The organism is Streptomyces sp. NPDC047515, assembly GCF_040643055.1.
Classification (GTDB): domain Bacteria; phylum Actinomycetota; class Actinomycetes; order Streptomycetales; family Streptomycetaceae; genus Streptomyces.
Genome location: NZ_JBEYTM010000045.1, coordinates 1 through 57,671, shown reverse-complemented (window position 1 = coordinate 57,671; position 57,671 = coordinate 1). Strand labels below are relative to the sequence as shown.

Here is a 57,671-nt window from a genome sequence, read left to right as displayed (position 1 = left end):
CCGTCCGTGGGGGGGGTTCCGGTGGCCGCTGTCACCGTGGTCCTTTGGCGCCGTCGCCACAGAAGAGCCGCTGCCGTGCCTCGGCGAAGGCCCGGCCTATGCGGGCCCCGTGGACCTGCTGGGACTTCGGCACGGCCACGACGTAGGACAGGCCGGCGTCCTCCAGGAAGCGGCGGAAGCGGGAGTCCCGCCCGTAGGCGGCATCCGCGGCGACCCAGGTGATGGGGAGCGGGGAGGCAAGGGAACGCAGGACCATGGTGCGGGCCAGATCCGTGCTGGACGTGGACCGTGTTCGCGCCGTGGCGTTCCGCCGTGTGCACGGCCAGCGCGCCCAGCGGGCTGGTGTCGTTGCTGAGGAGGACGGTATGCGGCCGGGTCGCGACGAGGACACCGTCCAGCCACGTTTCCGCCCGGACGAGGGCCCGCCATGAGGGCTGTGTGCACCCGCCGCTCGATTCCAGGAGTACGGACAAGAGCCTTACGAGACGGTCGAGTTGGACAGCGTGGCCCTTGATGCGGACGGCGTGGCGGTCCGGGGGCAGATGGAGGTCGTCGGCGGTGCCGGAAAGAGTGAAGAGCTCGCTCGGCGACGAGCGCACTTCGATGCCCATGGCCGTCGGTGCCGGGCACCGCTCCGCCGGATCGGTGGCGAGGTCGAGCAGGAGGCTCGTCCGCCCGTCGCGCTCCAGCTCGACGAGCACCGGCATCAGGGTGGCCGCGTGACGGGAGGACCAGGACAGCGCTACGACGTCTCTCTCCCGCAGCCCCGAGGGGAGCGGGCTCGGCTCCGTGTTCGCCGTGCTGGCCCGAGAGAGATTGCGCAACTGGGCGGAGCGGGAAGGGTCGTACGGGGCCGCTGCTCCGAGCAGGCAGGCGATGCCGGACCAGGTGACGGTGTAGGCCAGGTACTCCCTTGAGCTGCTCGAACGCAGACCGACGAGCCCTTCGTGCGGGGCGAGGGTCGCGGGCCCCGGAGCCGCCGCGAACGGCTCCCAGGCGCTCAGGGCCAGCGGCTTGCGCAGGATCTCGGCCACGAAGCGCCGAACGGGAACGTGCTGCACATGCAACCAGCCGACACCACCGGGCGTGGAGACGAGCACACCGCTGTAGCTCTCCAGGGCGGCCATGACGGTCTCGACGAGGTCGCGCAGCATCTGTCGGTCGAGCGGTATGGCTTCCAGCTCCACCGTCTTGATGCAGTCGGTCTGGACGTGGCCGAGAGCACCGCTGCCGACAAGAGCCCATCTGGGCTCGCCGCCGAAGTCGGAACGGGCCAAACCGAGGCCGCCGTTCGCACGGGTACTCACACCAGGCTCCCCTCGACGAACGGTGTGGACGGCGGGGCTGAGCGCAGGAGCTGCAGCAGCTCCTGCGGCGAAGCGGCGATCTCCGGCGCGGGCGGAATGGGCTGCCCGTATCCCCACGCGGCGTGGACGTACGCAACGCCGGCGCGAGCCGCCGATTCTTGGTCGACCGCCATGTCCCCCACATACGTGGCTGCGGAGGGGTCAACCCCGAGGTCGATCAGGGCCAGCAGGATCGGGTCCGGCGCGGGCTTCGAACAACCCACACTGCTCGGAGCGCGAACGGTGGCGAAGGGGCAGCCAAGTTGGGCGATAAGTGGGAGGGAGCGGTCCAGGGGCTTTGACGTCACGGCTCCCAGTCGCCAGTCCGCGGCAGCGAAGGCGTGGAGGACCTTCGCGATGCCGGTGAACTGACGGGCGAGATGGGAGGCGGCTCTGGACGCTGTCTCGTACGTCTCGTGGACGAGCTCAGCGTCCCCCACTCCGAGACGGCGCATGATGTCGCTGAACTCTCGCCCCAAGTTGCCCTCGTACGCGGCGAACGGTATGTCGAGGCCATGAGCCACCTGGACTTCACGCCACGCCTTCTCCATGACCGGCCGTGTGTCCAGCAACACACCGTCGAGGTCAAGCAGGAGGGCACGCGGTGCGGAGCTGGAAAGGTGGCGTTTCGCCAGCGCAGAGCGTTGTGAAGGGGGAAGAACCGGGCGAGTCATCACGGCGAGATCTCCTCGAACGAAGGGAAGGCACTGGTGGGCTGGGCAAGCGGACGTGACCGTGGCCGTGCAAGCGATCGGTCACCAAGTCCGACGGCGTTCGCCGGACAGGAACAGAGCGGTGTGCCTGCCGAGCCAGCAGCGTTCCTGCTCGGCCCACCCATTCCGGAGGTCCCGCACCTGCTCCTCGGTGAAGCCGCGTTGCCGCGGCCTCTCGTCCGGCTCGTCCCCACGCTCGGACCAGACACGGACGAGGACGTACAGCTGCCCGCCAGGCCGCAGCCAACGGCGAGCGTCGACCATGAAGCGCTGGTGATCGATGAACGGCAGGACGTTGCGGCACACGATGAGATCGAGTGAGCCGGGCGGCAGTCGGGGCGGGATGGCTTGAGCGTCGAAGTCGTGAACGCCGTAGGGCAGCTGGCTTCCGACGCCTTGCCTGTGCGCGGTCTGGATCGCGGCCGACGAGAAGTCCAGGCCCAGCACGTCGTGGCCCCAGCGGAAGAGCTGCCTGCTGAAACTGCCGATGCCGCACCCGACGTCGAGCACGGACGACCCGGCGGACAGGTTGATGCGCTGAAGGAAAAGGTCGACCTCGGCATCGGTCACGAGGCGGTTTATGGCCCTGCCATCGCGGGATCCTCTTCGTGCCCGTGCCCCGCCGTGTTGTTCTCGCCTCAGGGATCGCCGGCCTGGTTGCGACAGCCATCCCGGCCGCGACGGCGGCGGCTGCCACCGAACTCGCCGAGATGGGGCCTCCCTTCGAGCACTTCGCGCAGCTCCGCCGGGTGATGATCCAGACCGACAACCTCATCGGTCCCCGGCACCTGTTGCCTGCGCTGCAAAAACACCTCGTCTCCCTTGCCGCGAGACGCCGCGCCGCCCGTGGCACCGAGGCCGTCGAACTTCTCGCCCTGGAGACGCGATACGAAGAGCTGGCAGGCTGGTTCGCCCAGGACATCGGCGACGAACGCACCGCCCACAGTCGCACCGCGAAAGCGCTCGACGCTTCCCACATCACCGGCGACGCTGATCTCACCGCGTACATCCTCGGCCGTAAGGCCCAGCTCGCGGTCGACACCGGTCATCCTGCCGACGCCCTCGGCCTCGCCGCCGCCCGGCGCACCGCCCGGCCCGGGAGCCGTCTCGAAGTCATCGCCGTTCTGCACGAGGCCCATGCACATGCCGTACTCGGTGAAGGCGGTGAAGCCCACAGGGCTTACAACACCGCACTCACCCTTCTCGGTCGCGCGGGCGCCGATGGCGTCTGGGGTTCGTGGCTCGATACGGCATACATCAGCACCGCCCGAGCCCGCTCCCTCGCTGCACTCGGCGACTATGAGCAGGCCGCAGCCGGCTTCGACAGCGCCATCGCGATACTTCCGCCCACATACCGCCGGGACCGCGGCGTCTGCCTCGCTCGTGCCGCCCGTGCCCATGCGGGTACAGGCAACATGACCCTGGCTGCCCGAATCGGTGGGCAGGCCGTCGGGATCGCCGCCGAGACCGGATCCGCGCGTATCTTCGGTCAGCTTGACCGGCTCGACCAGGCGCTGGCCCCCGCAGCCGGCGAGGACGGCGTCGCCGGGTTCCGAGCCTCGCTCGACCGCATCGTCCTGCATCCCGCCTGACTCACCTGTGCACACCCTCTGGAGATAGCGTGTCTCGCCCGTACGTCCTGCTGTCCGCAGCTGTATCGATCGACGGCCACCTCGACACTCGCCCGGGTGAGGACCGGCTCCTGCTCTCCAACAAGGAGGACTTCGAGCGCGTCGACTCCGTACGAGCCAGCGTCGACGCCATCCTCGTCGGCGCCGGAACACTCCGCGCCGACAACCCCCGCCTCCTCGTCAACTCGGCAGAACGCAGGGCGTCCCGGGTCGCCGCCGGTCAGCCGGAGTACCCGCTGAAGGTCACCTATCACCGGAACGGGCGACCTCGAACCCGGCTGGAAATTCTGGCACCACGGCGGGGACAAACTCGTCCTGGCCGTCGGCGATACGGCCACCAAGAAGGCTCGCGCCAACCTCGGTGAACTGGCCACCGTCCAGAGCGTCCCTGCCGAGGCCGTGTGGCCCACCGCACTCGACCTCCTCGGCGACGTGTACGCCGTCAAGCGGCTGATGGTCGAAGGCGGCGGCACCGTCCACACACAACTCCTCGAAGCAGCGCTTGCTGACGAACTCCAGCTCGTCATCGCCCCGCTCCTGGTCGGCCAGCCGGATGCGGTACGAATGCTCGGCCCAGCGAGCTACCCAGGCGGCCCCGCCGCCCGACTCCGACTTCTGGAGACCCGCCAGATCGGCGACGTGGTACTCCTGAGGTACGCCCCCAAGGACACCGCGACGGAGCCCCGATGAGCACCATCTCTTCAGCCGGTGCCCCCGGCGCGGGCCGCAAGCCCAACACCGCGGACCGGAACTGGCTCGCCCTCGCCTGTGAGCTGGCCGCCCTCTGCCCGCCTTCGACGACCGCTTTCAGCGTGGGGGCGGTCATCGTCGCGGCCGACGGGACCGAGCTTGCCCGCGGCTACTCCCGCGAGAGCGATCCCCACGACCACGCCGAGGAAGGTGCCCTCACCAAGCTCCCCGCCGAGGATGCCCGGCTCGCCACCGCCACGATCTACAGCTCCCTGGAACCCTGCGCCAAGCGAGCCTCCCGCCCTCGTCCCTGCGCCCAGCTCATCCGGGACACCGGCCTTCGCCGCGTCGTCACCGCCTGGAGCGAGCCCGACACCTTCGTTGCCGGTGCTGAAGGCACCGAGATTCTGGAAGACTCCGGCGTAACGGTCGTGGCAGTGCCTGAGTACGCGAACGCCGCGCAGGCGCCCAACCGGCACCTGCTCTGAACCTCGATCCCTCAGGGACTTTTCAGGGACTTTCAGCGCTGTCCGAGGGACTTTCGAGGGACTTTTTGTCGCCCAAAGCAGCAAGCCCCTGAAAGCCCGGAAAGGACCTCCGACGCAGTTCAGAGGCCCTTTCGAAGGAAAAGCCGCAGGCAGCGGCAGACGAGTCGGGCTGTACGCCAGGTTCTGTTCGGCCCGCAGGCGTATGACAGGCCTGACGGTCACACTTCCGATGCCGCTCCAACGGCATCGAGGCTGCATAGCCGCTCGTCACGAGCGAGGCATTAAAATGCCATGCGAAGTATGTGCGCCTCTATCCGGATGTCGGAGCGACAGGCTCACGATCCACGTCGCGCGCTGGAAGGGAACGAAGCCGTGCATGGCGAGTACAAGGTGCCCGGCGGCAAGCTTGTCGTCGTAGACCTGGACGTCGAGGAAGGCGTACTACGCAACGTGCGCGTCGCCGGGGACTTCTTCCTAGAGCCCGACGAGGCAATCCTCTCGATCAATAGGGCCCTGGAAGGTGCCCCGTCCTCAACGGACGCCGCAGGCCTGGCGGCCCGGATCACGGCGGGGCTGCCGGAGTCGACCGTCATGCTCGGGCTGACGGCGGAGGGCGTCGGCATCGCGGTTCGGCGAGCGCTGGCCCATGCGACCGAGTGGAGCGACTACGACTGGCAGTTGGTGCACACGGACGCGCAGGCCCCGGCCCTGCACATGGCATTGGACGAGGTTCTCACCGCCGAGGTGGCCGCCGGGCGGCGGGCGCCCACTCTGCGGGTCTGGGAATGGGCCTCGCCTGCTGTGGTCATCGGCAGCTTCCAGTCGGTGCGTAACGAGGTGGACCCCGGAGGGGCGGCGAAACACGGCATGACCGTGGTACGCCGTATTTCTGGTGGTGGGGCCATGTTCGTAGAGCCCATGAGTACCATCACGTACTCCCTGTCCGTGCCGGAGTCGCTGGTCTCCGGCCTCTCCTTCGCCGACAGCTACGCCTACCTCGACGACTGGGTGCTGAGCGCCCTTGGCGACATGGGTATCAAGGCCTGGTACCAGCCGCTCAACGACATCGCCACCGATGCCGGAAAGATCGCCGGCGCCGCTCAGAAGCGGATCGTCGGTTCTGATGGTGGCTCTGGAGCCGTCCTGCATCACGTGACCATGTCGTACGACATCGACGCCGACAAGATGCTTGAGGTACTGCGGATCGGCAAGGAGAAGCTCTCCGACAAGGGCACCAGGAGCGCCAAGAAGCGCGTCGACCCGCTCCGCCGCCAGACCGGCCTCGCCCGGGAACAGGTGATCGAGAACATGATCGACTCCTTCCGCAACCGCTACGGGTTGACCACCGGCGAGATCACGGCGGAAGAAATGGCCCAGGCGGAGAAGCTGGTGCGGACGAAGTTCGCCACCGAGGAGTGGATCGCCCGGGTGCCGTAAGCACCCTGCCGGATGCCGTGTGGCATCCGGCAGGAACAAACACTTGCCCGTGATCACGCAGGCTCGTAGTGTCTTGGCTGTCCGACCTTCGTGGAGCCCGGCAACACCATCACGTACTCGCTCTCGGTCCCGGACGCGCTCGTCTCGGGCCTCTCGTTCGCCGACAGTTACGCCTATCTCGACGACTGGGTGCTCGGCGCGCTCGGCGACATGGGCATCAATGCCTGGTACCAGCCGCTCAACGACATCGCCAGGGACGCCGGAAAGATCGCGGGCGCGGCCCAGAAGCGTGTGGTGGGCGGGGAGGGGGCCGTCCTGCATCACGTGACCATGTCGTACGACATCGACGCCGACAAGATGCTTGAGGTACTGCGGATCGGCAAGGAGAAGCTCTCCGACAAGGGCACCAGGAGCGCGAAGAAGCGCGTCGACCCGCTGCGTCGTCAGACGGGCCTCGCACGCGAGGCCGTGATCGAGCGGATGATCGACTCCTTCCGGACCCGGCACGGCCTCACTCGGGACAAGGTGACGGACGAGGAGATGGCGCGGGCCGAGGAGCTCGTACGCACGAGTTCGGCACCGAGGAATGGACCGCGCGGGTGCCGTGAAGCGGGCGCCGTGAAACGGGTGCAGCGCAACGGAGCCGATCACGCCGGCCACGCGGAGACGGAACCGCCGGCTCGTCCCGTAGGGCCGGTGTCGCACGGCCGGAGCCATGTGCCCCGCTCGGGGCCGACGTCCAGGAACGTCCTCAGGCCGCCGGCGTCGGAATCTCCTGCTCGGTCCAGATGATCTTGCCTTCGGGCGTGTAGCGCGTACCCCAGCGGCGGGTGAGCTGGGCGACGAGGAAGAGGCCACGACCGCCCTCGTCGGTCGTCCTCGCGTGGCGCAGCCGGGGAGAAGTACTGCTGGTGTCGGAGACCTCGCAGATCAGGACGGACTGGCGCAGCAGTCGCAGCCGGATCGGGCCCGTGGCATAGCGCACCGCGTTGGTGACCAGTTCGCTGACGATCAGCTCGGTGGTCATCTCCAGCTCCTCCAGGCCCCAGGTCCTCAGCAGACGGGCCGTCCGGGCCCGGACGCCCGCGACGGCGGCGGGGTCGGAGGGCACGTCCCACGAGGCGACGTGGTCGGGGCTCAGCTCGTGGGTGCGGGCGAGCAGCAGGGCGACGTCGTCGGGCTGCGGGACGGGGAGCAGCTGATCCACGACCGTCGCGCACAGGGTGTCGAGGGAGAGTCCGCGCTGAGACAGGGCGCCGCCGAGCCGGGCCATCCCGAGCTCGACGTCCCGGTCCCTGCCTTCGATGAGACCGTTGGTGTAGAGGCCGATCAGGCTGCCTTCCGGCAGCTCGATCTCCGCCGTCTCGAAAGGCATCGCGCCCAGGCCCAGCGGGGGGCCCGCGGGCAGTTCCGGGAAACTGACACGCCCGTCCGGGGAGACGACGACGGGGGGCGGGTGGCCGGCGCGTGCCATCGTGCAGCGCTGGGTGACCGGGTCGTAGACGGCGTACAGGCAGGTGGCACCGAGCACGGTCGTGCCGCTCGCCTCGCCCTCGGGTTCCTCCTCGCTCAGGCGCAGCACGAGGTCGTCGAGGTGGGCCAGCAGTTCGTCGGGGGGAAGGTCCATGTCGGCCAGGGTGTGCACCGCGGTGCGGAGCCTGCCCATGGTCGCGGCTGCGCTTATGCCGTGGCCGACGACATCGCCGACGACCAGGGCGACCCGGGCACCGGACAGCGGGATCACGTCGAACCAGTCGCCCCCGACACCGTCCTTGGCGTCCGCCGGAAGATACGAGGAGGCCACGTCCAGGGCCATTCCGCCGGGCAGCGTGTGCGGGAGCAGACTGCGCTGGAGTGTCAGCGCCGCCGCGTGCTCACGGGTGTAGCGGCGGGCGTTGTCCACGCACACCGCCGCCCGTGCCACCAGCTCCCGGGCCGGGAGCACGTCGTCCGGTTCGAAGGGGACCAGGTTCACCGATCGTATGAAGGTGGTCACGCCCAGCACCGTGTCCCGGGCCCGCATGGGCACAGCGATGAGGGAGTGGAGGCCGAACTCCTGGATGCGCGCCGCCCTGGCGGGCTGTTCCACCGCCCACAGCTGACGGACGGAGTCGAGGACCGGGATCAGGACGGGTTCACCCGCCACGAGGAAGCGGAAGTCGTGGGGCGGGGGCTCGAAATCCACCGGCTCCCCGATCCGGACGATCGCCTCCGGGCAGCCCTCCCGTACGGAACTCAGCCCGGCGCGGCGCATCCTCGGCCGGAACGACGACGCCCCGCCCGCACCGGGGCGCGCGGTACCCGCGTCGGGGAGCCCCGCACCGGGAAATCCCGGGGTGGCGGGCCATGGTCCAGGCTCCTCGGGGCTGGCGACCGGCTCCAGCAGATCGACGAGGACGAGATCGGCGAACCGCGGTACCGCGAAGTCGGCCAGCTCCTGAGCCGTGCGCATCACGTCCAGAGTGGAGCCGATGCTGACTCCGGCGTCATTGACCAGGGCCAGGCGCTGCTGGGCCTTCCACCGGTCGGTGACGTCCAGGACCATGTAGCAGACGCCGGTGATGGTGTCGTCGCCGTCGGTCAGGGGGAAGAACGACGTGGAGTAGGCGCGCTGACGGTGCGGATCGGCCCAGCTCCAGCCCCGGTACTCGTAGTCGATGACGGGGACGCCGGTGTCCAGCACCTTGCGCATCAGGGTCTCTATGGCGTCGGCCTCCAGCCCCGGGAGCACTTCGCTCATCCGGCGGCCCACGCGCTGCTCGCGCGGGACGCCGCCGAAGCGTTCCAGGGTGTCGTTCATCCATACGTAGCGCAGTTGCGGGCTCAGCACCGCCACCCCGATCGGTGAGCTGGTCAGGAAGGCGTCCACCACGGACTGCCCGAGCGTCCATTCCGGCCCGCGGTCGCGTCCCGAGACGAGGAAGCACTCCCGGCCGTCCAGGTGGAACGAGGCGGAGACCCGCAGATCCACATCGATCTCCCGGCCGTCGCGTCGCCGCACGGCTGCGGCGCCGCTCCATCCCACACCGGCGCGGCACCGCTCGGCGATCCCCGCCACGCGCAGCGGGTCCCCGGGCGTCGCGAGGAGAAAGCCGGCGGGCTGCCCCACCACCTCGGCGGCGCGGTACCCCAGCAGGTCCTGCGCGCTCTGTGTCCAGCCGACGACCGTTCCGTTCCCGGCGACCACCGCGGTCGCGTCGTTCGCCGTGTCGAAGGAGGAGTGCGGGACGGTGCCGGACTGCGGCGGTTCGGCGCCGGGCGCCGACGGCGGGCCTGCGGACCCCATACTGGTCACCACCCATCCACTCCGGTCCCAGTCCATGATCCCGCCTGTGGCGCTCCGGTGCGAATGTCTGCGGCCGTGGATCGGGGAGCGGGACCGCTGGGCGAAGGTTCAGGGGCGGGGCTCCCGGGGAGCGACGAGTCCCGACTCGTACGCGAAGACGACGAGCTGTGCCCCGGTCGCGGGCGCCCAGCTTCGTCATGGCACGGCTGATGTGGGTCTTCGCGGTGAACGGGCTGATCACCATGTGTGCGGCGATCTCCTCGTTGGTGAGACCACGGGCGGCGAGTGCGCTGACTTCGCGTTCCCGACGGGTGAGGTGCTCGAAACCGGGCGCGGTGATCCGGTCGGGTGGTCGGGCGACGAATTCGCCGATCAGCCGACGGGTGATGGCGGGCGAGAGCAGCGCGTCACCACGGGCCGCGACGCGGATGGCCCTCAGGAGTTCGGCCGGCTCGGTGTCCTTCAGGAGGAATCCGGCCGCTCCGGCGCGCAGCGCGTCGAAGACGTACTCGTCGAGGCCGTAATTGGTGAGGATCACGACATGGACGCCGGCCGGCCGGGGGTCGGCGGCGATCTCGCGGGTGGCCTCGATGCCTCCCATCACCGGCATCTGCACATCGACGAGTGCGACGTCCGGGGGCGCCCAGAAGTACCGCCTCGTACGGACCGTGGCGGGCCGCTCCCTGGCCGGCACCGTACGCCGTGAGCTGACACCCGGCCAGAGCCTGGCGCTGCTCGAAACGGAGGGCGAGTCACCCTGGTGGGCGGCGGGCACGGCGATCGGCACGGCGATCGGCGCGCTGCGTACCGCGGCGCATCTCGGCTCGGGGCTGCTGAGCGACGAGGAGCAGACTCTCGTACGGGAGTCGGTGGCGGCCTGGGACGGTGTCACGCCGCTGCCGCTGCACGAAGCGGGACTCCCGGACCGGGACGAACTGCCCGGCGCCCGGCTGGCGCTGCTCGCGGCCCGTGCGCCGTACCGGATCAGCGACGACGACGTGGCCGCCTGGCTCGTGCCCCCGTACACCGACCACTGCCTGGTCCACCTCATCGCGTTCGGCGCGATCTGCGCCGTCGACCGCATCGAGGCCACTCTCACCACCTCGACGAAGGAGCACGCGTGAGCACGACCGTCGCCGACGCCTGGAACGGACCGCTCGGCCGGCACTGGGCCGGCCATCCGGACCGCTACAACTGACCAAGGTGCTGCTGCCGCACGAGACCCCGGAGGGTGTGCTGATGCGGGCGGGAGCGTGGGTGGTCAGCGCCCGCCTCCCGGCCTGACGGACAGGGACGGCGCGGGGGGCCGGTGCTCGTACCAGCGCCGGTCGGCCTCCAGTTGGGCGGCGAGGGAGATCAGCCGTTCCTCGCTGCGCGAGGGGCCGAGCAGCTGGGCCCCGACGGGCAGCCCGTCGGTGGTGAACCCGGCCGGTACGTTGATGCCGGGCCAGCCCAGGACGTTCCAGGGCCACGCGTACGGGCAGGCCTCGGCCATCGTCACATCGGTGCGCCAGGCGCTCAGCCCGTCGAACCTGCCGATCGGGGGCGGCGGCAGGGCGGTTGTCGGGGTGAGCAGCACGTCGTATCCGACGCGGGTCCGGGACGTGCGGAAGAACGCACCGATCCTGCGGTGCTGACGCACCTCGCGTTCCCTGGCCGCCCGCACCACCCGGCCGCCGAGCCGGGTGCCGGTGCGCAGGGCACTGCGGGTGCGCGGGTCGAGGAGGGCGGGGTCGGGGTGGCGGGCGGCGAGTTCGGCGATCCCGACGGTGGCACGGGGGACGAAGCCGAGGCCGATCAGCCCGTAGCGGGGCCTGGCCTCCTCCACGTCGTGGCCGAGACGGGCGAGGGCCTCGGCCAGTGCGGTGACGGCCCGCCGCACCTCGGGGTGGGGCGCGGAGCCCGTGAGCGTGAGCGGGGGACGCCAGGCGAGGGCGATGCGCAGCCGGCCGGGGTCGCGGCGCGCGGCGGCCGAGGCCTGGACGGGGGGCGGCCGGTGCGGATCGTCGGGATGCGGTCCGGCGACCGCGTCGAGGAGCAGGGCGGCATCGGCGACGGTCCTGGCCAGCGGTCCGTTGACGGTCAGGCCCTGGAAGGCGTCGCTCTGCGGGTGGACGGAGATCCGGCCCCGCTGCGGTTTGATGCCGACGAGGTGGGTCCAGGCCGCGGGGATACGGACGGATCCGGCGCCGTCCGAGCCGAGCGCGGCGGGTACCAGCCCGGCCGCCACGGCCGCCGCGGAACCGCCGGACGAGCCGCCGGGGGTGTGTCCGGTGTTCCAGGGGTTGCGGGTGGCGCCGAAGGCGGGGCCCTCGGTGAACGGCCACTGGCCCAGCTCGCAGGAGTTGGTCTTCCCGACGATCACGGCCCCGGCGGCCCGCAGTCTGCGTACGGCCTCGCTGTCGGCGATGGCGGCGGGGAGATCTCCGTCGCAGCCGAAGTAGGTCGGCATCCCGAGGACATCCGTGTCGTCCTTGACGGCGACCGGTACCCCGAGCAGGGGCAGCCGCTCCCCCGCGGCGAGCCGGCGGTCGGCCTCGGCGGCCTCGGCGAGCGCGGCCTCGGCCCGCAGGTGCCGGAAGGCGTTGAGGCTGCCCTGGCTGGCTTCGATCCGGCTCAGGGCGGCACGTACCTGTTCGACCGAGGTGGTACGGCCTTCGGCCAGCTCGCGCGTGCTCTCGGTCAGCCCGATCGCGTCGGCCGGTTCGCCGGTTTCCACGGCTTCCGTTGAGGACATGGGCTGCCCGCCTTCCTCGAATCGGCAGGTGCGCGCGCCCGCACCTGTACGCCAGAACGAACTTACCGAAGGGTAACGATTCGCGGGCGGTCCGCTCAACCGTTCGGAGGAGGGCGGCCGGAGACGGCTGCACGGCTCGCTGTGTTCGTCCGGGGACACGGACGGCGAAAAAGCCCTGCTGGAGGTGTGGACGCGGGGTCAGCGACGTGAGGAGGCGCGGGAATGGTTTTGTCGTCACGCGGTTCGGGCCGGCCACCGGTCCCCGGAGGCCGACCCGGCCGGCCACGGCTCGACGGCTTCATGCCTCCCTGTTCCTCCTCGTCGGTGACGAACCCGGTGCGTCCGGAACCGTCCCCGACCACCCATTACGCAAAACGAGGCAAAACATCACACTGTGCATGCGCTTCACAGGCGGTTCTCCCCCACATCCTCCGTCGCGCGGCCCGCCGCGCCCCGGCGTACGCTCAAGAGGATCGGATCGCACACCTGAGCGGGCCTGACGGGCCCTTCGAGGGAGGCGCCGTGACCGGCCGACTCATCCGCGCACGCGGGACCGCCCTGGCGGCGGTGTTCGCGCTGGGACTCACGAGCGGCGGTCTCGTCGGCGGCGGTGTGGCACGAGCGGACAACGGCATCGACACGCTCTCCGCCCAGCAGATCGCCGACCGCTCGCGCGACGCGCTCCTGAGCGTCAAGTCCCTGCACCTCAGCGCGCGTGGCGGCCTGGACGGCGGCAATCCGCCGATGGCCCTGAGTCTCACGCTGGACCAGGACGGCAACTGCAACGGTGCGGTGGATCTCGGCAGCCAACAGGGATCGGTCCGGATCGTGAAGCGCGGAGACGCCATCTGGGTCAAGCCGGACGCCGACTTCTGGAAGAACCAGGTGCCCAACGGCGGCCCGGCCTTCGCCGCGATCCTCAACGGGCGTTACATGAAGGGCTCGGCCACCGACCCGAGGCTGCGCGACGTGGTCGCCGGATGCGATCTGCACACCTTCCAGAGGGTGGTCGGCGACCATGCGGACAACGACCGGGGAACGCTGAACAAGGGCAGGAAGACCACGCTGGACGGGGCTTCGGTGGTGCCGCTGACCCGGATCAGGGACGGTCGGACGCTGACGATGTACGTCGCGGACACGGGCAAGCCCTACCCGCTGAGGATCACGGTGCGGGGCGGCGGGGCGAACGCGGTGGTGAGCTTCTCGGCTTTCGACAAGCCGGTGCCCACGGCCACGCCGCCGCCCGATCAGACGTACGACATCAATGCTCTGCTGAGCCGTACGACGTCGGCGCCGCTGTGACGTCGGAACGTCCACTGAGCATCGCGTACAGCACCAGCGAGGAGGCCAGCCCGACCGCCCAGCCGTAGTCCGCGAGCGGCTTCAGGAACGGGATCAGTCCCCCGGCCGGGAACGGGCCCGTCCCGGGGGCCGAGTGCGAGCCGCCGATCGCCAGGACACCGCCGACGGCGAACGCGAGGACCGCCCGCCAGTTCCAGCCGTTGACGTACCAGTACCGGCCGCCGGGACGGTAGAGGTCCGCGAGGTCGAGCACGGTGCGGCGGACGATCCAGTAGTCGGCGATGAGAATGCCCGCGACCGTACCGAGCAGCCCGCCGACCAGCCCGAGCCAGGTGAAGATGTACAGCTCGGGGGTCCCGGTGAGCTTCCACGGCATGATGACGACGCCCACGACACCTGTGATCAGCGCTCCCGTACGGAAGTTGATGAGCTTGGGGGCCAGGTTCGCCAGGTCGTACGCGGGTGACACGACGTTCGCCGCGATGTTCACCGAGACCGTCGCGACGAGCACGGTCACCAGGGCGTACAGCAGTCCGAAGACGTTGTCCGTCCTGGCGACGAGCTGGACCGGGTCCCAGACCGCCTCCCCGTACACGGCCTGCGAGCCGGAGGTGACCAGGACCGAGAGCAGCGCGAAGAGCGTCATCGTGGTCGGCAGGCCGAGCGACTGACCCCGGATCTGGGCGCGCTGGCCGGCCCCGAAGCGGGTGAAGTCGGGGATGTTCAGCGAGAGCGTGGCCCAGAAGGCGATCATGCCCATCAGGGAGGGGAAGAAGACCGGCCAGAACTCCTTGCCCCAGCCGAGCCGGGAGGGCTGGTCGAGCAGCGGGCCGAACCCGCCCGCCCTGACCGCGACCCAGACCAGCAGAACGACCGCGCCGACGATGACGAAGGGGGCCGCCCAGTTCTCGAACCGGCGCAGGGCGTCCATCCCCCGGTAGATGATGGCGAGTTCGAGCGCCCAGAAGAGGACGAAGCAGAGCCAGAGCGTCCAGGGCTGCCCGCCGATCTCGGACGCCTTGGCCCAGCCGCCGAAGATCTTCCCGAGCAGGGTGAAGACTCCGACGCCACCGATCCAGGTCTGGATGCCGAACCAGGCACAGGCCACCGCCGCCCGGATCAGCGCGGGCAGGTTGGCTCCGCGCAGACCGAAGGAGGCGCGGGCCAGCACGGGGAACGGGATGCCGTACTTGGGTCCGGCGTGCCCGGTGAGGAGCATGGGGCCGAGCACGATCAGGTTGGCGAGGGCGATGGTGAGAACGGCCTGCTTCCAGTCCATGCCGAGCGCCACCAGGCCGGAGGCGAGCAGCCACGACGGGATGTTGTGAGCCATGCCGACCCAGAGCGCGGCGAAGTTGTACGTCGTCCAGCGGCGCCGTTCCAGCGGAACGGGCAGCAGGTCCTCGTTGACGAAACGGTTGTCGGTGGGCACGGTGCCGGGAGCGAGTTCGATGCGGCCCGACGGATCGGGTGTCCGGCCTTGCGGTGGAGGCGGTGGGGTGGGTGGAGTGGGCGGGACGGTCGACGTCATGGCTGCTGGACCCTTCGCTCGGGAACGGTGCCGTGCGGGCGGGAGGCGCGGGGCGTACGTACAGCCGTGGGGGGTCGGGCCTGATGGTCAGGTGGACAGGGCGGGGATGATCCGGGAGCCGTAGGCGTCGATGGTCGCCTCGCGCGCGTCGTGCATGTTGTAGACGGCGAACTGGTCGACCCCCAGGTCGCGCAGGACCCGGAGCTTGTCGATGTGAGCCTCGGCGGGGCCCAGCAGACAGAACCGGTCGACGATCTCGTCCGGCACGAAGGCCGTGTCGGGGTTCCCGGCACGGCCGTGATGGCTGTAGTCGTAGCCGGACCGCCCGGCGATGTACGCGGTGAGGGCCTCGGGGACGAGACCGGAGTGCTCGCCGTATCGGGAGACCAGGTCCGCCACATGGTTGCCGACCATGCCGCCGAACCAACGGCACTGTTCGCGGGCATGGTCGAGGTCGTCGCTCACATAGGCGGGGGCGGCGACGCAGACGGTCACCGAGTCCGGGTCGCGGCCCGCCTGTGCCGCCGCGTCCCGTACCGCCTTGACCATCCACTCGGTGAGGAACGGGTCGGCGAGCTGGAGGATGAAGCCGTCGGCCTTCTGCCCGGCGAGAGCGAGCGCCTTCGGGCCGTACGCGCCCATCCAGACCGGCAGTCTGCCGTCCTTCACCCAGGGGATCCGGACCGGCTGCCCGTCGACGACGGCCTCCCGCCCCTCGGCGAGATCGCGGATGACGTCGATGGCCTCGCCGAGGCGGGCCAAGGTGTTGGGTTTGCGGCCGGCGACACGCATCGCCGAGTCGCCGCGCCCGATGCCGCAGACCGTGCGGTTGCCGTACATGTCGTTGAGGGTGGCGAAGGTCGAGGCGGTGACCTCCCAGGTGCGGGTACCCGGATTGGTGACCATGGGGCCGACGACGAGGTGTTCGGTGTGTTCGAGGATCTGGCTGTAGATGACGAAGGGCTCCTGCCAGAGCACCGTCGAGTCGAAGGTCCAGCCGTAGCGGAAGCCGTTGCGTTCGGCGCGGCGCATCAGGCCGACGACGGACGAGGCGGGCGGGTCGGTCTGGAGAACGAGTCCGAAGTCCATGACGGGTGCTCCTAGTTCAGGTACTGACAGGTGGCGCGCGGGGTGTACATGCCGTGGCCTGCCCGGCCGGTGAACTTCCTTCCGTCGATGACGACTTCGCCGCGCGAGAGGACCGTCTCGACCCGGCCGGTGATCCGCTCCCCCTCGTGCGCCGAGTAGTCGACGTTCATGTGGTGGGTCTCGGCGGAGATGGTCTGTTCGGCCGCCGGGTCGTGGCTGACGGCATCGGCGTCGGCGCCCGGGGCGATGGTGCCCTTCTTCGGGTGGAGGCCGAACATCCGGGCCGGGGAGGCGCAGGCGATCTCGATCCAGCAGCGACGCGAGAGGTGGCTGTCCACGATCGCCTGGTGCGGGAGGTCCATCCGGTTCTCCACGCCGGGCATGCCGTTGGGCGCGGGTCGAAGGTTCCGGTGATGTGGAGGTCCGGCAGCCCGTACAACGGTGGAACCGGGGTGCCGTCGTAGTCGCCCAGCGCGCATACCGCCCTCTCCCAAACTCCGGTCTTCAGGTACTCAGGCGCACGCTGGTAGAAGCCCTGGGAGCGCTGCCCTCGGGTGACGTGCTCCGGGAGATCCTTCCACATCAGGCCGTACGGAACCTTGTGCAACGACGCCTCGAACGCGAGTCGCGGGGGACAATCCTGGACTGGTTTCTGGGCCTTGGGAAGAGGTCCTCCCCACACGTCCACTGCTCGTCGGTGAGTACCGGCGGCACCAGGCGCTCGTGGTCGTCGAACCAGGTCTCGAAGCGGCAACCTGCGTTGCGGAGGGCTCCTGGCACCGTGCCGGCCACGGCTGCTTGGCGTCCAGTAGTTCGAGGACGTCATGTTTCTGCCGGTGGGCGTCGGGGATCTCGGCGAGCGCCTGCTCAAGGACGGTGATGTGGTCGGCGGCAGTGTTGGCACCGGCGTTGCCGGGCCTGAGGACTCCGGCCAGGGCTTCGCCGGTGTTGTCCAGGAAGCACAGCAGCGGGTGGTAGCCGAAGCCGCGCTTGTAGATCGCCGCTGCCTGCCCTTTCTCAAAGTGGCAGGTAACCAGGGTGGCGTCGAGGTCCAGGACACGACCGGGCAGGTCGTGTCCGCCCGCGCGGGCTGCGGGTATCCCTGCTCCGGCCTCGGCGGCTTGCGGCCGTGCGACCTCCCGCGCAGTGGCCCTGGCCGAGCGCAGGCGGGCGAGTGCAGCGGAGTCGATGCCGGCCGGCAGGCGCCAGGCGGCGGAGGCGACGCATACGGACGCTGGTCGGCTGAGCCTGCCGCGGTTGGCACGACGGCGAAGGCCCTGGGGAACCGCTTCGGTCGGTTTTCCCAGGGCCTCCGCCTACGTGGGAGGCGCCTGCGGTGCAGGCGCCCCGGCGTCGGTCAGCGGCGGATCTGGTAGGCGCGGGTCACCGTCTGCTCGATGGTGTTGCCATCGACATCGGTGGCCTGCACCCGCAGCGACACGAAGCCCGCGTTCGCGGGGTTGTCGATCGTGCCGTTGAGGCCGCCGTCGAGGCGGACCTGACGCCAGTTGGCGCCGTCGTCGTACGAGGCCCACAGCTTCGCCCCGGCGAGCTTCAGACCGTTCAGGCCCTTGGGGTAGCGCACGCCCAGTCCGATGCGGGTGGTGGAGTGCGGCCGGGCGCTGTTGGCCTGGTCGACGTCGAGTCGGTAGTCGACCGACAGGACGGGGAGCAGGGTCAGTCCTTCCTTCCGCTCGGAGTGGAAGCTCCAGTCGGTGCGCACCTTGGTGGAGGTCGTCCAGCCGGGGGCGACCCGCTGCACGTCGGTGACCACGCGGTATTCGGCGCGCTGTGGCGTCATCGGGAAGGCGACGGGCGCAGAACGGACGCTGCCGAGGAGCTGGCCGTCCCGGTAGACGGTGGACAGCGCCTTGTCGCTACCGGCTTCGAAGGAGAATGCCTGGTCCGGCGCGGTGTCGAGCAGCCCGCCCGACGCCACCACACCGACATCGCCCTGCCGGACGGCCGAGTTGGTCTGTGCGTCCGGCAGCGCGGTGCGGACCACGGCCTTGTTCCAGTCGCGGTGCACGCGCTGTCCGGCCTTGAGCGTCGAGGGGTTCGTCACCTTCCAGGAGCCGTCCGCCGTCCACACGGGAGCTGCCTTCACCGCTTCCCAGGTGGGCACGTCCGCGGAGACGTACTCGGTCCGGGAGCGCGGCAGTACCACCCGGTCGAAGCCGAAGTTCACCGTCGGCTGCATCGGCGAGCGCATCAGCCGGGCGTATCCGCCTTCGGTGGCCGGCGTCGAGGCGTGGAACGAGGAGTCCACGGTGGCCAGTTCCTCGTCGCGTACCCGGTAGCGTTGGTCGGCGGGGATGCCGCCCTTGCGGTACTTCAGCAGCTCGTAGGAGTACGGGCTCACCGCCGTACCGGAGATCCTGATCACGGCGTTGTCCAGGGCCGCCAGCTCCTCGCCCTGGGTGCCGGAGAGGGTCATCGCCGGGATCTTGGTGGCCGTCGAGCCCCAGTTGCCCGCGAGCCAGTTCTCGGGGATGTCGTTGTAGATGAGGATGGCGAGCGCACCGGCGCTCGCGGCGTCGTCGACCTGCTCTCGCTCCGTGCGCTCGGCGCTCCGCTTCACCAGGGCGAGCTTGCCCCGGACGTCCTCGCCGGCCTTTGCCACGCGCAGGACGCGGGTACCGTCGATACGTGCGGAGCCCGTCCAGCCCTCGAAGTAGGCCGCGTCCAGGGTCCGGTTGCCGTGCCCGACGAGGCGGGCGTCGAGTGCGGGTGCGCCGAGCGACCAGCCGGCGCGCGATTCGAAGCGCTCGTTCGCGGTCTGCGACGGGACGGAGTACGCGGCCGTCTCGCCGTCCAGCCACACCTCGCGGTCGTAGATGAAACCGCTGTCCACGGCCTGGAAGTTCAGACCGATGCGGGCGCGATTGGTCTCCGTCGGCCGGGAGGTGGTCATGGTGACCGGGCCGGCCTTGGCGCCGTCCAGGGTGAAGGTCCGATCGGAGTCGATCACCGTGCCCGGCTGGGCGGCGTAGGTGTACTCCTCCAGCCGGCTCCAGTCGGAGTTGTAGTGGAAGATCTCCGAGATGAAGGCGTGCTCGCCGCGCGGCACCCGCACCACGACGGTCCCGTCCTCTTCGACCGGGTACGTCTCGGGCAGTCCGTAGCCGCCCAGCTGCCAGGCGGTGACCGCGGCGATGCCGCTCGTCGGCTTGCCGTCGCGGTCGAGCACCTTCAGCGTGACGTCGAAGCGCTGTACGTCCCGGCCGAAGCCAACCGCTGTCACTGCCGTCGTCCGCCCGTCGGCGGTGACCGCGGCGACGTGCGCGCCGTGCGATCCGGTCGTCACGCCGGCGGTGTTGAGGGTGAGGTCGACGTCGGCGGTGCCGTGCGCCGGCACGGTCACCGAGTCGGCTCCCAGGCTGAGCACTCCGGCCGGCAGTTCCTCGCCCGCGTTCTCGACCTTCAGGGCGAGGGTGACCGGCTGGTCGCCGTCGTTGACGTACTCGATCTTCTTCCCGACCGGGGCGGTGGCGTCCCAGTCCCGCAGTCCGAAGTCGGCCGTGCCGCTGGCCGATACGGGCTGTCGGAGTGCGCGTGCCACGTCCACGCGGCCGGCGCCCTGGGCGTAGACGGAGGTGGCGGCGGTGGTCTTGGCCGTACTGATCAGCTGGCTCTTCAAACGGGCCGGCGTCCAGTCGGGGTGGCGCTGCGCGAGGATCGCAGCGGCGCCGGCCACGTGCGGCGTGGCCATGGAGGTACCACTCGCGGTGGTGTACAGGTCGTCCACCGGTGTGCCCATCGTCGTGCCGGCGGCGCGGGCGGCGGCGATCCGTGAGCCCGGCGCGGTGATCTCCGGCTTGAGCCCGCCATTACCGCCTCGTGGGCCCCGGCTGGAGAAGTCGGTGACCGCGTCGGTGGAGTCCACGGCGCCGACCGTCAGGGCCGCGTCGGCGGCTCCGGGTGAGCCGACGGACGTCGCCGCGGGGCCGCTGTTGCCCGCCGCGATGGTGAACAGCACACCGGTCTGCGCCGTCAGTTCGTTGACCGCCATCGACATGGGGTCGGTGCCGTCGGCGCCTTCCCCGCCGCCCAGGCTCATGGAGATGACCTTCGCCCCCGAGTGCGCGGCCCAGTCCATACCTTCGATGATCGAGGATTCCGAGCCGCTGCCGCCGTCGTCGAGCACCTTGCCCACGATCAGTCCGGCGCCCGGTGCCACGCCCCGGTACTTCCCGCCGGAGGCGGCTCCGCTTCCCAGGATGGTGGAAGCGACGTGGGTGCCGTGGCCGTGGCCGTCGCGCACCGTCTCGCCGGGGACGAAGCTGCGGCTTTCCACGATGCGGTCGGCGAGGTCGGGGTGGGTGGCGTCGACACCGGTGTCCAGCACCGCGACCTTCACACCGGTGCCGTCGTAACCGTCCTTCCACGCCTCCGGGGCTCCGATCTGCGGGACGCTCTTGTCGAGGAGCACCTTGACCTGCCCGTCCAGCCAGAGGCGCTGGACGCCGCCCGACAGGCGGGCCTTGGGGGTACCTGCGCGGGCGCTGTCGTCGTCGACGGCCTCCCAGAACGCTGCGCCCTTGCGCTTGTCGGCGCTGACGGCGGCTCCGCGTACGCCGGGGAGCTTCCGTGTGATGCGGGCTCCGCCGGGTGCGGTGTCCTTGGCGCCGGACGCGTAGCGCACGATCATCGGGGTCGACGCGTGGTGGGCATCGTCGTACCCCTGGGCGATGAGCTGGGTGACGTTGAACAGCCGGTCGTCCACCTGGCCGTTGTGCACCAGCGCTTCGACGTCGCGCGGGATCACGTACACATCGGTGCCGACGGTGTACGTCCGCAGCTCGGCCGCACTGCGGTGGTACGGGGTGATGTTGACGGCGAGGGTCTTGCCCGCCCTCGTGGCCACCGTCACCTGGTCTCCGGTGACAAGGGTGACCTTCGCGGTGCGGACGTGCGCTTGGGACGGGGTGGTTACCGCGTCCTCCCCGTTCCTCGGTGCGGGGGTGGCACCGTACACCACGCCGCCTCCGGCCACGGTGGTGGCCATGGTGGTCGCCAAGGTGAAGCCGAGCAGTGCGGCTCTTCGCCTGAAACGCATGCTGAACGCTCTCCTTCCGCCGGCAGGAAGGGGTTCCGCGACCGGCGGGTCAAGCCTCGGCAGGAAGGGGCATCGACGCTACGGCCGCGCCTGACGAAGAAGTGACATGTCCGCTCGCCGCCACTTTGCGCGTATCGAAGTCGGATGGTCGTCGTGCGTGATAGCGCGGGCATCGTCCTGGTGTGCCGCTGTGGTTAGATCACGCTGTGTCCGGTGGCTGGTACATCGGTTGGGGTGGGTGGGGGCGTCGTGAGAGGCGGACACATGCTGGAGGCCGCGGGGATCGGGGCGGGGGAGGAGCGGGTGTACCGCTTCCTCGTCGGGGTGCGTGAGGCTGATGCCGCGCTGACCGCGGAGCAGCTGGGGCTCGAAGTGGCGCAGGCACACAGGCTGTTGGCCTCGCTCCACGACAAGGGGCTGGTGGGGCGGGTGGCCGTTTCGCCGTCGGGGGGCGCGGTGCGCTATGTGCCGGTGGCGCCCGATGCGGCGCTGCGTCCGCTGCTGCTGCGTGGGCATGAGGCGCTGGAGGCGGCACGGCGGGGGGTGGAGCAGCTCACCGAGGAGTACCGGGCCGGGGGGCGGCGGCATGACGCGGGGCAGCTTGTCGAGGTGATCACGGGGGCGAGTGTGATCCGGCAGCGGCTGCGTCATATGGCGTACGGGGCCAGTGAGATGCGGTGGCTCTGCAAGGCCGGCCATGTGGCCATGCCTGCGGCGGAGAACGACGAGGAGTGGGAGCTGCTCGCCCGTGGGGTGCGGTACGAGGCCATCTACGAGCGGGCTCTGCTGGAGGAGCCCGGCATGGTCGACAACGTCGCCCGGAGCATCCGCGCGGGTGAACAGGCACGGGCTACCGGGACGCTGCCGGTGCGGATGGTGATCGCGGACGGTTCGATCGCCATCTGCCCACTGATGCACGGTGGTTCGGGTGGTTCGCTGGGTGAGCCGACGGCCGCGGTGGTGCACGGCAGCAGCCTGCTCGACGCGCTGATCGCGCTGTTCGAGAGCCAGTGGGCGGCGGCGTCGCCGCTGCACGTCACGGACTCCGGTGAGCTGGCCGACTTCGGCGGCAGTCCGCGGCCCGGTGCGAACGTCGCCGACGACGAGCGGTATCTGCTGTCCCTGGTCGTCGCCGGGGTCGCGGACAAGGCGATCGCCTCGCAGCTACGGGTCAGTCAGCGCACGGTGCAGCGCCGGATCCAGGTGCTGATGCAGCGCGCCGGCGCCGCGACCCGGACGCAGTTGGTGTGGCAGGCGGCGCGGCGGGGGTGGCTGTCATGAGATACGAGCCGCGAGAAGGTGCGGGCGTGGAGCGCACGGATCGGATCAGGACTCCGGCTTCCAAGGCACATGTGTCACCTGTTGCGGGTGCCGTGACTGCGACATGTCGTCTCTACGGCAAGGGGAGCCGGGTCGGCCCTTGGAGAACCGCGCCGGAACGGTGCGCGCGTAGCGGCTGATCGGGCCCCGGACGGGGCTTGAGTTCCAGTGGTCGGATCAGTGGAGTGGCTGAACTGCCGCTGAATATGCCCCGACACCGTCGACCTGCACTTCCAGCCCCCGTACTCACCGTAAGGGCTGTCCCGTAATCCCTGGTGGATCAGCGTGCGGCGTCAGATGCGGTGCATCGTAAGGCGGAGGGACGCCCGAATACTGGATGTATTCGGGCGTTCCGACAACGCGGCGAGGTGCCGTAGCTGTCGTCGCACGCCCGCCAGGGATTACGGGACAGCCCTTAGCTCAACCCCGACGAACTGGTCGACGCCGACCTCAAGCACAGTCTGCCGAAGCAGCACCGGGCCCGGGACCAGGCCGAGCTCGTCGCCGAGACCCGCAGGTTCCTCCGTGGACGCCGGCGCCAACCGCGCATCGCCCGTTGCCGTTTCGGCGGCCCACACGTCCGCTGCGTCCTGGACGAGAAGCCGTTGAGTTTGGCACCTCACTACCTTCACCACCACCGCCAACGCTGGTTGCGCGTCCTCCGGGGCCGATGACGCCCATCAGCCCCGGAGGACTGTCTGCCGAGGTGCCACCCGGACGCGAGAACGAGGGATTTTTCCGCGAGACATCTCAGTTCGCGAACTGACAGATTCCTCGCGGCAGATACGCCCCGTGCCCCGCGTGGCCCACATAAGTGCGCTTGTCGATCACCGGAACGCCGCGTGACAGCACCGTCTCTACCCGTCCCGTCACCTGTTTGCCTTCGTAGGCCGAGTAGTCGACGTTCATGTGATGCGTCTCGGCGGACATGGTCTGCTCGGCATGCGGGTCGTAGATGACGATATCGGCGTCGGCCCCCGGAGCGATCGTGCCCTTCTTCGGATACAAGCCGAACATCCTGGCCGGCGCCGCGCAGGCGATCTCGATCCAGCGGCGACGGCTGATGTGCCCGTCGACGACGGCCTGGTGCAGCAGGTCCATACGATTCTCGACACCCGGCATGCCATTCGGAATCTTCGAGAAGTCCCCACGGCCCATCTCCTTCTGTCCCTTGAAGCAGAACGGGCAATGGTCCGTGGAAACCACCTGCAGATCATTCGTCCGCAGCCCCCGCCACAGCGCCGCCTGATGCTCCTTCGGACGCAGCGGAGTGGAACAGACGTACTTCGCGCCTTCGAATTCAGGCTCTGCCAGGTTGTCGGTCGACAGGAAGAGGTACTGCGGGCAGGTCTCGCCGAAAACCGGAAGGCCCTCGTCCCGAGCCCGCGCCAGTTCGGCGACGGCCTCCTGCGCCGACACGTGCACCACGTAGAGAGGAGACCCCGCCACCTGGCTCAGTTTGATCACTCGATGCGTGGCCTCCGCCTCAAGGAGTGCCTTGCGGACTTCACCGTGGTAGCGCGGGTCCCGCTCACCACGTGCCAACGCCTGCTCCACCAGCACGTCGATGGCGAGACCATTCTCCGCGTGCGTCATCACCAGCCCGCCATTCGTGCCGGCGCGCTGCATGGCCCGGAGAATCTGACCGTCGTCGGAGAGAAAAACCCCCGGGTACGCGGTGAAGAGCTTGAACGAAGTGACGCCGGCCGAGACGAGTCTGTCCATTTCCTTGAGCGAGGACTCGTTCACATCGGACATGATCATATGGAAGGCGTAGTCGATCGCGCACTTTCCATCCGCTTTCTCATGCCACGCATCGAGCCCTTCACCGAGCGATCCGCCCTTGGACTGGACAGCGAAATCGATGATGGTCGTCGTGCCACCCCAGGCCGCAGCGCGAGTTCCGGTCTCGAAGGTGTCGGAAGCGAACGTGCCGCCGAACGGCATCTCCATATGCGTATGGGCGTCGACACCGCCTGGAATCACGTACCTCCCCGCAGCGTCGATGACATGATCGGCCGTCCACTCATGACTGTCATGGGTGGCCATGGCCACGACGCGGCCACCGTCGACGAGTACGTCGACGTGCAACTCGTCGGAGGCCGTGATGACCAGGCCACCGGTGATCAGAGTGCGTGCCATAGCTTCTGCTCCATTTACGTCGGATACGGGGTACTCACTCGTGAGCCGTTCTGCATGCCCGATGGAGCGCCGCCGGCGCGGCAAATGAGGCGATTCCGCCCTGACGACCGGCCGAGACAGGCATGTTCCTGCAGGTCAGGCACCTACTCGGGCTGAACATCCAGAGCGGCGATGCGGCCGTCCTCGATGAGTACGTCGCCATGGATTCCGTCGGACGCGGTGATGACGAGACCGCCGTGGATGACGGTGCGGCTCATGTACCCCTCCTCACAGTGGCGGAATGGGTCTACGCACGTAGACGAGGTGCGTGGTGAAGAACGTAGAAGTGGGTTACCCACTGTGGCAATACCGCTGCGGCCAACCGATGAAGACGTTTCTGTTTCCCCCGCCCGGCACTCCACCGGCCCACAACGGGAAACGGCGCGGCGCCGCTCCCGGATGGGGAGCGGCGCCGCGCCGCTTCGTATACGCGCCTTCCCGCGGGTACGGCCCGCGCGGGCCCAGGCACGTCCAGGTAACGAAATGATGACGGGTCTGGTCCACATGTTGGGTACGGTTCATGCGCTCGTCCCGTACGCGGCGTGATCCGCTCACCACCGACGGCGAACCTCGGACACATCGCCGGACGCCTTCGACGTCCGGTGCCCACCGACCGATCCCGGAGGATCACGTGTCCCTGTCGCGCTCCGCGCGTACGGTGCTGGCCGCCGCCACCGTCGCCGCCGTCGCCCTGCCGTTCGCCACCACGGCCGCAAACGCCCAGGAGTCCAAGGCCGCGGCCGCTGCCCCGTACGCCGGTCTGCCGTCCGGCACCAAGCAGGCGAAGACCCTGGTCATCGGCATCGACGGCGCCACCTTCGACACCTTCTCGCGCGCCGACGTACCGCACCTGAAGCAGCTGATGTCCAAGGGGCTGACCGCACGAAGCAACCTGTACGCCAACCCCATGGCCCCGACCGTCTCCGGTGCCGGCTGGTCGTCCATCGCCACAGGCGTCTGGCCCGACAAGCACCACGTGAAGGACAACAACTTCACGGCCCCGAACTACGGCCAGTACCCGGACTACGCGACCCGGCTGGAGACCGCCGACCCGGCCACGTCCACCCTGGTCGTCGGCACCTGGAGCCCGATCCCCCAGATCGTCTTCGGCGCGAAGACCGATCTTCGGATCGCGGGCGGCAACGACGAGGGCACCACCGCCAAGGCGGCCGACTACCTCGCGCACGGCAACCCCGACTCCACCTTCGTCCACCTCGACGAGGTCGACGGCGCCGGCCACAGCTCCGGCTCCGCCAGTGACGCCTACCTCAAGGCCCTGCACACCGCCGACGCCCAGGTCGGCCGACTGCTCGACGCCGTGACCTCGCGGCCGACGTACGCCGACGAGGACTGGCTCGTCGTCGTCACCGCCGACCACGGCCACACCCCCACCGGCGGCCACGGCGGCAACACCCCGCTGGAGCGCGGTACGTTCGTGATCGCCCAGGGCAAGGGCATCGCGCCCGGTTCGGTGCGCGACGACGTCAAGATCACCGATATTGCGCCCACCGTCCTGCGCCACGAAGGCGTCGCCACCGACCCCGCCTGGAACCTCGACGGCACCGCGCTCGCCGAGCTGAAGCCGGATGCCTTCGACGCGCTGCGCGGGTCGCTCCGCACGCCCGTCGCCGAGACCGGACTCCCGGCCGGCACCAAAGGGTGGACGAACACCGCGCCCGAGGGCTGGTCCATCGACAACTCGAAGATGCCGGCCGGCGGCGTCACCGAGTGGCGCGGCTGGGCCTTCGCCACCGACGAGTTCTGGAGCAACACCGAGCGCGGCCAGGGCCGCGAGACGAACGTCCGCGCCCGGGACGTGTTCGCGGTCGCCGACTCCGACGAGTGGGACGACAAGGCGCACGGCGCCGGACAGTTCGACTCCACTCTGGTCAGCCCCGCGTACCAGCTGAACGGGGCGGCGAGGGCGACCCTCTCGTACGCCACGAACTACCGTGTCGACGGTCCGCAGACCGGCGACGTGTACGTCGCCTACGACGGTGGCGCCCCGCAGCTCGTCACGTCGTACCGGAGCGATGTCAACGCCGTCGAGCGCCTTGAGCTCGCCGTTCCGGCGGGCGCGAAGTCGGCCCGGCTGAGCTTCCGCTACACCGGCACGAACAGCGCCTTCTGGACCGTCGACCAGGTCGCCCTCGGTCAGCCCAACCCGCCGTCGCAGCTCGCCGTCGCCTCGCTGAACGCCGACACGCAGCTGCTGGGCCGGCCCGGCTCCGACGCCGCCTGGAAGGTCACCGCGAACGGTGTGGTGAGGACCGCGCAGGGCAGGCCGGTGAAGGGCGCGAAGGTCACGGCCGAGCTGACGGCCGGGGGCAAGGTGCGGAAGCTGACCGGCACGACGAAGAAGGACGGCTCGGTGCGCTTCAGGGCCACCGTGGACCGGGGCGTCGCCGAGGCCGCGCTCACCGTCACCGAGGTGCGCTACGAGCACCTCGCGTACTACGGCGAGCTCGACCCGGTCCGCACCCTGGACCTCACCCGCCCCACCGGCCACCGGGGCTGACCGTCCGGCCGGGCCCCGGAGTCACCGGGGCCCGGCCGCATCGCTCCCGCCCCGGGTTACCGTGGCAGTTCCCGCCGGTGCGGCCCTCCACGGCCCGCCGGGGCACACAGCACAGCGGCCCCGCAAGCCACTGTGCGCCGCGCACAGGTACCCGCTCCCGGGCCTGTCTACTGTGCCGCCATCTCCACCCGCTGAGTGGTGAGTCGGTCGGTACGAAAGCCTGGAGGACAGCCGGTGAGCGCGACAACCGCACGTTCCGGTGCAACCGGAGAACCCCTGCGACCGGGCGAGGACCGAATCCACGGGCCGCGTCCCATCGGCTCGTACTTCGAGGCCATGCCGTTCGGGCGCGCCCATGTCCTGGCGGCGCTGGCCCTCTTCATGGCCTTCGTCATCGAGTCGTGGGAACAGCTCGCTCTCGTCTATGTCTCCGGTGATCTCGGTGACGCCTTCTCCATCGACGCGGGCCGCATCGGCTGGGCGCTCTCCGCCGTCGCGCTCGGCATGATCCCCGGTGCGCTGGTCTGGGGTCCGGTCTCGGACCGGATCGGGCGGCGCGCGGTGTGTCTGTGGAGCCTGTCCGCGTACGGGGTGGTCGCGCTGGCCAGCGCCTTCTCACCGAACTTCACGGTCCTGCTGGTCACCCGGGTGCTGTCCGGGCTGGCGCTGGCCGGGATCTACACGGTGACCTTCCCGTACTTCCTGGAGCTGTTGCCGTCCCGGATGCGCGGCCGGGCCGCGGTCTATCTGTCGATCGGCTGGCCGATCGGTGTGCTGGCCGCGGTCGGGGTCACCCAGCTGCTGGTCGGCCTCGGCTGGCATGTGGTGGCCATCGCCTCCGCTCTGGCGGGGCTCTGGGTGTTCGCGATCCGCGCCTGGGTGCCCGAGTCGCCGTACTGGCTGGCCGCGCAGAACCGGCACGACGAGGCGGCGGCCGTGCTGCGCCGGCTGGGCGCCGACGTCCCGGACTGCGCCCGCTTCGAGGTCGTCGCCCCCGAGAAGGCCGGACGTCCGGTGGAGCTGCTGCGCGGCAGGCTGCTGCGGATCACGGTGCTGATGCTCGTCGTGAACTTCACCTTCAACTGGGGCTACTGGGGTCTGCAGACCTGGCTGCCGACACTGCTCCAGGACAGGGGCCTGAGCATGTCGGCGAGCCTCGGCTTCGTCGCCCTCAGCGCGCTGTTCATGATCCCCGGCTACGTGTCCGCGTCACTGCTGACCGGACGCTTCGGCCGCAAGAAGGTCTTCCTGCCGTACGTCGCGCTCGCCGCGGTCAGCGGAATCCTCTTCGCCTACTCCAGCTCGGTGACCGAGCTGTACCTCGCGAACTTCGCGCTCTCCTTCTTCAGCCTCGGTGCCTGGGGCGTGTGGAACACCTGGAACGGTGAGTTCTTCCCGACCGCGCTGCGCGGTACGGGGTACTCCTGGGCCACCGCGGCCCAGCTGGTCGCGACGTCCCTCGCCCCTTCGGTGGTCGGCTTCCTGCTGGCGCAGGCGACCGGGTTCTCCACGACGATCCTGTTCATCACGGCCTTCCTGGTGGTGGCGCTGCTCTTCGCCGCTCCGCTGCCGGAGACCGAGGGGCGGGATCTGGAATAGGGCCGGGACCTGGAACAGGGGCGCGGTCCAGCGCCTGGTGGCAGGATGACGCAGGTGAGACTAGGTGTGGACGTGGGGCGTACGACGACGGTCGCCGTTCTCGTCGGTCCCGACGGCACCGTGCAGGCCCACTCCGTGGTCGGCTCGTCGGCCTCCCTCGACCGCTCGCTGCGCGATGTGCTCGACGCGCTGGACCCGCACGCGAAAGCCCCGTACGACGGTGTCGAGGTCGTCTGCCTCACGACCGACCTCGACCGCGCGCCCTGCGCTCCGTCACCCGTCGCCGTGCTGCGCATCTCGCCTCCCGGACATCCCGCGCTCGGCCCGTCCCCGCACCCGGGCGGGCTGACCCGCGTGGTCGCGGGCGGGTCCTCGCTCACCGGCCGGCCGCTGGCGCCGCTCGACCGGGCCGGCGTCGAGGCGTTCGCCCGGGACGCCGCGGCTGCCTCGATCACCTCGTTCGCACTCTGCGCGGCCGGTTCGCCCGCCCGCTCCGAACCCGAACTGACCGCGGCCGCCGTGATCGCCCGCCACCTGCCCGGTGCGCACATCACCCTCTCGTACGAGATCGGCTCCCCCGGTCTGCGCGAGCGCGAGAACGCCGCGGCCGCCAATGCCGCTCTCGGCCACTGGGCCGAGCACCTCACCACCACCGCCGAACGGGCACTGCGCGCCCGTGGCATCACCGCCCCGCTGTTCTTCGCCCGGGACGACGCCGGTCTCGTCTCCGCCGAGTACGTCCGCCGCTTCCCGGTGATCGCCACCGTCTCCGCCGCGGCCTGCGCGCTGCGCGGAGCCGCGCTGCGGGCAGGCGCGGAGCGGGCCGTCGTGGTCGACGCGGCCGGTTCCGCGATCCGCTGCTCGGCCGTCACGGACGGCGAACTGGAGGCCGGGGACGCGGGCCCGGGACCCGGCGGCCTCTGGATGGATGTGGGCAGGCCGCGCCTGGACACCCTGCCGTTCGGCGGCGAGGAACTGCCCGCCGACGCACGGCCCCGGGTCGACGCGCTGGTGGCCGGAGTGCTGGAGCGCTCGCCGGGCAGCACGGTGCTGTACGCGGGCGGGGCGGCCCCGTACTTCGGCGGCGGCACGGACGGGATCTGCGCGGCGGCGTACGGCGCGGCGCGCGCCGACACGCGGGTGGAGCTGGAGCAGGTGGTGGTCGCACCGGGCCGGGCGGAACTGGACCGGCTCATCGGACTGGCCCGCGACCAGGCGCTGGCGCGGGTCGTGTCGGCGGGTGCGGCGCCGGGCGGTGCCCGGGTCGCACGGGCGGTCCATACGCCCGTCTCGTATCTGCCGGGCGGGGTGCATCGCATCAGGGTCCGGGCCGTGGGCGCACCCGCCGGGGCGATGTCATGAGCGAGCCACCGCTCCAGGTGGACGCGGCCGTGCTGGAGCGGCTGGCGGCCGGGTCGCTGGTGCTGGCGGCGGGCGCGGCGGAGTCGGCTTTCCGGGTGGCGCTGGACTGGGCGCGGGCATCGGTGGCCACGCACGGGCCGGTGCGGTTGCTGGCCCCCGGCGAGCTGAGCGGGTTGCGGCTCTGTGTGACCGTCACCCTGGTCGGCTCGTCGGCGGCGCTCGCCGAGCAGTTGCCGACGGGCGCGGAGACGGTACGGGCGGTGCGCGCCCTGGAACGGCTGCTGGGCGCCCGCGCCGATGCGGTCGTCGCGCTGAACACGGCGGGCGAGAACGCGCTGCTGTCGGTGGCTGCCGCGGCGGACTGCGGGCTTCCGCTGGTCGACGGCGACGGCTGCGGACGGGTGCTGCCGCTGCTGGAGCAGTCGACGTTCACGCTGGCCGGGGTGGCCGCGGCACCGCTCGCGCTGGCGACCGGGTCGGGCGACGTGGTCGTGGTGGAATCCGCGGGCGGACGGGTGGAGGACCTGGTGCGTCCGCTCGTTCCGGCGGCGGGCGGCTGGGCGGTGGCCGTCTGCTACCCCATGCCGGGCGAGGTCCTGGCCGGTTCCGTGGTGCCCTCCACGGTGAGCAGGGCGATCCGCGCGGGCACGGCGGCTGCCCGCGATCTGTTCGCCCCCTGGTCGCCGCGGCGGCTGTGCCGGGGCCGGATCACGGCGGTGGAGCACCCGGGGGACGAGTACGGCTACGGGACGCCGGAACCGTACGGCCGGCTCGGCGCCCCGGATGCCTCCCCGTGGCCCGCGCTGCCGTCCCGCCCCACGAGTGTGCTCGTCGCCGAGACGGAGGGGCTCGGCCGCCACTTCCGTCTGGAGGCGCACAACGAAGTGCTGCTGGCGCTGGCGGACGGGGCGCCGGTCGCCGCTGCCCCGGACCAGATCCTGATCCTGTCGGCCTCCGCCGACCGGCGTGTACTGGATGTGGAGCGGGCGGTGCCGGGCGTGGCGGTCGAGGTGGTGGTCATCCCCGCCGCGCCCGCCTGGCACACGCCCGAAGGCCGACGGCTGGCCCGCGCGGGCGCGGTCGATCCGCAGGGCACACAGGAGGACCCATGGTGAATCGCCCGTCAGGCCGCCCGGTCCGCGAGGGCGCGCTCACCGTCGCCGAACTCGTCCAGCAGGGGCGGCTCGCCGGGGTCCGGATGTCCGGGGCGAGCGGCCGGGACACCGAGGTACGGTCGGTGCGCATCGTGGACCGTACGGCGGCACTCGACACCCTGGAACCTCATACGGCGGTCGTGCTGACCGGCCGGGTGGCCGCCGCGGGCTGGACCGTGGAGATGGCGCTGCGCAAGGCGTGGGAGCATGCCGCGGCCTGTGTCGTGGTCACCGAGTCGGCGGGCCGGCCCGGTTCGGTGGGGGCGCTCGCCGACCGGCTCGGGGTGCCACTGCTGGTGATCGACGAGGACGCGCTGGACGCGGCGGTCCGGATCGCCTCCGCCGTCGCCCGGCCCGACGCCGGACGGACCGCGCTGGTGGCGCAGGCGGCCCGCGCGCTCGCCGACGCCGGGCCGCACGCCGGGCGGGTGCTGTCCGCCCTGCACGCGATCCTGCCGTCCACGGCGGTGGCGCTCACCGGGCCGACCGGTGACGTGCTGGCCGGCCGGCGGGCCGCGCTCTCGGCGGAGGGCGGCGCGCTGACCGTCCGGGTGGAGGTGCCGGACGGCGACAGCGGCCCGCTGGGTGCTCTGGTCGCCCGGTCGGGCTCGCGGGTCGCGGGGTGGGGGGAGACCGTGCGGGACGTACTCCGGCTCGCGGTCGCTCCGCTCACCGCGTGGTGCGCGGTGCGCCGCCTGGACGACGAACGGACCGGCCACCGTGCCGAGTCGCTGCTGCACCGACTGCTGGAGGCGGCCTCCGAGGCTCCGGCCGGCGACGGGCCCGGGGCGGGGCCGGGTGAGGACATGCGCGCCGAGGCGGCGGCGCTGGGCTGGCCCGCCCGTGGCCCGCTCGTCGCGTACGCGCTGCGCCCGGTCGCGGGCCGGACCGGCCCGGACCCCGGCCCCGCGCTGCGCGCGGTGTGGGCGGCGGCGGGACCGGGTGGACCGCTGGTCGCGTACGAGGGTTGCTGGGTGGCCTGGCAGTCGGTGTCTCCGGCGGACGGCGCGGACCCGCTCGACGGAGCCGCCCGGCGGCTGACCGGCGCCCTCGCCGCGCTGGCCGCCCATGCGCCGGTCGCGGGCGGAGTGGCGGGCACGGCGGCCTCGTTGTCCGCCCTCGGCCCGGTCCTCGCCGACGCGTGCGCGGCGGCCGGAGTGGCTGCCGCCGGGGACCCCGGGAGCGTGGTGCGCGGGGACCGCATGGGCGCGGCCCAACTCCTGTCCGCCGTACCGACGGAGCTGTTGCGCGGCCCGGCCGAGGTGGTACTCGCTCCACTCCTCGCGGCGGACCGGGACGGCACGCTGCTGCGTACACTGGCGGTCGTCCTCGACGCGGGCGCGGCACCGACGGCGGCGGCCGAGGTGCTCGGGGTGCACCGCAACACGGTGGCGGCACGACTGGACCGCATTCGCGCGCTGGGATTCGATTCTGATGATGCGTCACAACGGCTGGCGCTCCATCTGGCCTGCCGGGTACTGCTGTCCGGGGACGGGAACGGGGACGGAGCCCGCGAGCACTGAACGGCTCGGCGGCCACCGCAGCCGCACGATCACCGACTGCCGACGCGACGAGGCGGGCGGGGGCCGCGGTGGCGTCCCGCCCGGGGGGACTCCCACTCCACGGTGCGATCGCGCGTTCGGACCAAAAGCGTCCGCCCGTCAGGCTCCGTATACGGCCGCCGCATGCCCCGCCGTCAGCAGCCCCTGCCGCACGTCCTCGGCCACCGCTTCGGGGCACCGCTCCCCCGCCGGACCGAACCCGCCGCCGCCCCCGCTCTCGCAGCGCAGCACATCTCCCTCGCGCACGGTCAGCGCGTTGACCTTCAGCAGTGAATGCCCGTCGTCGCGCCCAGGGTTGAGCGTGACCCGCGGCGGAGCACCCGCCGTCCCGCCGAAGACCCCCCAGGCCGGAGTGACCGAACGCTCCCACCACAGCGAGAGCTGCTGGTCGGTGGTGAACCGGTACTGGCGAACCACCCCGTTGCCCCCGCGTGTGCGGCCGGCACCTGCGGAGTCGGGGCGCACCGCGTACTCCTCGACGCGCACCGGGAAAAGGGTCTCCAGCACCTCGACCGGCATATCGCGCAGCGAGCCGTTGACGTTGTTGATCAGGCAGGACTCGCCGTCGGAGGTCTCCCAGGCGCCCCAGCCGCCGACCGTCGCCTCCTGGGAGACGAAGAGCTTTCCGCTGCGCGGATCGGTACCGGTGAACTGGACGATCATCGAGTCGCCGTAGCTTGCCGCGGCGGCGCGGTCCGGGACGGCCGGCGCGAGCGCCTTGACGACCAGGTCGATGACCAGGCCGAGGTGCGAGTAGTAGTACTGACAGGCGGCCGGTTCGACGGCGGCGAGCATGGTACCGGGTCGGGTCAGTACATCGAGCGGTTTGAACGAGCCGCCGTTCAGCGGTACTTCACCACTGACGAGCAGCTTGTAGCCGACCCGGCAGGCCGCGACGGTCTGCGCGGCACCGCAGTTGACGGGCCCGGTCGCCTGGTCGGCGCAGTCGGTGACGTCCATCGTCATGCGGTCGCCGTCGATGATGACGCGGACGGTGACATGCAGCGGTGCGCCGAGGTCGATGCCGTCGTTGTCGAGATGCCCCGTGGCCTCGTACACACCGTCGGGGATCGCGGCGATCTCCCGGCGCTCCAGTTGCTCGGTCTGGGCGAAGATCGCGTCACGGGCGGCGAGCACGGTCTCCAGACCCCATCGCCCGACGATCTCCGCGAGCCTGCGGGTCCCGGTGCGGGCGCAGGCGACCTGGGCGCGCATGTCGCCGAGGGTGGGGTGTGGGAATCGGACCTGCCGGGAGATCAGATCATGGGCGAGTGTGCATGCCTCACCGTTCTCGTAGATCTTCAACGGGCCCATGCGCAGGCCCTCCTGATGGATCGTCGTGGAGTCCATGGAACCGCCGGGGTCCTTCGACCCCATGTCGATCCAGTGGGCGCGGGAGGCGGCGAAACCGACGAGTTCGTCGTCGACGAAGATCGGGGCGTAGACGGTGACGTCGTTGAGGTGCGTGCCGCCGATGTACGAGTCGTTGAGCACCCATACGTCGCCGGGCCGCCAGACCTCGCGGCCGTACATCTGCTCCGTGGCGCGGGTGCACTCCTCCAGGTTGCCCAGGAAGATCGGCAGGCCGGAGGACTGGCCGAGGACGTGGTGGTCACGGTCCAGGAGCGCGACGGCGCAGTCCTTGGCCTCGTAGATGGTCGGGGTGTACGAGGACCGGATCAGGGTGGTGTTCATGTCCTCGGCGGCCTGGAGCAGCGCGCAGCGGATGATCTCCGTGGTGATCGGGTCGACGGCTGCCGTGGTCGTGCTGGTCATGCGACGCCTCCGAGCTTGATGACGAGGAATCCGTTGTCGTCCACGGTGACCGTGGCGTCCGGCGGAACGACGGTGGTGGAGGTGGCCTCGACGATGACGGCGGGGCCGGGGATGTACTGCCCGGGGGCGAGGTGTTCACGGCGCAGCACCGCGGTGTCGTGCGCGGCGCCACCGAAGACGACCGGCTTGACCGTGGTCTCCGGGGCCTCGCCCGGCGCCGCGGCGTACGGGACGGCGGCGAGTTCGGGGAGTCCGCCGAGCGCGGTGGTGCGCAGCGTGACGAACTCGACGGGCGCCTCGGGGGTCGCATGGCCGTATCGGCGCTCGTGGAGTTCGGCGAAGCGATCGGCCACCGAGTCCAGGAAGCCTTCGGCGGCGGGCTCGGCCGGGCCGAAGAGCGGCACGGTCAGGGTGTAGTCCTGGCCTTCGTACCGCATGTCCACGGCGTGCTCGATACGGTGCCGGTCCGCCGGTACGCCCTGTTCGGCGAGGGCATCGAAGCCCTCGGCCTGCAGAGCGGTGAGTGCGTCGGCCATGGCCAAGCCGTCGAGGTCGGCGCCCGGGGTGAAGAACTGGAGCGTGAGGTCGCGGCGGACCTCGGTGCCGAGCATGCCCCAGGCGGAGAACGCGCCGGGGAAGCGCGGTACGACGACCTCCTCGATGCCGAGTTCGCGGGCGATCTCCACGGCGTGCATGGGGCCGGCGCCGCCGAAGGCGAGGAGGACGAACTCGCGGGGTTCCAGGCCGTGTTCGACGGTGAGCGTACGGATCGCCTGGGCCATCTTGGCGTTCGCGACGTCGCAGATGCCGCCGGCCAGCTCGACGGGGCCGAGGCCGAGGGTGTCCGCGAGTTCCGCGACGGCCCGGTGGGCGGCTTCGGTGTCCAGGGTCATGTGTCCGCCGGCGAACCAGTCGGGGTCGACGCGGCCGAGGACGGTGTTGGCGTCGGTGACGGTGGCCTGTGTGCCGCCGCGTCCGTAGCAGGCGGGGCCGGGTACCGCTCCCGCCGATTCGGGGCCGACGCGCAGTCCGCCCGCCTCGGCGTAGGCGAGGGAGCCGCCGCCCGCCCCGATCGTGTGCAGGTCGACGAGCGGCATGAGCACGGGGAAGCCGTCGGCGACACCCTCGCTGGAGACATGGGGCCGCCCGCCGAGGACGAGCGACACATCGAACGAGGTGCCGCCCATGTCGACGCAGATCGCGTTGGGCCGCCCCAGCAGCGCGGACGCCGCGACGCCGCCCATGGTGCCGCCGACCGGTCCGGACAGCAGGGTCTGGAGGGGGTGGCGGCGGGCGAAGGAGGCGTTGACGACGCCGCCGGAGGACTGCATGACCTGGACCGGAACGGTCAGCCCGTGAGTGGCGAAGCGGTCCTCGATCCGGCCGAGGTAGCGGCGTACGACCGGCCCGGTGTACGCCTCCAGGACGGCGGACGAGGTGCGCTCGTACTCGCGCCATTCGCGCGCCACTTGGTGGGAGAGCACGATCATCACGTCGTCGCCGAGCTCCTCGGCGAGGATCTCGCCGGCCCGCAGTTCATGGGTCGGGTCGACATAGGAGAAGAGCAGTGCGACGGCGACGGCGTCGAAGTCCTCGTCGCGGGCGCGACGGGCCGCGGCCCGTACGGCGTCCTCGTCGAGCGGGACCAGTTCGGTGCCGCGCGAGTCGAAGCGGCCGCCCGCCTCGGCGGTCGCGTAGCGATCCACGAGCGGCACGGGCTTGCGGTAGTGCAGATCGAACATGCGGTCCCGGTTGCCGCGGGCGATCCGGTAGACGTCGCGCATCCCGGCCGAGGCGAGCAGCAGGACGCGGGCACCCTTGCGTTCCAGCAGAGCGTTGAGGCCCTGGGTGGTGCCGTGGACGAAGAAGGAGATGTCGCCGGGGTCGTCGACCGCCCGGCCCAGCGAGGAGAAGACGCCCTCGGCGAGGTCCCCCGGCGTGGTGGGGGTCTTAGCCGCGTCGAAGGTGCCGCGCGTCTCGTCGTACGCGACGACATCGGTGAACGTGCCACCGATGTCCATGGCCACCCGGTATGTCATGCCGCCTCCCGGCTTTCTCAACGGAATGGCGTGACGCTATCGACGGGGAGCGGCGGGCGGCTGTGCGCTGCGCACGGTGGACGGAGTCCGGCCGTGCGCGGCGCCCGGCGTCAGCCGACGGGGCCCGGCTGACGCACGTCCTCGTGGAGGTGGACGATCCGCCAGGCCTCCCCCGCCCGGTGCAGGATCACGGTGTTGCGGATCAGCTCGGGGCTGCTCGGCGTACCGTCCGCGGCGGGGGCGAAGTCGACGCGCAGCCAGAAGCGCAGGACGGCGATGTCGCCGAAGACGTCGACGGTGCGGTCGTACGCGGTGAGGCCGGTCTCCTCCGGTCCCGCACCGGCAGCCGGGCGGGCGTCGCGGATCCGGTCGAGGTCGGGCTTGCCGAGCAGCAGCGGGTCGGCCGCGGAGTCCCAGACGGTTGCCTCGGGATCGAGCGCCTGGTCGATCCCGGCCCGGTCGCCGGCGTCGTACGCCTCGTACATTCCGGTGAGGACGGCCCACACGGCGTCGGCATCGGCCGCCGATGCGCCTGGCCTGGCGGTGGACGGGAGGGGGAGGGTGTTCTCGGGCATGGTGTTGCTCCTGCGCGGACACGGGTGTGCTCGCGATGCGGGGGTGTGATGGCGGCCAAGCTACACAGCCGCGTACCGGCCGTCGCCCACACCCCCGTCGCTCATGCCACCGATCGAAGGGCCTCGGCCAGGATCTTGGCGCCCTCCTCCGCCTCCGCGACGGTCAGCGTGAGCGGCGGTGCGATCCGCAGCACGCTGGTGTTGTGACCGCCGCCCTTGCCGATGAGCAGACCGCCCTCACGGGCCGCTTCGAGTACGGCGGTGGCCGCCCGCGGGTTCGCCTCGTCGGTGCCGGGCTCGACCAGCTCGATCCCGATCATCAGGCCCCGGCCGCGTACCTCCCGTACGCATTGCGAGGCCGCGCCGATCGCACGCAGCCGCTCGATCAGCAGTCCGCCGACGCGGCGGGCGTTGCCCTGCAGATCGTGTTCGAGGAGGTACGAGAGGTTGGCGAGGCCGGCCGCCATGGTGACCGGCGAGCCGCCGAACGTCGAGATGGAGTTGGCGTCGAGGCAGTTCATGACGTCGGCACGGGCCACGACACCGCCGATCGACATGCCGTTGCCGATGCCCTTGGCGAACGTGAGGATGTCCGGCGGACCGTTCTCGCCGTGCGCCTGCCAGCCCCAGAAGTGCTCGCCGGTGCGGCCCCAGCCGGTCTGCACCTCGTCGGAGATCCACAGGAGGCCGTGGCGGTCGAGGACCCGGCGGAAGGCCGCGTACAGACCGTCGGGCGGTGAGGTGAACCCGCCGACGCCCTGGATGGGTTCGGCGATCAGGGCGGCGGGCTCGCGGGTGTGGCCGAGCAGGTCCTCCAGATCGGCGACGCAGGCCGCGATGAACTCGGCGTCGCCGAGGTGCGCGTAGGGCCCGCGGGTGCGGACGCCGCCGTGCACGTACAGCGTCTGCAGCGGCGACAGGTTCGTGGGCGACCAGGCGGCGTTACCGGTGATGGAGACGGCGGAGAAGGATCTGCCGTGGTAGCTGTTGCGCATCGCGAGGATCTGGTTCGACCTGCGGTACGCGGTGGCGAGCAGCAGAGCCGTGTCGTTGGCCTCGGTGCCGGAGGTGGTGAAGAAGACCCGTGCGTCCGGGATGCCGGAGAGCGTGGCGACGCGTTCGGCCAGCTCGACCATCGACCGGTTGAGGTAGAGCGTGGAGGAGTGGATGATCCGTCCGGCCTGTTCGCTGACCGCCTTGGTCACCTCGGGCAGGGCGTGGGCGGTCATGGTGGTGAGGATGCCGCCGAAGAAGTCGAGGTAGCGCCTGCCGTCGGCGTCCCAGACATGGCGGCCCTCGCCGTGGGTGATCTCCAGCGGGTCCTTGTAGTAGAGCGCCAGCCAGTCGGGGCTGACGGCGAGATGGCGTCGGTGCAGGCTGCTCACGGCTCCACCAGTCCTTCGTACGCGTCGGGTCGGCGGTCCCGGTAGAACGCCCACTGCTGCCGGACCTCGTCGATGAGGCCGAAGTCGAGGTCGCGGACGACGAGTTCCTCCTCCTTGTCGCTGGCGACCTCGCCGACGAACTGGCCGCGCGGGTCGACGAAGTAGCTGGTTCCGTAGAAGTCGTTGTCGCCGTACTCCTCCTGGCCGACGCGGTTGATCGCGGCGACGAAGTACTCGTTGGCGACGGCGGAGGCGGGCTGTTCCAGCTGCCAGAGGTAGCTGGACAGACCGCGCGACGTGGCGGACGGGTTGTACACCAACTGGGCTCCGTTGAGACCGAGTTGACGCCAGCCCTCCGGGAAGTGACGGTCGTAGCAGATATAGACGCCAACCCTGCCCACGGCGGTGTCGAAGACCGGCCAGCCGACGTTTCCGGGCTTGAAGTAGTACTTCTCCCAGAATCCCTTGACCTGCGGGATGTGGTGCTTGCGGTACTTGCCGAGGTAGGAGCCGTCGGCGTCGATGACCGCGGCGGTGTTGTAGTAGAAGCCGGACTGCTCGATCTCGAAGACCGGCACGACGATCACCATGCCGGTCTCGCGGGCGAGTTCCCGCATCCGCAGGACGGTCGGCCCGTCCGGTACGGCTTCCGCCCAGCGGTAGTGCTCGGGTTCCTGCACCTGACAGAAGTAGGGGGCGTTGAACACCTCCTGGAAGCCGATGATCTTCGCGCCCCGGCGGGCGGCCTCGCGCGCATGCTCCTCGTGCTTGGCGATCATGGATTCGGTGTCGCCGGTCCAGGTCGCCTGGACGAGTGCGGCGCGTACGACTTGGGACATGAGCTGCTCCTTCGACGCGGCGTCAGAGAGCCTCTACGCGTTTCTACGCCCGTAGACACGTGCGTAGAGGAGAACGTAGGCCCCGTCACACAACGGGGCAAGACCATCGCCGTGAACCGGCGGAGTCGATCATGTTTCACACCCGTGCGGGCCACACGTCCGCACCGGCCGGGCCGATACGGTACCCGGCTCCCGATTTGTTCCCGCGCGCCGCTTTGTATTCTCGGCAGGCACCAGCCCATCAGTGCGGCACCTGCGAGAGGAAACACCATGACCACCGAGCTGAGCCCCGCCGCCCTGACGGAGCCCCTTGAGCGGGCCCGCCAGGACTACCGGGACCTCGCGGGACTCGGACTCTCGCTCGACCTCACCCGGGGCAAGCCCGCGCCGGAACAGCTCGATCTCTCCGACGACCTGCTGAGCCTGCCCGGCGGGCCGCACACCTCCGCCGACGGCACGGACGTACGCAACTACGGCGGGCTGCAGGGGCTGCCCGAGCTCCGGGAGATCTTCGCCGGGGTGCTTCAGGTACCGGCCGGGCAACTGCTCGCGGCCGGGAACTCCAGCCTCGAACTGATGCATGACTGCCTGGTGCACGCCCTGCTGAGCGTGCTGCCGGGTGCGGAGTCGCGGTGGGTGGAGCAGGAGCGGATCACGTTCCTGTGCCCGGTGCCCGGCTACGACCGGCACTTCGCGCTGTGCGAGCGGTTCGGGATCGACATGATCCCGGTGCCGATGACGGCCGAGGGCCCGGACATGGATGCCGTGGAACGGCTCGTCGCCGAGAACCCCGCGATCAAGGGCATCTGGTGCGTACCGAAGTACAGCAACCCGGACGGCGTCTGTTACAGCGACGAGACCGTGGCACGTCTCGCCTCGATGAGCACCGCGGCTCCCGACTTCCGAATATTCTGGGACAACGCCTACGCCGCACATCACCTCACCGACGAGCCCGTCGAGATCGCCGATCTGCTCGCCGCCTGCACCGGCGCCGGGAACCCGGACCGGGCCTTCGTGTTCGGCTCCACCTCGAAGATCACGGCGGCGGGCGCGGGCGTCGCCTTCGTCGGCTCGTCGCCCGCGAATGTGCAGTGGCTGCTCGGCAACAACGCCAAGCGGTCGATCGGCCCCGACAAGATCAACCAGCTGCGGCACGTCCTGTTCCTGCGGGACGCCGACGGGGTGCGGGCCCACATGGAGCGCCAGCGGGCCCTGCTGCAGCCCAAGTTCGAGGCGGTGGCACGGATCCTGGAGACCGAGCTCGGCGGGACGGGACTCGCGACCTGGACCTCACCCAAGGGCGGGTACTTCGTGACCCTCCAGGTGCCGGACGGCTGCGCCGAGGAGGTCGTCCGCCGCGCCGCCGAGGCGGGCATCGTGCTGACCCCGGCCGGCGCCACCCACCCGTACGGTGACGACCCGCGCGACGCGGTCATCCGGATCGCCCCCAGTTACCCGGGCCTCGCGGAGCTGGAGCAGGCGATCGAGGGACTCGCCGTCTGCGTCCGTCTCGTGGGGTACGAGCAGCGGGCGCGCTGAGCCACCGCGCCCGGACGATCCGGTCAGGACGCCGATGAGGATCCGAACCGGGCCGTCGCGACGGATTCCCCCGTGCGCGCGCCGACCGGCGCCCGGCCGAGGCCCGTGGGAACGGGTCCCGGCCGGGCGCTTCCAGCCCTTACGACCTCGCCCGCGATTGTCAGCGGCGTCGCGGCGTTCGCCCAGACCTCGTCGCCGGCACCGCCGGCCGCGTCGGCGATGCGGGTGCCCTCCTCGGCGAGCTCCAGGGCGGCGCGCTCGGCGTCGGTGAACAGCGTGGCCTCCCGCCAGGCCGCGACCAGATGGAGACGCACCGAGGTCTCCCCGGCGTGCGCGGCGTCCTTGGTGTGCATGTCGACGCAGTAGGCGCAGCCATTGATCTGACTGGCGCGGAGCAGCACGAGTTCCCGCGTCGAGTCCGGCAGCGTCGAGTCCGCAATCACCTTGCCCGCCGCGACGATGTGCTTCAGGGCCTTGCCCGTGACGGGGTTGCCGAAGAGGTTCAAGCGAGCATTCATGGTGCACTCCTTGCCGTTGTTGGCGGTTACAGCTCTCTGACGGAAACCGCACCCACGATGTGCCACGAAGCCGTCAGGGCAGCCGCCCGGCCCCTCATAGGCCGCTCGCGCCCCCTCCGCCCCGGCCCCACGCGACCACACACACCCATAGGACCGCCCTCCGGTCCGCCCGGTGATCCGCACGACTGCGGGTGATCGAAAAAGCCTCTGGATCCGGACGAGCGGGTTCGTTATGGTCTCCAACAAGACGGTACGGTCCGTCTTGTTGCCTGTGACACCGTCGTGAAGCACGGCGTTCTTCGTGGACGAAGGAGTGGGTATCTGTGCCGAGTGCCAGGGTTTGGTTCATCACCGGTGCTTCCCGTGGCCTGGGACGCGCGTTCGCCGAGGCGGCCCTGGCCGCCGGGGAGCGGGTCGTGGCCGCCGCCCGCAGCGTCGAGCCGCTCGCCGGGTCGGCCGAGAAGTACCCGGACGATCTCGTACGGCTCTCTCTGGACGTCTCCGACCGCCGGGCCGTGTTCGAGGCGGTGGAACAGTCGGTGGCGGCTTTCGGCCGACTCGATGTCGTGGTCAACAACGCGGGCGGTCTGCTGTACGGCATGGTGGAGGAGGCCACGGAGGAGCAGATCCGAGATCACCTCGACGTCAACTTCTTCGGTGCGGTGTGGGTGTCGCAGGCCGTGATCCCGCACCTGCGTGCGCAGGGTTGCGGGCGCGTCCTGCAAGATCACGTCGATGGGCACCGGCGGCGGCATGGCCTCCGTCGGGTTCTACGGGGCGGGCAAGGCCGCGCTCGACTCGGTCAGCGAGGCGCTGGCGATGGAGGTCGAGCAGTTCGGGATCGAGGTCACGGTCGTCCAGATGGGCGGCTACGCCACGGAGCTGTTCACGGCGGGCACGACAACGACGGCACTCGACCCGGCCTACGACACGCTGCGCGCCCGGCTGGCCGAGATGTGGGGCGACGACGCCGGTCCGGATCCGAGCACGGCGGCACCCGCGATCATGGAGCTGGCCACGCTGCCGGACCCTCCTCGGCGCCTGATTCTCGGCGGCCGGTCGTTCGACCTCGTCCAGGAGATGAGCCGGGCGCGCGCGGAGCAGTACCGGGAATGGGAATCCCTCAGCCGCATGGCACCGGGCTGACCCCGCGGGGCGGGGAGCCCGGCCCCGCCGAGCCCGCCGCCCGGGGTTCGCCACGAGGCGGCCGGGCGGCCGCTCCGCACCGGCGGGCAAACCTCCCGCACGGCGCGAGCGCGCGCGCCGTCAAGGCGTTCCCCGTTCTTTCCCGTTCGGGTGATGTGCGGCGTGTCGGGAGGATCTCGGAGCGCTCTGGGCAGCCTCCAGGCGACCGATCCTGAGAGGGGAAGCAGTGGGGCTGTCACGCGCGTACGGGCACGCCATCAGCGAGGGGCCGACACCGGCCGATGCGGCGGGGGCGCCCGCCCTGCCGTATCCGAGCGGCTGGGCCGCACTGGCCTTCTCCGACGAGCTACGGCCGGGCACCGTGCTCACCCGGCCGTTGGCGGGGCAGGACGTGGTGCTCTACCGGCTCGGTACGGGGGCGGTCCGCGCCATCCGCCCGTACTGTCCGCACCTCGGCGCCCATCTCGGTCTGGCGAAGGTCGACGGCGACGATCTGGTCTGCCCCTTCCACTTCTTCGCGTTCGGCCCCGATGGCGCGTGCGTGCGGACGGGATACGACACGAAGCCGCCGAAGTCGCCTCTGACGCACCTGCCGGTGCACGAGGTCAACGGCGCCGTCTTCGTCTGGCGGCACCACGACGGCCGGGCACCGGACTGGTTCATTCCCGACTGGCACGAGGTGGGTCACCGTCCGGCCCGCAGTGCCGCCTGGGAGCTGGCCGGCAATGTCCAGGAAGTCATCGAGAACTCGGTGGACCTCGGGCACTTCGCCACCCTGCACGGCTGGGCGAAGGCCGAGATCGGCGGACCTGTGGTCTACGACGATGCCGCGTTCCACGTGTCCATGCGGGCCCACGAGTCGGCGCCCCTTCTGGGCGACTTCGTCGTCGAGGTGGAGGTGGACGGATACGGCCTCGGTTGCCTGCACGCCGATGTGCACACGCCTCGGATCGGGCTGCGGATGTGCACGATGGTGCTGCCGACGGCGATCGCGCCCAACCGGATGCAGTTCCGGCAGAGGAACCGCATCGCGTTCACGGAGCCGGCCCGGCTGCCGGCCCCGCTCGCGCGGGCGGTGAGCCGGACCGCCGCGCGACTGCTCGACCGCGCGGTCTTCCGGTCCAGTTGCGAGTTCACCGCCGCCGACTTCCCGATCTGGAACCACAAGCAGTACCGGCAGCCGCCCCGGCTCGCTCCGGGCGACGGCCCGATCGGCCCGTTCCGACGCTGGGCCCGGCGGTTCTATCCGCCGCCGGGAGAGCACGGGGGACACGGCTCGACCACGGCGGGCGAGGTCGGCCGGTCCGGCGCCGCGACGGAGCCGACGCGGCGTGAATCCTCCGGGGTCACCACGTCGGGACCCGAGCACGGCTGAGCCCCGCACGGTGTCGGCATCGTCGCCGGGTACCCCGAACTGCGGCTGTCGCCCCACCCGTTCGGGAGCACCACGCCGTGCGGGAAGCGGCGGCGGTCGGCGTCTCCCCGCAATGCACTCGACGCGGTGGCCCGGGAGGTTCTTCGCGAGGCGGGCGCCGGCTCGCCGTTCCTCAACTACCGGCCGCATTTCGCCCCGACCCCGTTCCCCGCGGTCATCTGCGCGTCGGTCAACGACGCGATCGTGCGCGGCATCCCGACCGATCAACGGCTGCGCGACGGCGATCTGGTGAGCATCGACGCGGGCGCGACGCCCGGCGGTGGGCGGGCGATTCGGCGATCGGATTGCCGGAACGCCCGAATGCTTCCAGTGCGCTGACGCCCCTCCGCCTTGCGATGCACCGCATCCGACGCCGCACGCTGATCCACCAGGGATTACGGGACAGCACTCAGTTGTTCTGAAGGAACTGCTTGGCCAGGGCCTCACCGGCGGTGACGGCGGCACTGTGGCTCTCGATCGGTGACACCTTGGAGTTCTTGAAGAGGATGTAGGTGACGCCGGAATCGGCGCCGCCGGTCTCCGGGTCGGGGTCGATACCGAGCGCCTTGGCGGTGGCGTACGAGGCTTCGCCGATGATCTTGCTGGGGCCGGTGTCGCCGACGACGGCGTACTCGACCTTGTTGTTGTAGACGACGGCGACGACGCCACCGCCCTTGATCCCCGCGCTGCTGTAGTTCCAGATGCTGCTGCTGCTCGGCACGACGACGTACGGCAGCTTCTCGGCGCTCAGCGGCTTGTCGTCGGAGGCGTGGAACGCGGTGTCGTCCTGGAACCACGGGTCGGTGTTCGCGTTGCAGGCGGTGGTGATCCGGCCGTCGCAGTCGATGTCCATGTCGGCCTTCCAGAACACGGCACCGTTCTTGCCGCAGACCGGTATGGTCGCCGACGTCTCCTCGTCCGTACGGTACTTGCCGTTGGAGATCTGCGAACACGAGGTGACCTTGGCCAGCAGATCGGCCGCGCTGACGGAGCCCTCCTTGATTCCGGCCCCGGCCCGGTCGGCGGTGCCGGAATCCGCCCGGGGCGCGGCTGCGGATGCGGTGCCCGGGACCGGACTGGCCTCGGCGGCGGGGGTCAGCGTGGCGGCCGCGAGCAGGGCCGCGCCGGAAGCGGCGGCGAGGGCGAGCGTTCGAGTACGCACAGTGGGGGTGCCCTTCTATTAGGAAGCTTTCCTTACCGACGCGGCAAAGATGACTCCTGAGTCATGCTCCCGTCAAGACCGCGGGGCCGGCTCTCCGTGTGACACCCACGAAGAACCGGCCCCGCACAGACCCCTATTGACGAACCGTCAGGGACGGCCGCTCGGATTCACGACCATGGCCGAACCTCCACCGCGGCGCACCTTCTCCGCAGCCGCCAGCCACCGTCCGTCCGGCAACCGCTGCACACCCGTCGCCGCCCCGATCTCGGGGTTCAGCTTGAAGACATGGCCCAGCGCCTCCAGTTGTCCCCGTACCGGGCTGTTCCACAGCCCCGGTTCGAGCTCCGTCGTCGCCGAGTTGCGCTGACTGGCACGCGGCGCCGCGATGGCGTCGACCAGCGGCAGCCCTCGGTCGACCGTGCCGATGAGCGACTGCAGCACGGTCGTGATGATGGTGGCACCGCCCGGCGACCCCAGGGCCAGCACCGGCTCCCCGTGCTTCAGCACGATCGTCGGCGAGATGGACGAACGCGGACGCTTGCCCGGACCGGGCAGATTCGGGTCGTGGACCGCCGGGTCGGCGGGCGCGAACGAGAAGTCCGTCAGCTCGTTGTTGAGCAGGAAGCCACGCCCCGGCACGGTGATCCCGCTGCCGCCCGTCTGCTCGATCGTCAGGGTGTACGCGACGACGTTGCCCCACTTGTCGGCCGTCGTCAGATGGGTGGTGTTCTCCCCCTCGTACGTCGTCGGGGCGGCCTTGCCGCCGGCCTTGCAGTCGGCCGGCCGGCGGGGGTCTCCCGGTGCCAGCGGGCTGGTCAGCACCGCGTCATCCTTGATCAGACACTCGCGCGAGTCGGCGAACCTCTGGCTGAGCAGCCCCTGCGTCGGTACGTCCTCGAAGGCCGGGTCGCCGACCCACCGCCCCCGGTCGGCGAACGCGATCCGGCTCGCCTCGATGTAGCGGTGCAGATACCGCGCCTCGCTCGCCTTCGAAAGGTCCGTGGACTCAAGGATGTTGAGCGCCTCGCCGACGCTCGTACCGCCGGACGAGGAGGGTGCCATGCCGTACACGTCGAGGCCCCGGTAGCCGACCTTCGTCGGAGCCCGCCGCAGCGCCCGGTAGGACCGCAGGTCCTTGGCCGTGAGGTCACCGGGACGTACGACCCGGGTGGCCCCCGGGTCCACCGGCGGATTGCGCACGGTCCGTACGACGTCCTCGGCCAGCTTGCCCCGGTACAGCTCGTCGACGCCCTTGCGGCCCACCTGCTCGTACGTGCGCGCCAGATCGGGATTCTTGAAGACGGAGCCGACCACCGGCAGTTGGCCGCCCGGCAGGAAGAGCTTCCTGGTCGCCGGGAAGTCGGCGAACCTGGCCTGATTGCCCTCGGTCTGCGAGCGGAACGTGCTGTCGACGACGAAGCCGTCCCTGGCGAGCCGCTCGGCCGGCTTCAGCACCTGCCGCAGCGACTTGCTGCCCCAGGTGTCGAGCGCGGTGTCCCAGGTGGCCGGGGTGCCGGGGGTGCCCACGCTCAGTCCGCTGGTGACGGCGGCGTCGAAGGCGATCGGCTTGCCGTTCTCCAGGAAGAGCGAGGAGTCCGCGCTGCGCGGTGCGGTCTCCCGACCGTCGACCGTCTCCACGGTGTGCTTCCTGGCGTCGTAGTAGACGAAGTAGCCACCACCGCCGAGACCCGCCGAGTAGGGCTCGGTCACACCGAGCGCGGCCGCGGTCGCCACCGCGGCGTCCACCGCGTTGCCGCCCTTGCGCAGCACCTCGATGCCCGCGGCCGACGCATCCGCGTCGACGCTGGCGACCGCCCCTCCGTACCCCACCGCCACAGGCGACTTGGGGGGTGGCGCGGTCGGTGGCGCGGACGACGACGGGGCCGCTGCCCCGACCGTGACAACAGCGGCGAGAACAGCCGACAACGACACACTCCGCGCGACGGAACGTCGCATGCACACCTCCAGTGAAGGATTGTTCGTCGCAGAGTAACGCCGCCCAGGCCGCTCCGTCAGGACCGCGGTGAACCCTGGCCCGTGTGCCCGCTAACATGCCCGCCCATGACTGACGACGTACGCAACATCGTGCTGGGCGTGATAGCCGCCGGTATCAGCGCCGCGCTGGGCTGGATCGCCCGCACCTGTCTCTGGCGCCGAAAGCTCCACCGCAAGCAGGCGTTCTTCGGACTGCCGCGCAACTCCGAGTGCCTGCTCGTCGTCAACCGCGACGCGGGCGGCGACGGCGCCGTCCACCGCCACGACGTCTTCGCCCTGCTCGAACTCTCCGCACTGATCAAGGATTGTTCGGCACACGCGCAGATCCTGTCCCACGACGTCGCGCAGCAGGGTTTCGGCGAGCGCACCGAATTCTGTGTCGGCGGACCGGGATCCAACCGGCGGATGGCCGCCCATCTGCATTCGCTGCTGCCCGGTGTGAAGGTGAACACCGATCCGGAGCCCGGCCCCGACCGGGCCGCCTTCCAGATCGGTTCGGAGCGCTACCGGGTGGAGAAGGGTGTCGTCGAATATGTGCTGCTGGCGCGGCTGACAGTCAGTCAGGATGCCCGTCCGGTCTTTCTGTTCTGCGGGCAGCGGGCGATCACCAACCAGGCGGCCTCCCGCTATCTGGCCCGCAACTACGAGAAGCTGGCCCGCAAGCACGGCAACAACACCTTCTGTCTGCTGCTGAAGGTGGTCAACTCGCAGGCGTACGGCCCCGATGTGGTGGAACTCGTCGCCGATGTGACACGGGCCGCGCAGACTCCCGTGCCGGCGCCGCGCAATTCGCACCGGGCGACGGGCTGACCCCCGCCCCGCGGACCGGGCGGGGGTCAGACGGAGCAGTGGGTCGGTCCGATGACGCCGTCGGTGCCGATCACCTTCACCGCCCCGCGCCGGTCGCCGGTGCGGGTCTGGGCGACCGTGCAGATCAGCTGCTGCCGGGCGACCTCGGAGAATTCCGTGACGGCGGTGTTCACCCGGACGCTCACCCCGTCCGGTCCCCGAGTCAGGCCCCACACTGGGCTGATGTGCGGCAGCTCCGAACGCAGACCCACCGCGGCCTCGGCCTTGGTGGGCCCGCCGAAGAGCATGGCGACCGCTGTGCCGGAGTCACGCCATTCATGCACCGCGCCCCCGGCGTCGGCGTCGCCTTGCGCCGTCAGGTCGACCTGCCGCACGACGGGCATCAGCCGGCCCGCGGACACGAAGTAGAGCAGCGTGCCCTCCGGGCCGCCCGGCGCCACGTCCACCGTCGCCGGGTCGCCGACCTCGACGACATCCGTCGCCTGTATCCCGCATCCGGCCACCGGCAGCACGAGGGGCAGCAGGAGGCCGAGGGCGCGGACGCCTCTCACCGCCCCTCCAGCGGGAGTTCCACGGTGAGGACCGCGCCGCCCCCGGGCTCGTCGGCCGCGTGCACGGTGCCGCCGTGCAGCCGTACGTTCTCCTGGGTGATCGCCAGACCGAGCCCACTGCCCGCCGAACGGGTGCGGGCCGCGTCGGCCTTGTAGAACCGGTCGAAGATGTGCGGAAGCACTGCCGGGTCGATGCCGGGCCCGCTGTCCGCGACTTCGGTCACCAGCCAGGAGGCCGCGCCCCGCGATTCGATCCGCAGCCGTACGGTGACGGGCCGCGCACCGTGCCGCAGGGCGTTGCCCACGAGGTTGGCGACGACGACGTCGAACCGACGCGGGTCGAGCACCGCCCTCACTCCGTCGGGCAGTTCGGTGTCCACCCTGTCCTCCCAGTGCCTGCTCTGCAGGGTCTTGCGGATCGTCTCGGCGACATCGACCTCGTCGAGATGGAGATCCGCCGCCTTCGCGTCGAAGCGGGAGATCTCCATCAGATCCTCGACGAGGGTGGCGAGCTTCCCCGTCTCGGCACTGATCAATCGGACGGCCGCCGCGGTGTCGGTGTTCAGCTGGGCGGCGTCCTCGTCGAGCACCTCGGTGACGGCGAGCATACCGGCGAGCGGGGTGCGCAGTTCGTGCGAGACGTCCGAGGCGAAGCGTCTGGCCCGCGCCTCCGCCCGCCGGAGTTCCTCCACCGACTCCTGGAGCTTGGTCGAGGACTCGTTGAACGTCCAGGCGAGTCCGGCGAGTTCGTCGGAACCCTTGACCTCGATGCGGGTGTCGAGTTCACCCCGGCCGATGCCCGCCGCGGCCCGCCGCAGATCGCGCACCGGGCGCAGCACGCTGCGGGCGGCGAGCAGGGCGGGCGCCAGCGCGATCAGGAGTGCGGGCAGGGCACCGTCGCGGGCCGCGGTGACCATGGCCTTGACATTGGCCTCCTCGGTCGTGAGCGGTATCACCGCGTAGAGGACGAGCCCGGTGGGCTGGCGTCCGTCGCCATGGTCGAAGACCGCGGGCATCCCGACGGTCAGCCAGGGCTTGCCGTCCTTGACGACCCGTTGGAAGGAGCCGCGTGCGTTGCCACGGACGGCCTCGCGCAGTGCGGGGGTGATCACGTTGGAGGTGGGCCGGTCCGACGAGGAGACCCGGATCTTCCCGTACTCGGCGAAGACGCGCGTCTGCGGCCGGCCCTCCCTGGCGAGGTGCTGGCAGTTCCGCCGCAGTTGCTCCTCGCCCACGGGCAACGTCACGGCCAGCGCACCGATCCGGTCGCGGAACTGGTCGACGGCCGTGTCCTGGGCCTGCTGGAGGATGGCGGAGCGGGCCTCGCGGTAGGTCAGGGTCGCGGTGGTGATGGCGCTGATCGCCGCGACCAGAAGGAAGGCGGCTATGAGGCGGGTCCGCAGTCCGAACCGGGCGGCGAAGAGCTTCACGCGAGCGGCCCGAAGCGGTAGCCGAAACCGCGGACGGTCTGGATGTAGCGCGGGCTGCCCGCCACGTCCTCGATCTTCTGTCTCAGCCGCCGCACGCAGGCGTCGACCAGCCGGGCGTCCCCGTGGTAGCTGTGCTCCCAGACGCATTCGAGGAGCTGCTGCCGGCTGAACACCTGCTCGGGCGAGGCCGAGAGATGGAGCAGCAGCTTCAGTTCGGAGGGTGCCAGGAGGAGCCGCTCCCCCGCCTTGGCGACCGAGAGCCCGGTGCGGTCGACAGCCAGTTCGCCGTGGTGTTCGAGGCCGCTGCGCCCCGCGGGCTCGGCGAGCCTGCGCAGTACGGCACGGATCCTGGCCTCGATCACCTCGGTGCGGGCGGGTTTGACGATGTAGTCGTCGGCCCCGGCCTCCAGACCGACGACCACGTCGAAGTCGTCGCCGCGCGCCGTGAGCATGATGATCGGGAGCTGGCTGGTCTCCCGGACCCGGCGGCAGACCTGGACCCCGTTCATTCCGGGGAGCATCAGGTCGAGGAGCACCAGATCGGGCCGGAACTCTCCCAGCGCGGCCAGCCCCGCCTCACCGGTCTCGACGGCCCGCAGTTCATGGCCGCGCCGCCGCAGCCCCAGCTCGACCCCTTCCCGTGCGGAGGGGTCGTCTTCGATCAGCAACACGCGAGGCATGGCAGCAGTATCCCAGCGATCAAGGAGTGAATTCGAACCGGTGAGCGAGCCTTGCGCCCGGCGGATCAGGCCCGCCGCAGCCGCCTGCGGCCCGCCGCGATCAGGGCGCTGATCTCCCGCAGCCGGAGCGGCCGGGCCAGCAGCGCGACCGTGAGCAGGAGCACGGCAGTCCCCGCCCCCACCGCCGCGAAGTCGCCGAATCCCTCGCAGGCGCGAGCGGCCAGGTATCCCAGCAGCCCGGCGGGCACACTCGCCACCACCAGCCGCAGTTGCGCCCACAGGCCGGCCGAGCGCAGCAGCGAGGGCCGGGCGGCGGAGCTGCCGCAGACCCTGCGGTGCAGCACGTACGCGGTGACGCCGAAGCCGGCGAACAGTGCCACCGAGTACGCCCCGGCCATTCCGGTCACGGCCCAGCGGACCGGCAGCAGCAGATACGCGACAACACAGAATCCGGCGTTGAGCGCCGCGATGACCAGATTGAGGAGGAACGGCGTGCGGGTGTCGCTCATCGCGTAGAACGCGCGGGAGAGCACGTACTGCCCGGAGTAGGCGATCAGCCCCGGCGCGAACGCCATCATCATCCCCGCCATGGCCGTGATGTCCGCGGCGCCGGTGCGCCCGTATCCGTACACGGCCCCCATCACCCACGGCGCCAGCGCGAACAGCACGGCCACGGCGGGCACCACGACCGCGGCCGAGGTGCGCAACGCGTACGAGACATCGCGCCGCACACCCGTCAGGTCGTCGTCGGCCGCCGACCGGCTCATCCGGGGCATCAGCGCCGTGACGAGGGAGACGGTCACGATGCCGTGCGGCACCACCCACAGCTGATAGGCGTAGCTGTACGCGGTGTAGCCGACGCCGCCCGACACATGCTGTTCCACGGCTTGCTGACCGGTGGCGGTGGAGAGCCGGGTGACCACCCAGTAGGCGATCTGGTTGGTCAGCACGAGCATGACGAGCCACCCGGCCGCGCGCAGCGGCCGGGTGAGACCGCTGCCCCGCCAGTCGAACCTTGGTCGCCAACGGAACTTCGCGGCGCGCAGCGCGGGCACCAGGGCGAGCGTCTGCACCGCGATCCCGACGGTGGTTCCCCAGCCGAGCCATTGGGCCTGCGCCGAGGTCAACGTACCGTCGGAGCCGGCCGCGACGCCGAGGTAGATCCCGAACACCGCGATGATCACCACGTTGTTGAGGACGGGAGTCCACATCATCGCGCCGAACCGGTCGCGGGCGTTGAGTACTTGGCCGAGCAGTGTGAACAGTCCGTAGAAGAGGATCTGCGGCAGGCAGTATCGGGCCAGGGCGATGGTGAGATCGGCCTGTTCGCCGTGGTAGTCGGGGGCGTAGACCGAGACGATCCACGGTGCGCCGACGACAGTGAGCGCGGTGAGGGCGAGGAGCCCGATCGTGCAGAGGGTGAGCAGCCGGTCGGTGTACGCGGCTCCGCCGTCGGCATGGTTCTTGGCGGCCCGCACCAGCTCCGGGACGAAGACGGCGTTGAGCGCGCCACCGATGAGCAGCGTGTAGAGGATGTTGGGCACGGTGTTGGCGACGGTGTACCCGTCGGCCTGGAGTCCGGTGCCGAGCGCGGCGACGACGACCGCCGAGCGTACGAAGCCGGTCGCCCGGGAGACGACGGAGCCGGACGCCATGACGGCGCCGCTGCGCAGCACCGAGCCGGACCCTCGTTCCGCGGCCTTGGAGGCCGCCTCGGTGGCCGTCATCGGCGGGCCAGGTATACCTGGAACGCACGGTACAAGGTGTTGTTGGCGGCTCCGCCCACCGATGTCTCCCACTCTCCGAGGGTCTCGACGACCTGGCCTCCGGTGCCGAGCTTCCAACGGAGCAGGCCGAAGGGGCGGTCGTCGGGGTCAAGGGTGGAGGGTACCCCGCGCATGTCGTGTACATCGGCACCGAGCCCATGGGCGTCGAGCATCATCTTCCACTGCAGCGCATTGCTGGGACGGACCTCTCGGCGGTGGTCGGCGGAGGCACCGGTCTGATACCAGACGCGCCGTCCAGTGCTGATCATGGTGTGGGCGGCCAGGATCTCGTCCTGGTGGACGGCGAGGTAGAGCCTCATCCGGCCGGGCTGCTCGGCGTTGAGTACGGCGTACTGCCGCTGGTAGTACGCGAGGGAGCGGCCGAGCCGGAAGCCGTCGCGCTCCTCGGTGATCCTCAGCAGCCGGTGGAATTCCGGGAGTTCGGCCTCGCTGCCGATGACGGTCCGCACCCCGGCCTGCTGTGCCTTGCGGACGTTGCGGCGCCATTCCTGGTTGAGTCCCGACCACAGTTCGTCGGGGGTCCGCCCGGCGAGCGGGACCCGGAAGACGTAGCGCGGCTGCGCGTCGGCGTCCTCGCCCCCGTCGCCGCCGCAGCGGCGCCAGCCGCGGGCCCGGAGCCGTTCGGCGACGGCCGTGCCGAGCGGGTCCACCTCGGTGGCGAGCACGTCGCCGATCCTCCGGCCGGGGCCGGTGGCCGCCTTGAGGCGGGCGGTGTCCCAACGGCGGTACGCGGGTGAGGGGCCGATCCGTACGGCGAAGGCACCCGCCTTGCGCAGGTGGGCCACGAGCGGCCGCAGCCAGCGGTCGATGTCGGGGTCGGCCCAGTCGACCACCGGGCCCTCGGGCAGATAGGCGAAGTACTTGCGGGTTCCGGGGAATTGCCGGTAGAGCACCAGAGCGGCTCCGGCCAGTTCGCCGAGGTCACTGTGCCAGCCGACCGATTCCGACGTCCACTGGTCCTTCACTCCGGCCCAGGACGGATACTGCAGAAAGCTCGCCTCCGTGCGGGTGGCGACGAATGCCCGGTGCTCGGCGGCGGTCAGGCCGCGTATCCGTAGCTCCTGGTCGCGGCTGCGGTTCCCGGTCGCGAGCAGTGCTGACATGTTCGTGGCCCTCCCTGGTGCGCCCCGCTGTCGGCTCCGCGGGGCTGCACAGGATGCTCACAGCGGTCCGTGACGGAGCCGAGCGGCGTATGTGACCGGACGATGACCGTTCTGCTGCGGCCCATGTCACACAGAGGATTTCCTGGTTTTCGGCCGATTTGTGGAACCTATCTTCGGTTGCAACGCCTCTTCATCAATGAGAAGCAATGCCTTGGAGGTTTTCCGTTGTTCTCCGCACGCCGGCGCATACGCCGTACCGCCCCGCTCGTCCGCCCGGTCCGGCTCACCCTGATCGCCGGCACCACGGTGCTCGGTGCCACGCTCACCGCCTGCTCCGGCGCCTCCGCGTCGGACTCGGGAAAGGGGGCGACCGGGGTCGCACCGGCGCACGACACCAGCATCGCGGTGAACTTGACGGGCGCCGAGGCCGCCCCCGGCCGACCGGTGACGGTGACGCTCGGCGCCGGAAAACTGAAGACGGTCACGGTGAACGCGACCGGGGGCGACGCGCTCACCGGCCGGATATCCACCGACGGCAGGACCTGGACGTCGGACCGGCCGGCCGCGCCCGGCACCACGTACAGCGTCGAGGCGAAGGACACCGAGGGCGGCAGCGACAAGGCCGGCTTCACCACCGCGGCAGCCAAAAAGGTCAACAAACTGACGCTGGCTCCCGGCAAGAACACCACGGTCGGCATCGCCCAGCCGCTGTCGATCGTCTTCGACAACCCGGTCAAGGACAGGGCCGCGGTGGAGAAGGCCCTGAAGGTCTCCACCTCGAACAACACCGAGGGCTCCTGGGGCTGGCTGCAGGACTACTCCGGCAAGGACCGCGTCGACTGGCGGCCCAAGGAGTACTGGAAGTCCGGTACGAAGGTCACGCTCGACGCCGACCTCAACGGCATCGACTCGGGCCCGTCCGGCGGCTGGTTCGTCCGCGACTACAGGACCACCTTCGCGATCGGCGCCGACCAGGTGGTCAAGGTCGACCTCGACCGTCACCGGCTGGCGCTGAAGCGGGACGGAAAGACCGTCATGGACGTGCCCATGTCGGCGGGCACGCCGGGCGGCGAGAAGGCGTCCTGGCGCGGCACGGCCGTGCTGATGGCCAAGGAGGGCACGATCAACATGCGCTCCGAGACGGTGGGCCTGGGCGACGCCTACGACAAGATGGTCGACTCGTCGATGCGGCTGACCTGGTCGGGGATGTACGCCCACGCGGCACCGTGGAACGCCGCCTACTTCGGTGTGGCCAACCACAGTTCGGGCTGTGTCGGCATGAGTGACGCCAACGCCGCTTCGCTGTACCAGCAGGTGCGGGTCGGCGACCCGTTCGAGATCACCGGCGCCGACGCCAAGGGCACGGTCGCGGAGGGCAACGGATACGGGGCGTGGAACGTGGCCTGGAGCGACTGGCAGGCGAAGAGCGCGCTGAAGTGAGTTGCGGCGCCGGCAAACTGGCGGCCTGCCAGATGTATGGCGATCCGAATCTGCTGCCCGCACCCGATGAACACGGGCGCGGGCAGCAGGTGGATGGCCGGGCAGCCCCCCTGTCAGGGGAGAGCGCCCGGCCGGGCCGGATGGTTACCGGATGTCGTAGGCGCGGGTGATGGTCTGGGTGACCGCGTTGCCGTTGGCGTCGGTGAGGGTGGCCTTCGTCGTGACCTGCTTGCCGGCGGCGCCGGTGTGGTCGAGGACGGCCGTCCACTTGCCGTCCTTCTGCTGGGTCGGCGCCTGGGTCCAGGTGCTGCCGCCGTCGTAGGAGTAGGACAGCGAGGCCGCCGTGATCGCGCCCGGGGTGTACCCGGCATGGCCCTCGGCCGACAGGCCGACCTTGATGCCGCTCTGCGCCGGCAGGGTGTTCATGCCGTCCACCGGCACGTCGTACACCGGGAAGAGGATCGGCAGGCCGCGCGAGTAGACGTCCGGCTCCCGGTGGGAGCGGAAGCTCCACGTGGTGGCGACAGCGGTGGAGCGCAGCCAGTTCCGGTCCGAGGTGTCGATCTTCTCCAGGTACTGGGTGAGCTCGTACGCGGAGTCCTCGTCCGGCACGCTGAACACGTCGTACGGGTAGGCGCTGGTGGCGATCTGCTGACCGTTGCGCTTCAGTACCAGTTTGCCGAGGTCGCCGAACGACCCGCCGTAGGACCAGTGGTCGCCGGAGCCGTCGACCCAGAGCGCGGTCTGGATGCCGATCAGGTCGCCCTGCCGCTCGGCGGCCAGCGCCGGCTTGCCGTCGGCGTCGCGTGCGGCGGCCGGCCGCAGGGGGCCGCCGTACCACTCCTCGGCGCTCCGCTGTCCGGCCCGGTAGATGCGGTCGTGGTCGCCCAGGAACGCGGCGAACGGGAAGCTGGTCATCGCGCTGTGGAACCAGGCTTCGTCACCGGTCGTGTAGTAGGCGGTGCGGGTGGCGGGCACGTGGACCTGGCCGAACGGGCTCACGGAAACGTAGGCGTTGCTGCTCCAGGAGGGACGGACGAACATCGCGTCGATGTAGTCGGCCTCCTTGCCCATGGCGTGCCACGTTTCGCTGACCTGGGCCAGCTTGGAGTCCTTGGGCTTGTAGACCTGGTCGGAGTGCAGCGGACCCTGGGTCGGGAACGACAGGTTGTAGACGTAGGGCGAGCCGTTCTCGGAGCCGCTCGCGCGCCAGGTGGGCCGGAACTCGAAGGTGCCGTTCTCGGCACGACCGTCGATGTCCGCGTAGAACTTCTGGATGGTGCTGCCAGCCATGAGCGATCCGGATATCTGCCAGGTGTCGTCCCACGTGCGGGCGTAGCTGAACGTGGTGTTGTCCACCGTCGAGGGCCGGTCGGTGTGCAGGCTCAGCCGGTGGGCCTTGCGGGCGTCGAGGACGACGGTGGTGTCATGAGTGATCCGCAGCTGCGGCTTCGCCAGGTAGCTGACCGATTCGGGCGCGTTGTCCGTGCCGTAGCTCCCCACGAAGCTGCTGAGGGCATAGTCACCCGGGCGCACGCGGTACGTCTGGTCGGTCGCACCCGAGTTGCTGCGGCGTTCGCCCTTGTCGGTGTCGAGGCTGACCAGGTCCAGGGAGGAGGGGCCGGTCGCGGGCTTGCCGTTGCGGTCGATGGCCTTGACCCGGAGCGTGACCGTCTCCGGCTGGACGTAGAGGGTGACGGGCACGGAGACGTGCACATCGCCGCCGGTGGCCAGGATCCGGCCGGTGACCGCACCGTACTGGCCGGCCTTCAGACGGGCGGTGGGGTCGATCCGCAGCGGCACCTGAGCGGTGGCCCCCGCGGGGACCCTCACCTTGCCCTCCTCCAGCTTGACGATGCCGGAGTTGACGTCGCTGCCGTCGTTGCCGTGCACACCGCTGACCTTCAGGCTCAGGGTGAGGTCGCTGCCGCTGGTGTTGGTGAAGGGCACCTGCACGGTGGTGCGGTCCGAGGCGTCCTGCGGCCAGTTGTAGCTGCCGGCCTGGACGGCGGGCGCGGAGAGCACCTTCTGGTTCACCGCGGCGAACACGTCGAGGACGCCACCGCCGGTCTGGTCGGCGCCGGCGACCTTGCCGCCGGTGCGGGCGGAGGAGACCAGGGCGGCCTTGATCTGCTGCGCGGTCCACTCCGGGTGGGCCTGGCGGACGACGGCCGCGGCGCCCGCGACATGCGGGGTGGCCATGGAGGTGCCGGACATCGTCTGGTAGGCGTAGATGCCGCGGCCGCCCGCGTTGGCCGCCGAGATGTCGACGCCGGGGGCGGCGATCTCGGGCTTGAGGGTGTGGGTGACGGCCACGGGACCGCGGCTGGAGAACGGCGCGGTGGTGTCGTCGCGGTCGACGGCCCCCACGGTCAGCACGCTGGGCACGCAGCCGGGGGAGGAGACGGTCTCGGTGCCCGGACCGGCGTTGCCGGCGGCGACGACGAACAGGGTGTGCTTGTTCTGCGAGAGCTGCT

The 57,671-nt window shown here is 70.6% G+C and carries 38 protein-coding genes and 7 pseudogenes; 18 read left to right on the top strand and 27 right to left on the bottom strand.

Annotated features, from left to right (window positions below):
* Positions 1-31: 31 nt before the first annotated feature.
* The 4 genes from ABZ826_RS29275 to ABZ826_RS29260 form a co-directional block, all read right to left on the bottom strand.
* Positions 32-391, bottom strand: a complete 360-nt coding sequence (locus ABZ826_RS29275; RefSeq protein ID WP_361454679.1) for a transposase — start codon at positions 389-391, stop codon at positions 32-34.
* Between the two features lie 912 nt (positions 392-1,303).
* Entirely contained in the window at positions 1,304-2,020 is a 717-nt protein-coding gene (locus tag ABZ826_RS29270; protein ID WP_361454676.1) for an HAD hydrolase-like protein, read from the bottom strand.
* A gap of 81 nt (positions 2,021-2,101) precedes the next feature.
* Positions 2,102-2,629 (bottom strand): class I SAM-dependent methyltransferase, encoded by a 528-nt coding sequence (locus tag ABZ826_RS29265; RefSeq protein ID WP_361454673.1) that lies wholly within the window; start codon positions 2,627-2,629, stop codon positions 2,102-2,104.
* A 68-nt stretch (positions 2,630-2,697) separates the two neighbouring features.
* Entirely contained in the window at positions 2,698-3,642 is a 945-nt protein-coding gene (locus ABZ826_RS29260; RefSeq protein ID WP_361454671.1) for a hypothetical protein, read from the bottom strand.
* A gap of 38 nt (positions 3,643-3,680) precedes the next feature.
* Here ABZ826_RS29260 and ABZ826_RS29255 point away from each other — a divergent pair.
* The 3 genes and pseudogenes from ABZ826_RS29255 to ABZ826_RS29245 form a co-directional block, all read left to right on the top strand.
* Positions 3,681-4,868 (top strand): annotated as a pseudogene (locus ABZ826_RS29255) (dihydrofolate reductase family protein).
* Positions 4,869-5,240: 372 nt separating this feature from the next.
* Positions 5,241-6,305, top strand: coding sequence for a biotin/lipoate A/B protein ligase family protein (locus ABZ826_RS29250; protein WP_361454668.1), 1,065 nt, complete (start codon positions 5,241-5,243; stop codon positions 6,303-6,305).
* Between the two features lie 87 nt (positions 6,306-6,392).
* Positions 6,393-6,913: pseudogene (locus ABZ826_RS29245) on the top strand (biotin/lipoate A/B protein ligase family protein); the annotation flags it as partial.
* Between the two features lie 143 nt (positions 6,914-7,056).
* Here ABZ826_RS29245 and ABZ826_RS29240 read toward each other — a convergent pair.
* Positions 7,057-9,591, bottom strand: a complete 2,535-nt coding sequence (locus ABZ826_RS29240) for a SpoIIE family protein phosphatase (protein WP_361454665.1) — start codon at positions 9,589-9,591, stop codon at positions 7,057-7,059.
* Positions 9,592-9,699: 108 nt separating this feature from the next.
* A pseudogene (locus ABZ826_RS29235) lies at positions 9,700-10,228 on the bottom strand (response regulator transcription factor); the annotation flags it as partial.
* Here ABZ826_RS29235 and ABZ826_RS29230 point away from each other — a divergent pair.
* Complete coding sequence (locus ABZ826_RS29230; RefSeq protein ID WP_361454706.1) at positions 10,182-10,715, top strand: hypothetical protein; 534 nt, start codon at positions 10,182-10,184, stop codon at positions 10,713-10,715. The pseudogene ABZ826_RS29235 and the gene ABZ826_RS29230 sit on opposite strands and share 47 nt — an antisense overlap.
* Before the next feature lie 137 nt (positions 10,716-10,852).
* On the opposite strand, the gene ABZ826_RS29225 is transcribed toward ABZ826_RS29230, so the two are convergent.
* On the bottom strand, positions 10,853-12,328 hold the full coding sequence (locus ABZ826_RS29225; RefSeq protein WP_361454662.1) for an amidase: 1,476 nt from the start codon (positions 12,326-12,328) through the stop codon (positions 10,853-10,855).
* Between the two features lie 522 nt (positions 12,329-12,850).
* On the opposite strand from ABZ826_RS29225, the gene ABZ826_RS29220 reads away from it, so the two are divergent.
* A complete protein-coding gene (locus ABZ826_RS29220; protein WP_361454659.1) occupies positions 12,851-13,630 on the top strand; it encodes a hypothetical protein in 780 nt (259 codons plus the stop codon).
* Here ABZ826_RS29220 and ABZ826_RS29215 read toward each other — a convergent pair.
* The 5 genes and pseudogenes from ABZ826_RS29215 to ABZ826_RS29195 form a co-directional block, all read right to left on the bottom strand.
* Positions 13,590-15,161, bottom strand: a complete 1,572-nt coding sequence (locus ABZ826_RS29215) for an NCS1 family nucleobase:cation symporter-1 (protein WP_361454656.1) — start codon at positions 15,159-15,161, stop codon at positions 13,590-13,592. The genes ABZ826_RS29220 and ABZ826_RS29215 overlap by 41 nt on opposite strands.
* A gap of 87 nt (positions 15,162-15,248) precedes the next feature.
* Positions 15,249-16,250, bottom strand: a complete 1,002-nt coding sequence (locus ABZ826_RS29210; RefSeq protein ID WP_361454653.1) for a TIGR03842 family LLM class F420-dependent oxidoreductase — start codon at positions 16,248-16,250, stop codon at positions 15,249-15,251.
* An 11-nt stretch (positions 16,251-16,261) separates the two neighbouring features.
* Positions 16,262-16,642 (bottom strand): annotated as a pseudogene (locus ABZ826_RS29205) (amidohydrolase family protein); the annotation flags it as partial.
* 447 nt (positions 16,643-17,089) lie between these two features.
* Positions 17,090-17,308, bottom strand: a pseudogene (locus ABZ826_RS29200) (transposase); the annotation flags it as partial.
* Positions 17,309-17,607: 299 nt separating this feature from the next.
* Positions 17,608-21,309: a S8 family serine peptidase gene (locus ABZ826_RS29195; RefSeq protein WP_361454650.1), complete on the bottom strand. Its 3,702-nt coding sequence runs from the start codon at positions 21,307-21,309 to the stop codon at positions 17,608-17,610.
* Between the two features lie 264 nt (positions 21,310-21,573).
* On the opposite strand from ABZ826_RS29195, the gene ABZ826_RS29190 reads away from it, so the two are divergent.
* Positions 21,574-22,590 carry a helix-turn-helix domain-containing protein gene (locus ABZ826_RS29190; protein ID WP_361454647.1) on the top strand — a complete coding sequence of 339 codons (1,017 nt, stop codon included), beginning with the start codon at positions 21,574-21,576 and terminating at the stop codon, positions 22,588-22,590.
* 789 nt (positions 22,591-23,379) lie between these two features.
* Here ABZ826_RS29190 and hydA read toward each other — a convergent pair.
* Positions 23,380-24,771, bottom strand: coding sequence for a dihydropyrimidinase (gene hydA / locus ABZ826_RS29185; RefSeq protein ID WP_361454644.1), 1,392 nt, complete (start codon positions 24,769-24,771; stop codon positions 23,380-23,382).
* Positions 24,772-25,441: 670 nt separating this feature from the next.
* Here hydA and ABZ826_RS29180 point away from each other — a divergent pair.
* From ABZ826_RS29180 to ABZ826_RS29160, 5 genes are all read left to right on the top strand, one after another.
* Positions 25,442-27,328, top strand: a complete 1,887-nt coding sequence (locus ABZ826_RS29180; protein WP_361454641.1) for an alkaline phosphatase family protein — start codon at positions 25,442-25,444, stop codon at positions 27,326-27,328.
* 234 nt (positions 27,329-27,562) lie between these two features.
* Complete coding sequence (locus tag ABZ826_RS29175; RefSeq protein WP_361454638.1) at positions 27,563-28,927, top strand: MFS transporter; 1,365 nt, start codon at positions 27,563-27,565, stop codon at positions 28,925-28,927.
* Between the two features lie 72 nt (positions 28,928-28,999).
* Complete coding sequence (locus ABZ826_RS29170; RefSeq protein ID WP_361454635.1) at positions 29,000-30,289, top strand: hypothetical protein; 1,290 nt, start codon at positions 29,000-29,002, stop codon at positions 30,287-30,289.
* Positions 30,286-31,404, top strand: a complete 1,119-nt coding sequence (locus ABZ826_RS29165; protein WP_361454632.1) for a DUF917 domain-containing protein — start codon at positions 30,286-30,288, stop codon at positions 31,402-31,404. The genes ABZ826_RS29170 and ABZ826_RS29165 overlap by 4 nt, the downstream gene beginning before the upstream one ends.
* A complete protein-coding gene (locus ABZ826_RS29160) occupies positions 31,398-32,966 on the top strand; it encodes a helix-turn-helix domain-containing protein (RefSeq protein WP_361454629.1) in 1,569 nt (522 codons plus the stop codon). The genes ABZ826_RS29165 and ABZ826_RS29160 overlap by 7 nt, the downstream gene beginning before the upstream one ends.
* Before the next feature lie 138 nt (positions 32,967-33,104).
* Here the strand turns inward: ABZ826_RS29160 and ABZ826_RS29155 are convergent, their stop codons facing one another.
* The 5 genes from ABZ826_RS29155 to ABZ826_RS29135 form a co-directional block, all read right to left on the bottom strand.
* Positions 33,105-34,781, bottom strand: coding sequence for a hydantoinase B/oxoprolinase family protein (locus tag ABZ826_RS29155; RefSeq protein ID WP_361454626.1), 1,677 nt, complete (start codon positions 34,779-34,781; stop codon positions 33,105-33,107).
* A complete protein-coding gene (locus ABZ826_RS29150) occupies positions 34,778-36,820 on the bottom strand; it encodes a hydantoinase/oxoprolinase family protein (protein ID WP_361454623.1) in 2,043 nt (680 codons plus the stop codon). The genes ABZ826_RS29155 and ABZ826_RS29150 overlap by 4 nt, the downstream gene beginning before the upstream one ends.
* A gap of 110 nt (positions 36,821-36,930) precedes the next feature.
* Entirely contained in the window at positions 36,931-37,395 is a 465-nt protein-coding gene (locus ABZ826_RS29145) for a nuclear transport factor 2 family protein (RefSeq protein WP_361454620.1), read from the bottom strand.
* A gap of 101 nt (positions 37,396-37,496) precedes the next feature.
* Positions 37,497-38,780: an aspartate aminotransferase family protein gene (locus ABZ826_RS29140; protein ID WP_361454617.1), complete on the bottom strand. Its 1,284-nt coding sequence runs from the start codon at positions 38,778-38,780 to the stop codon at positions 37,497-37,499.
* Complete coding sequence (locus ABZ826_RS29135; protein WP_361454614.1) at positions 38,777-39,619, bottom strand: nitrilase-related carbon-nitrogen hydrolase; 843 nt, start codon at positions 39,617-39,619, stop codon at positions 38,777-38,779. Before ABZ826_RS29135 ends, ABZ826_RS29140 begins: the two co-directional genes overlap by 4 nt.
* A gap of 270 nt (positions 39,620-39,889) precedes the next feature.
* Here ABZ826_RS29135 and ABZ826_RS29130 point away from each other — a divergent pair, with 270 nt between their 5' ends.
* The gene (locus ABZ826_RS29130) at positions 39,890-41,158 is read left to right on the top strand and encodes an aminotransferase class I/II-fold pyridoxal phosphate-dependent enzyme (protein WP_361454611.1); all 1,269 of its coding nucleotides are present in this window, start codon (positions 39,890-39,892) and stop codon (positions 41,156-41,158) included.
* Positions 41,159-41,181: 23 nt separating this feature from the next.
* Here ABZ826_RS29130 and ABZ826_RS29125 read toward each other — a convergent pair whose 3' ends face one another.
* Positions 41,182-41,676 (bottom strand): carboxymuconolactone decarboxylase family protein, encoded by a 495-nt coding sequence (locus ABZ826_RS29125; RefSeq protein WP_361454608.1) that lies wholly within the window; start codon positions 41,674-41,676, stop codon positions 41,182-41,184.
* Between the two features lie 323 nt (positions 41,677-41,999).
* Here ABZ826_RS29125 and ABZ826_RS29120 point away from each other — a divergent pair.
* From ABZ826_RS29120 to ABZ826_RS29105, 4 genes and pseudogenes are all read left to right on the top strand, one after another.
* Positions 42,000-42,338: pseudogene (locus ABZ826_RS29120) on the top strand (SDR family NAD(P)-dependent oxidoreductase); the annotation flags it as partial.
* A gap of 73 nt (positions 42,339-42,411) precedes the next feature.
* On the top strand, positions 42,412-42,822 hold the full coding sequence (locus ABZ826_RS29115; RefSeq protein WP_361454605.1) for an SDR family NAD(P)-dependent oxidoreductase: 411 nt from the start codon (positions 42,412-42,414) through the stop codon (positions 42,820-42,822).
* Positions 42,823-43,048: 226 nt separating this feature from the next.
* On the top strand, positions 43,049-44,197 hold the full coding sequence (locus tag ABZ826_RS29110; protein ID WP_361454602.1) for a Rieske 2Fe-2S domain-containing protein: 1,149 nt from the start codon (positions 43,049-43,051) through the stop codon (positions 44,195-44,197).
* A gap of 74 nt (positions 44,198-44,271) precedes the next feature.
* Positions 44,272-44,535 (top strand): annotated as a pseudogene (locus ABZ826_RS29105) (M24 family metallopeptidase); the annotation flags it as partial.
* 110 nt (positions 44,536-44,645) lie between these two features.
* Here the strand turns inward: ABZ826_RS29105 and ABZ826_RS29100 are convergent.
* Positions 44,646-45,398, bottom strand: coding sequence for a glycoside hydrolase family 75 protein (locus ABZ826_RS29100; RefSeq protein ID WP_361454599.1), 753 nt, complete (start codon positions 45,396-45,398; stop codon positions 44,646-44,648).
* A gap of 147 nt (positions 45,399-45,545) precedes the next feature.
* On the bottom strand, positions 45,546-47,354 hold the full coding sequence (ggt, locus tag ABZ826_RS29095) for a gamma-glutamyltransferase (RefSeq protein ID WP_361454596.1): 1,809 nt from the start codon (positions 47,352-47,354) through the stop codon (positions 45,546-45,548).
* Positions 47,355-47,459: 105 nt separating this feature from the next.
* On the opposite strand from ggt, the gene ABZ826_RS29090 reads away from it, so the two are divergent.
* On the top strand, positions 47,460-48,203 hold the full coding sequence (locus tag ABZ826_RS29090) for a hypothetical protein (protein ID WP_361454593.1): 744 nt from the start codon (positions 47,460-47,462) through the stop codon (positions 48,201-48,203).
* Positions 48,204-48,229: 26 nt separating this feature from the next.
* On the opposite strand, the gene ABZ826_RS29085 is transcribed toward ABZ826_RS29090, so the two are convergent.
* The 5 genes from ABZ826_RS29085 to ABZ826_RS29065 all read right to left on the bottom strand — a co-directional run bounded on the left by ABZ826_RS29085 (position 48,230) and on the right by ABZ826_RS29065 (position 53,754).
* Positions 48,230-48,754, bottom strand: a complete 525-nt coding sequence (locus ABZ826_RS29085; RefSeq protein ID WP_361454590.1) for a hypothetical protein — start codon at positions 48,752-48,754, stop codon at positions 48,230-48,232.
* Positions 48,751-50,184 (bottom strand): HAMP domain-containing sensor histidine kinase, encoded by a 1,434-nt coding sequence (locus tag ABZ826_RS29080; protein ID WP_361454587.1) that lies wholly within the window; start codon positions 50,182-50,184, stop codon positions 48,751-48,753. Before ABZ826_RS29080 ends, ABZ826_RS29085 begins: the two co-directional genes overlap by 4 nt.
* A complete protein-coding gene (locus ABZ826_RS29075; RefSeq protein ID WP_361454584.1) occupies positions 50,181-50,864 on the bottom strand; it encodes a response regulator transcription factor in 684 nt (227 codons plus the stop codon). Before ABZ826_RS29075 ends, ABZ826_RS29080 begins: the two co-directional genes overlap by 4 nt.
* A gap of 65 nt (positions 50,865-50,929) precedes the next feature.
* The gene (gene murJ, locus ABZ826_RS29070) at positions 50,930-52,591 is read right to left on the bottom strand and encodes a murein biosynthesis integral membrane protein MurJ (protein WP_361454581.1); all 1,662 of its coding nucleotides are present in this window, start codon (positions 52,589-52,591) and stop codon (positions 50,930-50,932) included.
* Complete coding sequence (locus tag ABZ826_RS29065) at positions 52,588-53,754, bottom strand: peptidoglycan bridge formation glycyltransferase FemA/FemB family protein (protein ID WP_361454578.1); 1,167 nt, start codon at positions 53,752-53,754, stop codon at positions 52,588-52,590. Before ABZ826_RS29065 ends, murJ begins: the two co-directional genes overlap by 4 nt.
* A 225-nt stretch (positions 53,755-53,979) precedes the next feature.
* On the opposite strand from ABZ826_RS29065, the gene ABZ826_RS29060 reads away from it, so the two are divergent.
* Positions 53,980-55,194 (top strand): Ig-like domain-containing protein, encoded by a 1,215-nt coding sequence (locus tag ABZ826_RS29060; RefSeq protein WP_361454575.1) that lies wholly within the window; start codon positions 53,980-53,982, stop codon positions 55,192-55,194.
* Positions 55,195-55,338: 144 nt separating this feature from the next.
* Here ABZ826_RS29060 and ABZ826_RS29055 read toward each other — a convergent pair.
* A partial coding sequence (locus ABZ826_RS29055; RefSeq protein WP_361454572.1) for a S8 family serine peptidase occupies positions 55,339-57,671 on the bottom strand: 2,333 nt, incomplete at its 5' end.

Bases quoted from the DNA above. Each gene is read 5' to 3' on its own strand.
- ABZ826_RS29130 (WP_361454611.1), top strand. From the start codon at position 39,890: ATGACCACCGAGCTGAGCCCCGCCGCCCTGACGGAGCCCCTTGAGCGG.
- ABZ826_RS29065 (WP_361454578.1), bottom strand. From the start codon at position 53,754: ATGTCAGCACTGCTCGCGACCGGGAACCGCAGCCGCGACCAGGAGCTA.
- ABZ826_RS29225 (WP_361454662.1), bottom strand. From the start codon at position 12,328: ATGTCCTCAACGGAAGCCGTGGAAACCGGCGAACCGGCCGACGCGATC.
- ABZ826_RS29090 (WP_361454593.1), top strand. From the start codon at position 47,460: ATGACTGACGACGTACGCAACATCGTGCTGGGCGTGATAGCCGCCGGT.
- ABZ826_RS29240 (WP_361454665.1), bottom strand. From the start codon at position 9,591: ATGGGGTCCGCAGGCCCGCCGTCGGCGCCCGGCGCCGAACCGCCGCAG.
- ABZ826_RS29165 (WP_361454632.1), top strand. From the start codon at position 30,286: ATGAGCGAGCCACCGCTCCAGGTGGACGCGGCCGTGCTGGAGCGGCTG.
- ABZ826_RS29190 (WP_361454647.1), top strand. From the start codon at position 21,574: ATGCTGGAGGCCGCGGGGATCGGGGCGGGGGAGGAGCGGGTGTACCGC.
- ABZ826_RS29075 (WP_361454584.1), bottom strand. From the start codon at position 50,864: ATGCCTCGCGTGTTGCTGATCGAAGACGACCCCTCCGCACGGGAAGGG.
- hydA (WP_361454644.1), bottom strand. From the start codon at position 24,771: ATGGCACGCACTCTGATCACCGGTGGCCTGGTCATCACGGCCTCCGAC.
- ABZ826_RS29260 (WP_361454671.1), bottom strand. From the start codon at position 3,642: ATGCAGGACGATGCGGTCGAGCGAGGCTCGGAACCCGGCGACGCCGTC.
- ggt (WP_361454596.1), bottom strand. From the start codon at position 47,354: ATGCGACGTTCCGTCGCGCGGAGTGTGTCGTTGTCGGCTGTTCTCGCC.
- ABZ826_RS29135 (WP_361454614.1), bottom strand. From the start codon at position 39,619: ATGTCCCAAGTCGTACGCGCCGCACTCGTCCAGGCGACCTGGACCGGC.
- ABZ826_RS29115 (WP_361454605.1), top strand. From the start codon at position 42,412: ATGGGCACCGGCGGCGGCATGGCCTCCGTCGGGTTCTACGGGGCGGGC.
- ABZ826_RS29230 (WP_361454706.1), top strand. From the start codon at position 10,182: ATGCCTCCCATCACCGGCATCTGCACATCGACGAGTGCGACGTCCGGG.
- ABZ826_RS29155 (WP_361454626.1), bottom strand. From the start codon at position 34,781: ATGACCAGCACGACCACGGCAGCCGTCGACCCGATCACCACGGAGATC.
- ABZ826_RS29160 (WP_361454629.1), top strand. From the start codon at position 31,398: ATGGTGAATCGCCCGTCAGGCCGCCCGGTCCGCGAGGGCGCGCTCACC.
- ABZ826_RS29270 (WP_361454676.1), bottom strand. From the start codon at position 2,020: ATGACTCGCCCGGTTCTTCCCCCTTCACAACGCTCTGCGCTGGCGAAA.
- ABZ826_RS29125 (WP_361454608.1), bottom strand. From the start codon at position 41,676: ATGAATGCTCGCTTGAACCTCTTCGGCAACCCCGTCACGGGCAAGGCC.
- ABZ826_RS29210 (WP_361454653.1), bottom strand. From the start codon at position 16,250: ATGGACTTCGGACTCGTTCTCCAGACCGACCCGCCCGCCTCGTCCGTC.
- ABZ826_RS29195 (WP_361454650.1), bottom strand. From the start codon at position 21,309: ATGCGTTTCAGGCGAAGAGCCGCACTGCTCGGCTTCACCTTGGCGACC.
- ABZ826_RS29145 (WP_361454620.1), bottom strand. From the start codon at position 37,395: ATGCCCGAGAACACCCTCCCCCTCCCGTCCACCGCCAGGCCAGGCGCA.
- murJ (WP_361454581.1), bottom strand. From the start codon at position 52,591: ATGACGGCCACCGAGGCGGCCTCCAAGGCCGCGGAACGAGGGTCCGGC.
- ABZ826_RS29215 (WP_361454656.1), bottom strand. From the start codon at position 15,161: ATGACGTCGACCGTCCCGCCCACTCCACCCACCCCACCGCCTCCACCG.
- ABZ826_RS29150 (WP_361454623.1), bottom strand. From the start codon at position 36,820: ATGACATACCGGGTGGCCATGGACATCGGTGGCACGTTCACCGATGTC.